Below are 57,671 nucleotides of genomic sequence, written 5' to 3' on the forward strand. Positions count from 1 at the left end.
GCGCGGCCGGAGCCCGCAAGGCACCGCGTCGCCAGGCGGGCCGCAAGGCCGGCGCGGCGGCCTCGGGCGAGTCGCTCACCTCGCCGATGCAGGGCACCATCGTCAAGGTCGCCGCCGAGGACGGGCGCCGGGTCGAGGAGGGGGATCTCATCGTCGTCCTGGAGGCCATGAAGATGGAGCAGCCGATCACCGCCCACCGCTCCGGCATCGTCAAGGACTTCTCGGTCGAGGTCGGTGCCTCGATCTCGGCCGGTACCGTGATCTGCGAGATCAAGGACTGACCGGCCCCGCGCTGTGGACCGTGACGCCCGGCCCGGTACCTCCGGCCGGGCGTCACGGCTGTCCGCCGGTGCGCCCGGCTCCGGTCCGTCAGGCGGGCACCTCGGCGACCACCAGCCAGCGCCTGCCGCCGTCCTCGGCGGAGGCGACGAGGGTGCCGCCGACCAGGGTGATCCGTTCGCGCATCCCGGTCAGCCCGTAGCCGGGGACGTGGTCGGCGTCCGGCCGGCGCCCGCCGCGGGTCCGGTTCTCCACGCTGAGCCGCACCGCCTCGGGGCCGAAGTCCAGGGCGATCTCCACCCGCTCCCCCACCGCGTGCTTGGCCGCGTTGGTCAGCGCCTCGCGGGTGGCCTGGGCGAGCGACACCGCGGCGGCCGGGGCCAGTCCCCGCACCCGGCCGGTGATCAGCAGCCGCACCTCGCCGGGGTGGTTGAGCCGGTGCTCGGCGGCGAGCTGTTCGATCGCCTCGTCCAGCGGCGGGACGTCGTCGCGCAGCGCGGCCACCGCTTCACGGGCCTCGGTGAGGCCCTCGTCCGCGAGCCGGTTGGCCCGCCGGACCCTCGCGAGCGCCCCCTCCGAGTCGCCCTTCTCGATCTGCGCGGTGGCGACCTTGAGCTGGACGGTGAGGGCTCCGAGCGAGTGGGCGAGCACGTCGTGCATCTCGCGGGCGATCCTGGTGCGTTCGGCGAGGGCGGCGCCGCGGGCCTGCTCGCGCTGCATCAGCCGGGACTGCGCCAGCAGCTGTTCGGCCTGTTCGGCGCGCAGCTGGGACTGCCGGCGGTTCAGGCCGATCAGGGTGAGGAGCAGGACCAGCAGGGTGTGGCCGAGCACGGCGCCGAACGGCCGCCCGGCGAGGGCGCAGCTGATCCAGGTCAGCGCGAGGCAGATCATGATCACACCGGCCATCAGCTGTCCCGGCGGGCCGGTGAGCGCGGTGAAGCGGCCGAGCACCACGCAGAGCACGATGACGGCGGTGCTGTCGTGGGCGGCGCCGACGGCGAGGGAGGGCACCAGCGCGCTGGCGGCCAGCATCGCGGCGGCGGCGCCCGGGCGGGTCCGGTCCAGGGCGATGAACAGGAGCCAGGTGACGGCGCTGAAGGTGTAGGCGGCCCAGATCCGCGGGCTGTCCTCGTGCGCGGTGCCCAGCGCCACCGCCAGGGCCAGGGTGCCGAGGCACTGGACGACCAGCCACCCGGGGGCGATGCGGTCGATGAAGTGGCCGCCGTCTGGCTTCGGTGTCATGCGTACCATTCCGGGAGGGTGCGGTGGGCCGCGGCCGCGGCCCGGTGAACGGGCCGTCCGCCGCGGACGGGGGTGCCGGTGCGGTCGCTCCGGCGGAGTTTGCGGATTCCCGGGAAGCCGGGGTAGGAGAACAGAAGACGCGTCGTCACATCGCCCTGGCCACGGCCGGGCGGTACACCACGGCGACGCGAACGGTACGACCTCGGGGAACGCACATGAGCGAGACGCAACGACCGACCGGCCCGGTGCGGGTCCTGGTCGTCGACGACCAGCAGATCGTCCGCGAGGGACTGATGTCCCTGCTGGACCTGATGGACGACATCGAGGTGGTGGGCGGCGCCGCGGACGGCGTGGAGGCCGTGAGCATGGTGGCCGGGACCCGCCCGCAGGTGGTCCTGATGGACCTGCGGATGCCCCGGGGCGGCGGCGTCGAGGCCACCGCGCGGATCGTCGCCGACCACCCGGAGGTGACCGTGCTGGCGCTGTCCACGTACGCCGACGACGAGTCGATCGCCGCCGCGCTCGGCGCCGGGGCGCGCGGCTACCTCACCAAGGACGCCAACCGCGAGCAGATCGCCATGGCGATCCGCAACTCGGCGCACGGCCAGTCGACCTTCGATCCGACGGTGACCCGCCGGCTGGCCGCCGCGCTCGCCGCGGCGCCGCCCGTCCCGCCGCCGGCCCCGGTCCAGGAGACCGAGGCGGTCCGCCGGGCGAAGGCCCGCGGCGTCCGCCGGAAGGTCTTCCCCGACGGTCTGACCAACCGCGAGGTGGACGTGCTGCGGCTGATCGCGGACGGGCTGAGCAATCCGGAGATCGCCGGCGCGCTGTTCATCGAGGAGGCGACGGTCAAGACGCACATCAACAACGTGTTCGCCAAGATCGACGCGCGCAACCGGGCGGACGCGGTCCGCTACGTGTTCCGGCAGGGCCTCGACCGGCTCTGAGGCGACGGGGCGTCGGTGGCGGACCGGAGCGTCGCGGCCGCCTCGGCGCGACGCCCGTCCGCGGCTCAATCCCGGCCGCCGGCGGTCAGGTCGCGCAGGTGCAGGCGCAGGATCCGCAGCGCGGTGTCCGCCTCGATGCCGCCGGGCTGCAGGACCATGCCGAGGGCGAGGCCGTCCAGCAGGGCGGCGAGCCGCCCGGTCTCCAGTTCGACGTCGACGTCCGCGGGGAGGCCGCCGGCGGCCCTGGCCTCGTGCAGGACGCGTGAGACGAGTTCCCGGGCCGCCTGCTGCATCAGGGCGGCCCCGGGTCTGAACTCCGGCCGGGTGCGGGCGGCGAAGGTGAACGCCAGCCACAGCACGGCCTCTTCGCGCCTGGCCTCGTCCAGCGGCAGCAGTTCGGTCAGCAGGGCCTCGGTGACGGCGCGCCGGTCGACGCCGGCGTCCGGGTCCAGCAGCTTCTCGGCGTGGACGCGGATGCGGGTGTCGATGCGCCGCCGCAGCTCCTCCATCGCGAAGATCAGCACGTCGGCCTGGTTGTCGAAGTAGTGCCGCACCGAGCCGATCGCGAGGCCGGCCTCCTCGGCGATGTTGCGCAGTGAGGCGTGTTCGAGACCGTCCCTGCTGACGATGCGCAGTACGGCTCGCGCCACGTCCTGACGGCGGGTTTCGGGGGCTACGACCTTCGGCATGTTGTTGTTATAGCACGGGTGCGCTAAATTAACTTCGGCAAGGCCGAGGGGCGGCCCGGGAACAAAGGGGCACAAGCAGTGAACACCTGGCTACTCGTGGCGATCATCGCCGTCGGCGCTGTTGCCCTGATCATCAAGCGCCTGATCGGCGAGCCGATCAACGTCCGTGACCTCTTCGGCCCCGCGGTGGTGCTCACCGCGCTGGGGATCTGGTCGGTCGCGGAGGTCAAGGAACTCAACGGCACGGACATCGGCTGGGTCCTCGGCGGCTCCGTCATCAGCCTGGGCTTCGGCCTGGTGCGTGGCTCCACCGTCGTCGTCTTCGAGAAGAACGAGGTCCTGCACCAGCGCTACACGCCGAAGACCTTCCTGGTCATCGTCGCCGCCTTCGTCGCCTCCGCGCTCTACGGCCTGCTCGCCAAGAAGATGGGCATGCACGAGGACGCCCGGCCGATGAACCTCTCCATCGGCATCGGCTTCCTCGGCGAGGCGCTCGTCATCGGCTACCGCGGCCTGCTCAAGGGCGGCAACTTCGCGCCGGAGAAGCCCAGCCTGCTGGACAAGTACACCGGCCGCGGCGACCAGGGCCGGCAGGGGCCGGACCAGGGCCAGGACCAGGGGCAGGGCCAGAACCAGGGCGACGGCCGGCCGGGCCAGAACCGGAGCCCGGGCGCCGGCCTCCTGGACCGGTACCGCTCCGGCGGCAGCATCCTGGACGACCTCGACAAGTTCAAGCGCCGCTGAGCGACGCGCACGGTACGCGAGAGGCCCGGCCGGGGTTCCCGGCCGGGCCTCTCGCACTCCCGGGGCACTCCCGGGGCACCTCCTCGCGCGGCCCGGGAACGCCGGAAGGCGGCACCGCCCACGCGTGTGGGTGGTGCCGCCCTCCGTGACCGTCCTCGATGACCGCGACCCGTGGCTGCGGTCCATGGCCGCGGTCCGTGGCCGCGACCCGTGCGGATCAGGCCGGGTACAGCTCCGGGCGCCGGTCCGTCAGGTACGGGGTGGTGGCCCTCGCCTCGGCCACCACCGCCGGGTCGACGTCCGCGAACAGCAGGCCGGCGTCCGCATCCAGGTGCAGCGCGGTGCCGTCCGGCGCGGCCACCGTGGTGTTCCCGCAGAAGCTCAGGCCCCCGTGCTCCCCCGCCCAGTTGGTGTAGGCGATGTAGAGCTGGCTCTCGAAGGCCCGGGCCGGCACCAGGGTGCGGGCCACGAACTCCCAGGGCCGCATCAGCCCGGTGGGCGCCAGCAGCAGTTCCGTCCCGGCCAGCGCGTGCGCCCGGACCATCTCGGGGAACTCCACGTCGTAGCAGATCAGCAGACCGACCGTCAGGCCGCCGAAGGACGCCTGGACGACGGCGGTGTCGCCCGGCGTGAACAGCGCGCGCTCGGCCCGCCCGTACAGGTGCGTCTTGCGGTACACCGCGAGGGTGTCACCGCGACCGTCCACCAGACGGACCGAGTTGTAGAGCGCGTCACCGTCGGTCTCCGGCCAGCCGTGGACCAACCCGATGCCGAACTCCCGCGCGATGGCCGAGACTTCGGCGCACTGCGGGCCGTCCACCGGCCCGGCGGCCTCGTTCCGGACGCCGGGGAGCAGCGGGTAGCCGCCGACCGAGATCTCGGGGGTGACCAGGAGTCCGGCCCCCTCCTCGGCCGCACGGCGCGCCGCCTCCCGCAGCTGTTCGTACGACTGCCGGACGCCCGTCGTGCCGGACGCGGCCTGAAGGCAGGCGATTCTCACTGGGGGAAACCTCCGGGATCTCGGGTACGGGCGCGGCAGCTAGCGCAGTTCCTGTGCCAGCTGCTCCAGCTGCCGCTTGTCCGGCTTGCCGTTGCGGTTGAGCGGGAAGCGGTCCAGGACGACGACCCGGTCGGGCTGCTCGTAGGTGGCCAGCATGCCACGGACGGCCTCCCGCCAGTGCGCCGCCTCCCGGCCCTCCTCGTCCTCGACGAAGAAGACCAGCTGCGAGCCGCGGCGCTCGTCGGGCAGCGGGACGATCCGCACCGAGCAGCCCTCGGCCGCCACCTTGCGCTCGATCAGCTCCGGGTAGAGCGTGTAGCCCATCCGGTCCACGGCGAACTTGCGGCCGAGCACGAAGAGGTTGCCGTGCTCGTCCAGGTGGCCGAGGTCGCCGGTGCGCTGCCAGCCGGTCGGGGCGGGCAGCAGCGAGCCGTCCTCGGCGAGGTGGCCCTCCATGCCGTCCGGGGTGTCCACCTCGATCTCGCCGGCCTGGCCGGCGGGCACCGTGGCGCCGTCCTCGTCGACGACGCGCAGCGCGATGCCCTCCATGACCCGGCCGGTGGCGACCGGGTTCTCCAGGGTGGCGAAGGCGATGTTGCCCAGCTCGGTGCTGCCGTAGCTGTCCAGCAGCGGCAGCCCGAACTCGGCGACGTACCGGTCGACCAGCGCGCCGTCCAGCGGGGCGGCGCCGACGCAGAACATCCGGCTGCGCTCGATGTGCGCCCGCAGGGCCGGCTTGCGGCCGATCAGGTTGAGGATGGAGCGGTAGCTGGCGGGGGTGGCGTCGATGACGGTCGCCCCGGTGTCACCGGCCATCCGCAGCGCGCGGTCGAGCCGCTTGTACGGGGCGACCACCAGCGAACTGCGGGTGAGCCAGGCGATGAGCACCATGGACAGCCCGTACTGGTGGGAGAAGGGCAGCAGCGGCAGCAGCACGTCGTCCGCCACGTGGCCGACCTGGCGGGCGTTGCGCTCCAGGTTCTTCAGGAACTTCCCGCCCGACTTGACGACGCCCTTGGGCTGGCCGGTGGAGCCGGACGTCCACATGATCAGGCCGTCGGGCATCTCGCCCCAGGCCGTCACGTCGAGTTCGCGCTCGGCGGTCTCCCGGCCCGCCGCGGCGACCAGGAGTTCGTAGAGGTGGATCGGGTCGTGGGACGGGTCGATCGGGGAGTCCTCGTCGACCAGGACCACCTTGGCCCCGGTCCGCCGGACGATCCGGGCGGTCTCCTCCACCGTCTCCTGCTGGTCGACGAGCACGATGGAGGCTCCGGCGTGCATGAGGCCCAGCAGCGTGCCCAGCCAGGCCACCGAGTTCCCCGCCTTGAACACCACACGCTGGCCTGGGCCGACACCGCGCTCGCGGAGGGCCTCGGCGATACGCAGGGCCTCCTGTTCGAACGCGGGGAGAGTCAGCACCGTGTCGGGGCCGTAGATCTTCGAGGTCACTGGTCGGGCGCTTCCTTCCTCGGGCCCGGAGGCGAGCGGCGCGCGCGGCCGCGAACCGGACAGGAAGCCGCCCGGGGCATACGTGCCGTCGTCGTCCGGGACGGTTGAGGGGACCTCCGGTTCGCCACCGGGACGTCGTCAACGGTCCCCACCCACGAAGTTAGGGAGCGCACACCCGTCCGGGAAACCCTTAGCCGCCCCTAGAGCCCCTTGTTCTCACCCGAGATGAGCTGGTCGTGCACCAGGTTGGCGACCTGCCGGCTGTAGCCGTCCGGACCGCCGTGCGCCCGGGGCAGGACCTCCAGCGAGAACGGTCCCGTGGTGCAGGACTCCCAGGAGCGGACGTCCTCGACCAGTGCCCGCGGGCTGTGTTCCCGGGTCAGCGCGACCACCGGGCAGCGCAGTTCGGGGCCGGTGCGGGCGGGGCCGCCGCGGCCCGAGATGAACAGCGTCGCCGGCACGACGCCGGCCTCCTGTTCCAGCCGCTTCGCCACCTCGTAGGCCACGTCGGCCCCGACCCGGTGCCCGAACAGGGCCAGCGGCCGGTCCGTCCACGCCATCAGCGTGCCGAACGCCCGGTCGGCCAGCTTGGCCGTGCCGCCGATCCGCGGCGGGCCGTCGAAGTCGTACGCGCCGGGGTACTGGAAGGCCAGCACCTCCACCGTCGGCAGCAGCAGCTCCGCGAGGTCGAGCAACCGCACCGAGGAGTCGAGGAGGTGGGGGAAGAAGGCCATGCGGAACGTGCTGGGCGACATCGGGTGACGGATGTTGATGAGGTCCACATCGCCGCGGGTGTCCAAGGTCACGGTACTCGTCCCTTCAGGAGCTCGTGGGGGCGGTTCGGGGTGACGTTCGCGTTCGCGTTCGCGCTCACGTCGGCGTTCACGTTCGCATTCGCATGCGCATTCTGTGCTCACGTTCGTGGACGCGTTCACGTTCACGTTCAGTGCCGCCGACACTACGGCTTGTCGGCACCGGCGGCCTCTACCCCCGGGTCTAGTCCCGGGTGGAGAAAGGCAGTCCGCGAACGGCCCCGGCGGGCGGCCGGGGCGGCACGGGCCCTCGTCACGCCGGCCGTCGGCGCCCTGCGCCTGAGCCGGACCCCGGGGGCGGTCGAGGAACCCCCGGTCAGCGCTGGGGCGTCTAGGGGTTGTCCGGCCGAAACGGCGGCCGTTAGCGTCCCAGTGCACGCACCGTGGTGCGTGTCATCACACCCCCCGCAGCGCAGCGCGCCGACGGGGACCGATGCCATTTCTCCGATGGGTACGGCGTGATGTTCCCATGCCCGAAGGCAGTTGCGCACGACCGGATGAGGCATCGCAGATGATCAAGGTACGAGACCTTGCCAAAACGTTCCGCTCCGGGAAACAGGAAGTCGCCGCCGTCCGTGGCGTGAGTATCGACGTCGCCGACGGCGAACTGGTCGGCTTCCTGGGTCCGAACGGCGCCGGCAAGACCACCACGCTGCGGATGCTCGCCACTCTGCTGCGCCCGACCTCAGGCGAAGCCGTGGTCGCCGGGTGCGACCTGCTCTCCGACCCCGCGGGCGTGCGCCGCCGCATCGGCTACGTCGGCCAGGGCAACGGAGCCGGCACCGACCAGCGCGTCGGCGACGAACTGATCACCCAGGCCCGGCTGTACGGCATGAGCGCCGCCACCGCCAAGGCCCGGGTCACCGACCTGCTCGACCGCTACGACCTGTCCGGGATGGAGCAGCGGATCGTCTCCACCCTCTCCGGCGGCCAGCGCCGGCGGCTCGACATCGTGATGGGCGTCCTGCACCAGCCCGGGCTCGTCTTCCTCGACGAGCCGTCCACGGCGCTCGACCCGCAGAGCCGCAGCAACCTCTGGGACCACATCAGGTCGCTGCGCGACGAGCACGAGACCACCGTCTTCCTCACCACCCACTACCTCGACGAGGTCGACGCGCTGTGCGAGCGCATCCTCGTCATCGACGGCGGCACCATCATCACCGAGGGCACCCCCGACGGGCTCAAGAGCGAGATCTCCGGCGACCTCATCACCCTCACCACCGACGACCCGGCCGCCGCCGCCGAGATCGCCGGCCGGCTGCCCGGCGCCCGCGAGATCGCCGTCGACGGAAAGGTCCTGCGGGTGCGGGTGCCGCTCAGCTCCACCGTCCTGCCGGGGCTGCTGCGCGAACTCGACCGGGTCGACCTGGCCGTGCACGAGGTGCAGACCCAGCGGCCCACCCTCGACGACGTCTTCCTCACCCTCACCGGCCGCAGCCTGCGGGACGCCGACGCCACCCCCGACGCCGAAGACCAGGGAGAATGACGGTGCGCTACTTCCAGCAGACCGGGCACATCTTCGTCCGCTCCGTCCGCCCCTGGGTGCGCAGCCCCGCCCAGCTGCTCGTCGGCGTCTCCGGACCGCTCGTCTACCTGGTGCTCTTCGGCCCCCTGCTGAAGAACACCCTCCCCGGGGACATCGACGCCTGGCAGTGGTTCGTCCCCGGCATGCTGATGCAGCTCACCCTGTTCGGCGCCGCCTACGCGGGCTTCTCCATCACTCCCGAACTGCGCTCCGGCGTCATGGAGCGGCTGCGCGTCGCCCCCGTCAGCCGGGCCGCGCTGCTCTCCGGCCGCGTCCTCGGCGACCTCGCCCAGACCGGCATCCAGGGCGCCGTCCTGCTCGCCGTCGCCACCGCCTTCGGCTTCCGCGCCTCCGTGCCCTCGGTGCTGCTGCTCCTGGCGCTGTCCGCCGTCCTGTGCGCCGGGATCGCCTGCTCCTCGTACGGGCTGGCGCTGATCCTCAAGCAGGAGAACCGTTTCGCCCCGCTGCTGAGCATGGTCCTGGTGCCACTCATGCTGCTCTCCGGCCTCCTGCTGCCCATGCAGAACGCCCCGGACTGGCTGCACACCCTGGCCCGCGCCAACCCGCTCACCCACGTCGCCGACGCCCTGCGCGACATCGCCGCCGGCCACTACGCCACCCAGGCCACCGCCACCGGCACCCTCGCCGCCCTGAGCCTGGTCGTCATCTTCGGCCTCTGGGGCATGCGCGTCATCAACCGCGAACAGGGCTGACCGCCCGTCCCACTCGCCCCCACGCCGTCGGCCCCCCGAGCGCACCCGCTCGGGGGGCCAGGGCATTCCTCTTCCGGGCCAGTGATTGCCGCGGTGTCAATCTCCGGGCCCATCACGCCGAGCCTCTCCACAGAGTGCAGAGTCCCCGACTGCCGGCGGTGGTCGCACCTCACCCAGCATGTAGAAACCGTCATCGGCACCGGCCTGCTTCGCACCAGCCACCGCCGCGAACACCGAACGTCATCACCGCATCCAGCGGCCACAAAACCCGCCACGTCGAGCCGGCCGTCAGAAGGTTCGCGGCTTCGTCGAGATGTACCGCCCCCGAGGCTACTGCCCCCACGGCATCCGCATAGAGCTCCCTGAAGACGTCGTCACAGAATTCGGAGGCAACAGCGGCGTCATGGAGGCGCCCCTTCGCCATCGACACAAGACGGCTTGCAAACCTTGCCTCAACCGCCCCGGACCCCAGCTTGCCCGGCACAACGACAGCGGCGCCCCACAAGGTTCGCCAGGGGTGAATCAATGCCTCCCGCAAAAGGCACGCGCAGCGTGCGACCCGTCCCGAGCCGCCCACTGCCGTCACTGCCCTCGCGTACGGTTCACAGGCAACGCGCGGGCATCAGTCCGGCCACCCACACACTCGGGCACCAGGCTTCGTCATGCCGTTCCCGCTGAAGGCGGCGCCCGCGTGACGCCAGCGTATCAACATGCGCTACCAAATGCCGCACACCGACGCCGCCTCCCTCAAGGAAGTTCTGCTGCAACAGAGACTTCCCGGTTCCAAGTTGACCGTCCGGAGCATGGAACCCGTTTTCCTCGCGCGCACGCGCGCACGCGCGAGCACAATCGAGGATGGTACAGCACTCCCACCGATTGACCACGCCAAGAGCGATTTCGCTGCTGAAAATCGGGCCCTGCACGCCTCCCTTCATCGATTTTGCAGCCTTTGTCCCGATATGACCAGCCAGCCAACCAGCTAGGAAATTTGATGCGCAATCAATCGGAGGCTGCGTCACTTTTTCTAAGTGGAACGCCGCTTGCCACTTCCGCGGTGCGCGCTCACTCGCAGACCCACATTGAAAGAGCTCAAAAGTTCGGTACGCTGATGCCCGTTGTTGATCGGCTGCAACCGGCGACAACTGACGTCAGCCCTGCCCAGGGCTTAAGCGTTCCGTCCGGAGCATCTCCAAGCCTTTTCCTCGCAAAGGAAGCATTCGTTATGTCTCAGACGATCCCCGACCCTGCGCCGACCGGTCCCGATGGCCGTGTTCCCTCTCCGGCGCTCGCCGCAACGTGGCAGGCGTCCCTCATCTCCGTCCTCTTGCTCGTATCCCTGTTGACAGCCTTGATCGCGCTGCTCTTCAGGGGCATGACGCTGGAGGAAGCGATTGCCGCACTGGGCGCCGGCGGGCTGTTGGCGGCCGAGCTCCGACGCCGACTGCTCGAATAGCAGTCACATCGAACAAGTGCCCATGCGTGGCATGCACTTACGTCGGCGACCTGCCCGGCACGCCTCACTCAGAGAATCAGCGCCGCCTGGACCCTTCAGAGCAACAGCCGCAACGGTCTCACCGGCAAGCCTGGCCGAGCACTTCTGGGGCAAGCGATGAGATGAGCAGCTTGGTGCGACCCGGTCGATCACGAACTTGCGCGTGGTCGACCGGGTCGCACCCACCAGGCCCCCTTGGGAGCAGCCAGGGCGAAGCCCGCCCTGCGAGACACTTCCACGATTCACAGGGCAGCTCCGCGCTGCCCTGGTGAGCGAGGTGCCGGCGCAGCGGCGTTGGGAGGCAGGAGCTGATGCCGTACCACAAGGCCGGGCACCTTCCAGAACCCGACCCGGCTGCACGTTTGCGCAGGTTACACTGCGCGGCATGGCATCGGGTCACGGAAGTACGACGCTTCAGCTGAACCTCGTTGGAATCGGCGAGATACTGCGCAGCGAGCGGCTGATCGTTCCACAATTCCAGCGAGCCTACTGCTGGAAGGTGGACCAGGAGGTACTGGACTACTGGACGGACCTGAGCCGTGCGGTCCGCGACGGGGCCGAGGAGGAGTACTTCTTCGGCACGATCGTCCTCACCCAAGACGGTGCGGAGCGACGCAAGAAAATCATCGACGGCCAGCAGCGGCTGGTCACGTCCTCACTCCTGATCGCGGCCATCCGCGACGAGCTGCACCGCCTGAACCACTCTCGTGCACAGCTGATCGGAGACGAATTCCTGGCGAGTCAGGCCTGGGATGCCGAAGGCACTGAGCCTCACCTCAAGCTCAACGAAGATGACAATCCGCCTTTCCACGGCATCGTCACCCGAACGACACTGCCCGCCCTGCCGGCGAAGCGGAGCGACTCGGACATCGTCAAGGCGTACGGCTTCTTCCGGGAGAATCTGGAAAGCCTGAGCGCACGGTACGGCGAGGAAGCCACCGGCGAGTTGCTGAAGTGGGTGAAGTACATCCAGCACCGCGCCCAACTTGCCGTGGTGGAGACGCCTTCGGAGGCGGATGCGTACGTCATCTTCGAGACGCTCAACAATCGTGGCGCGGACCTGACCACAGCGGATCTGTTGAAAAACCACCTCTTCGGTGCAGCCAAGACGCATCTCGATCCGGTACGCAATAACTGGCACAAGGCGATTGGTGCGCTTTCATTGACGGCAGCCAACGAGAAGTTCACCAAGTTCCTCCGACACTACTGGAGTTCAAGGGTCGGAAAAGTCACGGAGCGAGATCTGTACGCTCAGATGCGAAAGCAGGTGACTCGCAGTCAGGATGCACTCAGATTCTCGGAGGAGCTGCTGACCGCGGCGCGGATCTACGCCGCTCTGTCCGACCCGAGCCACGAGATCTGGGCGGAGAAGTGCTCCACCCGTAAGCCGGCGCTCGACACCCTCGCGCTGTTCAACCTTGTCCCGAACAAGATCCTCCTGCTGGCTGCCGTCGACCATCTGCCGCCGCCCCAGATCGACAAGCTCCTGCGAGCCATGATCGGCTGGTCAGTTCGAGGCATGGTCACGGGAGGGATCAACCGTGGTCGGTACGAGGACCTCTACTCCCAGATCGCAACGGAGATCCGGCAACACAAGGTCACCACGCTGAGCGAGATCCGAGAGCGCGTGAACGACCTCATCCCTTCGGACAGTGATTTCAAGGCACAGTTCACCCTGACCACACTTGGCCGCGGCGATGGCAGCAAGATCGCGCGTTACTACCTGACCGCCCTGGAGCGGACCGCGTTGAAGGAGGGGCAGCCGGAGTTCGTGCCCAACGACAATCCTCACGAGGTCAACCTCGAACACGTCTACCCCCAGAATGCGCTGACCGACCACTGGTCGGACTTCATCACTGCCAGTGGGAAGCGCGAGGACGCGGACAGCTGGATCTACCGGCTCGGCAACATGGTGTTGCTGCCCGCCGGATCCAACTCACGGCTGGGAAACAAGCCTTTCAAGGACAAGGCCGAGGTCTTCAAGAACTCACAGCTCACCTTGACCCGGGAGGTCGGCGAGCGTGACCTGTGGACCCCCAAGGCAGTTCAGGAGCGGCAGGAGCGACTCGCAGCGCTGGCAGTGCGCACGTGGCCGCGGTGATCGTCCGGTGAGCGTGGCCCTCCCTTCGGGAAGGCCACGCCCCACAGGTCCCACTTACCGCCTGAACTGCACGTCCACTGCGACGTTGCGATCGCCGGCACCGAAGTAAGGGTGTGCACGTGAACCAGGAGTGGGCCAGTGCGCGGGGGCGAACGGCGATCGGCCGGGTGGCACTGTCGGTTCCCGCGCGTCAGGCGCTCGCGGACGGCCAACTACGGCCGGACCGTACGGTGCTGGACTACGGCTGCGGTCGTGGGAATGACGTCAGGGTGCTGAAGCGCCTTGACTGCCAGGTGGAGGGATGGGACCCCTACCATCGGCCACATACTCACCCCGTCTCCAGTAACGTCGTCTTGCTGACCTACGTGTTGAACGTCATCGAGAATCCGGAGGAGCGTCGACGGACCCTCCAACGAGCCTGGGAGCTGGCCTCGACGCTCCTGGTGGTCTCGGCCCGACTCACGTGGGAGAAATCCAAGGTCCACGGCGAGGAATTCGGCGACGGGTTGCTCACGAGCCGCCAGACCTTCCAACACCTCTACACTACGGCTGAGTTACGCCGGTACGTCGAGGAGGTGACTGGAGCGCGGGTGGTCGCCACGGCACCCGGTGTCGTGTATGTGTTCAAGGATGACACGGCTCGTCTGAGCTACCTCGCCTATCGAGTGGTCCCGGACGCCGAATGGCTCACGTCCGAGGACACCTCTTCTGCCCTCGAGTCCCTGGTGGCCTATGTGGAGCAGCGCGGTCGGCACCCTCGAATCGAGGAGATGCCTCGCAATGTCGCAGAACTACTGGCCCATCTCAGGCCCACGGAGCTGAGGCGACTGGTTCGCCAGGGGGCCGATCCCGATCGGATCGCAGCAGGGGGCAAGCGCTCCGCCTTGAACACCCTCCTGTACTTGGCAGTAGAACTCTTCAACGGTCGTGGCCCCTTCGGGAGCCTCCCGGTGCACATTCAGCAGGACATCCGCACCTTCTTCGCCTCCTATAAGGAAGCGTGCCGACGCGCTGATCGGCTTCTGCTGAAACTGCGCGACGACCAATACGTGCGAGGTGCGATGCAGGCCTCCGTCGCCGGCAAGATGACGCCAACCGCCCTGTACGTCCACCGTCGCGCTCTCGAACGGATTCCGACCGTCCTTCGGCTGTACGAGCACTGCGCCTCGATTGCCGCCGGACGTCCGGAGGAGTGGACGGTGGCAAAGCTCAGACACCAGGGCCGAGCGGTTTCCTGGCTGGACTACCCGAAGTTCGACCAGGACCCGCACCCTCGAATCACGGCCTCCTACGGGGTGGATCTCCAGACGCTGGAGTCGACGCATGTCTCGTACCTGCAAGCGGCCAGCCGGCCCCTGTTGCACCGGAAGCACGAGTTCCTGGCATCGGATGATCCGGAGGTGCCGCGCTACCGGCGGTTGACGGAAGCCGAGGTACGCGCAGGGTTGTACCGGCACCCTCACCTGATCGGTACGGAGAAGGGATGGGAGGAAGAACTCGCCAGGTGCGGGCGCCAGCTACGAGGACACCGTCTGATCCGGCGCAAGGATGACACATGACAATAGGGTCAGGGCACGGCCGAACACGACACAGCTCATAGGTTCTCCTCCGTGAGGCCGGATTGGAGTTCGAGCTCGCACCCTAGGGACGCCCACACCTCACGGGTGACCGGGCTGCATGGAAGCGATGGTCTTCACGACTCCGTCCAGATCGAAGTCCGCGGCCTGCGGAGGGAACCAGGACAGACGCAGCCCGTTGGCGGCGACATCCTCGTCCAAGCCCATGGCCTGCAGGACGTGGCTAGGGGTGTAGGAGGCGCTGGTGCACGCCGACCCCGTGGCAATCGCGATTTGGTCCTTGAGTCGGACGATCAGCGCCTCGGCATTGAGCTGGTCGAAGCTCACGTTCAGAATGTGCGGGACAGAATGTGCGGGATCCCCATTGATCCGGAACCTCGTCGCACTCAGTGCATCAAGAATTCTTTCCCGCATCGCCCACGATTCGCGGTCCCACGTCGTATGGCTTGCCGTGAAGATCTTCGCTGCCTCATAAAGGCCCATGATCAAGGGCACGGCGAGCGTACCGGGCCGTAGCTTCCGCTCCTGGCCGCCGCCGAACATGATGGGCTCCAGGGGCACCTTGTTCCACCCGCGACGCCGGGTCACGAGAGCACCGACACCCTTGGGGGCTCCGATCTTGTGGCCGCTGATGCTGATCAGGTCGATCGGAGCGGTCAGGTCCCCGGGAACCTTGCCGTACCCCTGGGCGGCATCGACGTGCAGGAACGTCTGCGTCGCCTGCAGCTCCCGCGCCAGTTCGGCGACGGGCTGGATGACACCGGTCTCGTTGTTGACGTGCATCAGTGACACCACCAGTGTGTCCGGACGCAGCCGCTCCAGGACCGCCTCCGAGCTGACGCGGCCCGAAGGTCCGGGGCGGAGGAACTCGACGTCGAAGCCACGTGTGTCACGAAGGTGAACGAGGGGTTCGATGACGGCCTTGTGCTCGATGGCCGAGGCGATGATGTGCTTGCGGCCGGCCTTCTCACCATGGGGTGCCAGGCCCAGCAGTGCGATGTTGTTGGACTCCGTAGCCCCGCTGGTGAAGATCACCTCTTCGGTCTTGGCGTCGAGGGTCTGTGCAATGAAGGCGCGGGCCTGCTGCACCGCCTTCTTGGCTCGTGCGCCGTACTCGTGTGTACGACTGCCGGCATTGCCGAAGTCTTCCGTCATCCAGTGCAGCACCACCTCGGCGACCCTGGGATCGACTCGTGTCGTCGCCGCCACATCCAGATACGCCACCACAGCGCTCACCCGCCTCAGAGCCGATCCGACACCCACCGCGTACGTCAAGTGCTTAACGTACACGCTCGGCCCTCATGGCATGAAGCCAGACCAACGCGCATCATGCTCCCTACTGTGCAACCACCATGGCTCCGCTCCTATTCCAGTACCGCGCGGGTGCTGGCACAGCGGTCGCACTGTTACACCCGCAGCAGCATCCGAAGCCTCCGGCACGTCGACGGACCAGACACGTACGTCTTCTCGAAGACGTACGTGCGCTACAGTTCATTGGTGCAGACTGAAGCAGCGAGCAGGGCTGCGGGGCGGGTCGTCTCGCAGGCTTCAACGGGATTCGAGTACACCTTCCCCGCCATCCGTGGCGTACAGGCGGGTCGAGAGTTCTATGCCTCGATGTGTCCGCTGAGACTCATCCCGAAGATCTTCCTGTTCGACGACGAAGACCTGTCGGCGGAGCTTCGGGCACAGCGAGTCCTCAACAAGGGACGCTTGCCGGCGCTCACGCGATACATCCTGGACAACCCGGATGACTACGTCTTCAGCGCCCTGACCGCTTCGGTCGATGGAGAGATGACCTTCGAGAGCCAGGGCAGTGCAGGGGTGGCTCACCGCACTGGCCACCTGCGGATCCCCATGGACTCACGCTTCCTGATCAACGACGGGCAGCACCGCCGCGCCGCCATCGAACTTGCTTTGAAGGAAAATCCGGAGCTCGGCGACGAGACCATTGCCGTGGTCTTCTTCTGCGACGCCGGGCTCACGCGCTCCCAGCAGATGTTCGCCGATCTCAATCGACATGCGATCCGACCGGCTCGATCCATTGGTGTTCTGTATGACCACCGCGACGGCAATGCGCAGATCACTCGCGCACTGGCGGAACGCTCCGCGGTTTTCAAAGGCTTTGTCGAGATGGAGAAGAGCACACTCTCGGCCCGCTCTCGCAAGATGTTCACGCTCAGCGCGTTGTACTTCGGCAACCAGTCACTGCTGCGCGGGCTGGAACTGGCACAGGAAGACGCCATTGTCCTGGCTCGGGAATTCTGGGAGTTCGTTGACGGGGTGCTTCCCGAATGGAGCCAGGTACGTTCCCGCGACCTGTCGGCTCAGGAAATGCGTCGCGATTTCATCCACAGCCACGGGATCGCGCTCCATGCCCTGGGCAGGGTGGGTAACTCCATTCTGCGCGAGTCCACCAAACCTACGAGGTGGAAGAAGGGACTAGCCCCACTGAAGGGCGTGGACTGGACCCGGTCGAATATCGACTGGGAGGGTCGGGCCATCGTCGGCGGCCGAGTCTCCAAGAGCCACCAGAACGTAACGCTTACTGTCAACTATTTGCGTCGGCATCTCGGTCTCGAATTGAGCTCCGAAGAACAGCGCGTGGAAGACGCATATCTGCGAGGCGATTCATGAGCACCATCCCACTCGATCTCGGACTCACTCCTGTGCGGCGCAAGCCGTTCAACGGGCAGACCTTGAACGAAGTGACCGAACGACTCACGGACGAGATCCGCGAACTCTATACGGCCGACCAGGTGCCGTGGGTCATCGGCTACAGCGGCGGCAAGGACTCCACTGCGGTCCTGCAGCTGGTCTGGATGGCACTTCGCGATCTGCCCACAGAACAACGCACCAAGACCGTCCATGTCATCAGCACCGACACCCTGGTGGAAAACCCCGTGGTGGCGGCTTGGGTGTCTGCCTCACTCGACACGATGAAGGATGCTGCTCTCGCCCAGGGGCTTCCGGTCGAACCTCACCGCCTGACGCCGGAGATCAAGGACACCTTCTGGGTCAACCTGATCGGACGCGGCTACCCGGCTCCCCGACCGAAGTTCCGCTGGTGCACCGAGCGGCTCAAGATCAAGCCGTCGAACGCCTTCATCCGCAATGTCGTGGCGGCCCACGGTGAAGCGATCATGGTCCTTGGAATCCGCAAGGCAGAGAGTCATGCGCGAGCCCGTGCCATGGAGAAGCACGAGAAGCGCCGCGTGCGTGACCGTCTCTCGCCCAACGCGAATCTACCCAATTCTCTCGTCTACAGCCCCGTCGAGGACTGGACCAACGACGATGTGTGGGAGTTCCTGATGCAGATCCCCAACCCTTGGGGCTATAACAATCAGGACCTGCTCACGATGTATCAGGGCGCCTCCGGTGACGGAGAGTGCCCGCTCGTCGTCGACTCCACGACGCCCTCCTGTGGTTCGAGTCGGTTCGGTTGCTGGACCTGCACCCTCGTGGAGCAGGACAAGTCCATGTCCGCGATGATCCAGAACGACGAGGAGAAGGAGTGGATGCTCCCCCTGCTCGAGCTGCGTGACAAGCTGGACGCGCCGTTCGGCTACTACGAGGAGGGCGATCCCGACCTGCCACCTGGTCGCAAGGCGCCGTTCGCACGCCCCGACAAGCCGGCCCGGGACTTCCGCCGGATGAATGGCTCCGTGATGCTGTTCAACAACGACGCGATCCACGGACCCTACCTGCAGTCCTACCGCGAGTCGTGGCTTCGTGAACTCCTTGAGGCGCAGACCTGGATCCGTGAGCACGCACCGGACCATGTCAAGAACATCGAGCTGATCACGCTGGATGAGCTGCATGAGATCCGACGCATCTGGGTCTTCGACAAGCACGAGGTCGAGGACGCCGTGCCCCGGATCTACCAGGAGACCACGGGAACGGCCTTCCCCGGAGGTCCCCTCGACGAGCAGCTCGTCATGGGGTCCGACGAGATGGACGTGCTCAGGGAAGTCTGCGACGGCGACGAGCTGCACTACCACATGGTCCGTGAACTGCTAGGGGTGGAGCGGAAGTACCGAACCATGGCCCGGCGGTCCGGCCTGTTCCAGGCCTTGGAAAAGGCCGTCCAAAAGGGCTACTACGAGAGCCACGAAGATGCCGTCGACTTCGCCACCCGTAAGAAGAAGTGGCGTGATGACATCTCTGAGAACCTGACCTTCGACGACGAAAACTAACTCGATGCTCCTGCGCAAGATCACCCTCGAAGAATTCGGGGCCTACCGCGGAAAGCAGTCGCTCGATCTCACTCCGAGGAAGAACAAGCCGGTCATCCTGATCGGCGGCCTCAACGGGTGCGGCAAGACGACCCTGCTCGACGCGATCCAGCTGGTGCTGTACGGCAACCGCGCGCGTTGCAGCGGCCGCGGAACCAAGACGTACGAGACCTACCTCCGCGAGAGCATCAACCGCCAGGCCGACCCGGCGCGGGGATCCGCGGTGACACTCGAGTTCACCAGCCTGTCCGGCGGTCAAGAGCACTACTACCGCGTGGTCCGTAGCTGGCACACCAGCGGCAAGACACTCAAGGAGTTCCTCAACGTCTTCGTCGACGAGACGTACGGGGAACGTGCCAAGACCGTCCGCACTGCTCAGCCGGAACCCCGGTTCAACCGGCTCGTCAGTGACGGCTGGGCCGATCACATCGAGTCGCTGTTGCCGTTGGAGATCGCTTCCCTGACGTTCTTCGACGGGGAGAAGATCGAATCCCTCGCCGATCCGGATCGTGCCGCATCCGTGATCGAGTCGGCGGTTCACTCACTGCTCGGTGTCAGTACGGTCCAGCAGCTGCGCAACGACCTCCTCGCCTTGCAACGGCGCCAGAAGCTCTCCGCCGAGGAGCAGCACCTCCTGGACAACATCCGCGCGCAGGAACGTGAGCGTGACGAGGTGCAGGCCACGTACGACGTCGCGCACCAGGAGCGGGGCGAGAGCCGAACGAACCTGCGCAAGGCCGAACGCACGCTGGAGAGCTTGGAGGACGCCTTCGAGAAGGAAGGCGGAAACCTGTTCAACCGACGGGTGGAGCTGGAGAACGAGAAGAAGAGCGTCATCGAGCAACTTACCCAGGTGCGGACCGACCTCGCCCACCTGTCCGCAGGTCCGCTGCCGCTGCTCATGGCCACTCAGCTGATCGCGGACCTGCGTGAGCAGGCTGCGAGGGAAGAGCAGGCCCGACAGTCTGCGCACGTCCTCGAGGTGCTGCAGCAGCGCGACAGCTGGCTCTTGGACATGCTGCCTGATGCCACTCGTGCCGAGGTGGTCGCGAAGTTGGAGGCGGACCGCGAGGTCCGGGCGAGGTCCACCGATCTCGACGTCGATCTACAACTGCCGCATGACGCCGCTGAGCAACTCGGCGTCCTGGAGGAGATCCTGCAGCGGGACACCGATCGCGGGCGGCTTCTGCTGACCGCAGCTGCCGACCTCTCCGAGCAGCTCGACCAGCTCGACCGGCAGCTGGCCGGCGTGCCGGCCCAGCACAAGGTGAAGGCCCTGCAGCAGGCCCGTGAGGAACAGCTGGTGGTGGTGGCGCAGTGCCAGGCGGCGTGCGAACGGGCCGATGCCCGCTTGGACGAGCTCAAGCGACGTCGCGAGCACGTCAAAACGCTACTGGAACGCGCACATCACGAGTTCGTCCGCACCAAGGTGAAGGCGGAGGAGGTCGAACGCATCATCAAGTACTCCGAGAGGGCGCGCGACACTCTCGAGCGCTTCGGGTCCGCTCTGTTGCGACGCCACATCGGCAAACTCGAATTGGCGGTGCTGGACAGCTTCAAGGTCCTCATGCGCAAGCAGGGGCTGGTCAAGGACCTCCGTATCGACACCGACAAGTTCACGCTCACACTGAGCGACTCCGCCGACAACCCGATCGACCCGGCACGTCTGAGCGCCGGTGAACGCCAGCTCCTGGCGGTGTCGCTGCTCTGGGGTCTGATGCGGGTCGCCGGCAACCGCCTGCCCAGCGTCATCGACACGCCTCTCGGCCGACTCGACAGCCGTCACCGCGAGCACCTCGTCACGCGCTACTTCCCACAAGCGAGCGATCAGGTCCTGCTGCTGTCGACCGACGAGGAGATCGACGAGTACCTGTTGAGTCGGCTGAACAAGTCCGTCGCCCGCACGTACACCCTTGTACACGACGACAAGGAGTTCACCACTCAGGTGGTCGAGGGCTACTGGTGGAACGAGGGAGCGCAGAATGTCGGTTGACAACGTCCGCCTGTCACAACCGGCCAAGGACCGGCTGGTCTATCTCAAGCGCACCACCGGCATCACCCAGTGGAACGTGCTCTGCCGTTGGGCACTGGTGATGTCACTCAAGGATCCTTCGACCCCCCTGGTGAAGGACATCGTCACCGACTCCAATGTCGAGATGACGTGGAAGACCTTTGCCGGCCAGCACGGTGATGTCTACCTGGCTCTGCTGAAGCAGCGTTGCGTGACCGTCGGAGAAGAGCCGTCCGACGAGAACGTCGCGCGAATGCTCACGGTGCACCTGCACCGCGGCATCGGCTATCTGGGCGCTGACAAGGAAATGGCCACGGTCGAAGGCATGGTCGGCGCCGCCCTGGTCGCCTGACGCCGAACGCGTGTGGTTCGACGGAGTGCCAGGCCGCCGAACCACACGCCGTCAACGCGGGCGTTGCGGGGGCACAAGCGTCCCGACCGAGCCCTCCTCATCTCGGTTGAGGAGATCCACCGCTTTTCGGTACAACTTCGGGGAGCACCGGGTGTCCCACAGGACTGGGGACGTTCGGCGGCGCTTCAGCCTCTCGTGGCGGTCAGCTCACGCCACGGAGTGATCGGCCAAGTGGCATCGGGGCGTCCGTCCGCCGCCTCACGGTGGCTCAGCCGATGCCTCTTCGACGACAAGGACCGGAAACACCACCGATGGCAGCAAACCGCCACCAGAGCATGCGCGACCACCCTGCCGTGGCGGCGCTCAGGGACTGGTTCGAGGGCCTCGGCGCTCTTGAGCAAGACCTCGTGCAGAGGCATCTCTGCGCCCGTAATCCGCTGACGCTGACCCATCTGGCACACAATCACGCCATACCCGTCGCCATCGTTCGACAGACCCGGAACCAACTTCACCTCAGGTTGGACGAGACCCTCCTCCAGGACACGGCAGCGTTGGGCTCCGTGACCGCAGTGGACGACGAACTCCTGGTACCCACGGAGTGGGAGGAGCTGGTCGCACGCCACGCGTGGCTCGGTGCGTCGCTGAGCGACCGCTACGACATCACGACGCTGAACATCCTGCTCGGCCTGAGATGGTGCGACGCCCAGAACGGCCCGTGGCTGTTCGAGAACGATATTCGGAGCTGCGTCGCCGGAACACTCAAGGTCCTCGACCTCGAGCCCCTGCAGGTCATGACGTTGGAGGCGGCCCGGCGCTGCCTGACCGCGGCGAACACTCCCGTACCGCTCCACGAACCCCAGCTGCAGCGTTGGCTCACCTACTGCGGACTTGAGACCTGGCGGACGCCCCAAGGTTGGACTGTCCGCGCATCGGCGCCTGAAGCCAACCTCGTAGAAGACGATGGCAGCCGATCAGAGATCGACGACGAGGCGCTGTACTACTCTCCTTCGCTTCCGAAGGCACTTTCTCGACTTGCAAGCCTCATGCACGCCGAGCATGAGGGCGCGGGCCCGGTCACCTTGGGGCAGATCCTCAAGACGGCGGACAACGCGGAGGGCGAGCTTGGCCTGCTCTCACGAAGCATCCGTGACGCCGTAGCAGCTGTACCCGGCGCTTGGACTCTCGGCACCGGAAGGCGGTACACCGCCGCGGTCGAGCACGTACACACCGCCACAGACCCGGAAGGGACTGACGATGCGGCAGAATCCGACGACGAACCTACCGACTCGAACGCTGAGAGGGCTGAGTGGCTGCAGTCTCTCCAAGACGACAGCCGAGCCGTCCTGCTCACCACCGGCGTCTCCCTGACGGCAGGAGAGATCGTGGAGCGCCTCGACCGTCGGGTACGGCTTCGGACGCTCCGTGATGTCTTGACAAAGGACGAACAGGTCATATCACTCGGACGCGACAGCTGGACCCTGGCACCCCTTCCGCCGGACCAGCCCACATCCAAACCGAAAACGCGATCCCAGCTGGATGCCCCAGCCGAAGTACTCGCACACGAGGGCTTTCCCCTCTCGACGGCCGAACTCAGGGAACGGTCCGGACTGCGTATTCAGCCCACCTATCTCAAGCAGAAGCTGGATACAGACCCGCGGTTCCATCGTTCGGCCAAGGATCTCTGGGCGCTCAGTGAATGGGGGCTACCGGTCTACAAACCGATGAAGGAACTCGTCAGTGACCTGGTCGACCGGCATGGTGGCGCAATCGGTGCCGATGATGTCGTTCGCCAACTGGTGAGGGACTTCGGAGTCAAGGAGCCGAGCCTCCGCCAGGTCATGTCCTCCCCTCCCTTCACCGTTCGCAAGGGTCTGGTGCGCCGCCTGGCGGACATACAGGAGGAGCAAGCCGGCTCCCCCGCCCCCAGCGGTCACAGCTCATCAGACCGCCCTGGAGCCCCCACGGTTGACGACCTGATCGAAGACATGGGACTGATTTGATGGACCCCATCACCAGATTGCGTGACACCGGTCTTGGCCCTGAGTACCGGAGCGACCGTGGTCACATCGTCCAGGACTTCTACCTGCCGGCGCTGCGGGTCGCCACTCGCTATGACCGAGCGGTGGGGTACTTCACTTCCTCCAGCCTTGCGTTGCTGGGCCAGGGTCTGGATGACTTCGCTGCACGCGGGGGCGTGATGCGCATCATCGCCTCCCCCTATCTCGAACTGCAGGATGTCGCGGACATCGAAGCCGGCTACGCCCTGCGCGATGTTCTTGAACGAGCGGCGCTCCGTGACCTGTGCCAGGCGATCGAGGAACCGTGTGCGGCCCGGGGGCTGGGCAAGCTCGGACAGCTCGTCGCGACCGGCCGGGTGGAGTTCAAACTGGCTTACGTGTCCAGCGGGAACCGAGTCGGGATGTACCACGAGAAGATAGGCGTATTCCGCGATGACCGGGATCTGATCGCGTTCAAGGGCAGTGCCAACGAGACACGCTCTGGGCTCGTAGGAAACTTCGAATCCATCGAGGTCTTCCGGAGCTGGGATCCCCGTGACGCGGACCGGGCACTCCGCATAAGCCAGGACTTCGATAACCTTTGGCAGGACCGCACACAACTGCTGCGGGTCCTGCCATTCACCGAGGCCGCCAAACAGATCGTCGAACAGGCTGCCCGTAGCACTGCAAATCGCTCAGACCTTGATGAGCTCCCGAGCGACGGTGCGCCTATGTCGGTCGACCAGTCGGCAGGCGCGCACCGGATCCTCACCATTCCTCGGGACCTTCGTATCCGTGACTATCAGAGGGAGGCTGTTCAGAACTGGTTTGCCCGTCGGGGACGAGGCATGTTCCGGATGGCCACGGGCACCGGTAAGACGGTCACGGCGCTGGCCGCAGCGGCTCAGCTCAGCGCGATGCTCCTGAAGAGGAACAACCCCCTGCTGACCGTGATCGTCGTCCCGTACCAACACCTCGTGGACCAGTGGGCCGATGACGTGGCACGGTTCGGTGTGACGGCCGTCCGGGCCTACGAATCCACCAGCGTCTGGAACCAGCGTGCCGCTGACCTACGGCACGGACTCGCTCTGGGGGTGACTCAGGCCGGAGTCGTCATCACGACCAACAAGACGTTCGGTGAGGAACCCTTCCAACACTTCCTGAGTGGTTACCGAGGACAGCTTCTGTTCATCGCCGATGAAGCGCACAATCTAGGAGCTGCCCGTCTGCGGACCAGACTCCCCCCGAATGCCCAGTATCGGCTCGGGCTGTCCGCAACACCGGAACGGTGGTTCGACGATGCAGGCACGGACGCCCTCACCGACTACTTCGGAGACATCGCCTTCGAGATGGGCATCGGCGAGGCGATCCAGCTCGGCGCACTGTGCCGCTACACCTACTGGCCTGTACTGGTCGAACTGGACGACGAGGAGGCCGAGCTCTACGTCACCGTCACCAGCAAGATCGCCAAGCTGATGGCATCCCGTCAGGGCAACGATCCGCTGGACGACGACAGTCCACTCGGCGCGCTGCTTCGCAAGCGCGCCAACATCCTCGGGCACGCACGAACCAAGCTGCCCGCCCTCAAGCAGGAACTCCAACGCCGGCGGGAGCAGGGGCATCAACTCATCTACTGCGCCGAAGGCCGTCATCCCCTCTCCTACGAGAACGGCACTGCCGAGCCCACCCAGCTCGACCAGGTGATGATGATGACCGGTACCGACCTCCACATGCCGGTGGCCCGCTATACCTCCGAAACCGGACGAGCCGATCGCCAGGACGTCCTACGCCGCTTCAGCGACGGTGCGAACCTCCAAGCCATCGCCTCGATGCGCTGTCTGGACGAAGGCGTCGACGTACCGGCCGCCCGGACCGCCTACCTCCTCGCCAGCTCGTCCAATCCCCGCCAGTTCATCCAACGACGTGGCCGGGTCCTACGCAAGGCCGACGGTAAGGACACGGCCGAGATCATCGACTTCATCGTCGTCCCGCCTGAGGGCGCCAGCGCTCTGCAGTACGAGGCCGAACGACGCATGCTCCGCGGCGAATTCGCCCGTGTCGAAGAGTTCGCACGCCTTGCTGAGAACGAAGCCCACACCCTCGACCTTCTGCGCCCGCTGCGCACGCGCTACGGTCTGTTCGACACATGATCAGCCTCAGCCAGCCAAACCTCCTGCCTTCTCAGTTGGAGCCGAATTGACCACAGAGCCCACCCCCCGCCGCACCGCCCGCGACGTGCTGAGCGCGCTCTCACCCGAGGCTCGTCAGCTCGCACATAAGGTGACACAGCTGGAGCGGGAGTTCCTTCACATCAGCAACCCCTCACAGGTTGTTCCTGGCATCGTCGAAGAAGTTAAGAGGCTGGTCAAGTGAAGCTTCACAGGCTGAGTCTCAAAAACTTCCGGGCCTTCTACGGAGAACAGGTTCTCGACCTGGCCACCGAGGAAGGAAAGCCTGCAGTGCTGATCTTCGGCAATAACGGCGCAGGAAAGACCACGCTCCTCAATGCCTTCGCCTGGGCCTTGTACGGAACCTTCTCCGACGACGTTGAACAACAGCACCGAATCATCCACGACAAGGCATGGGCGGACGCCGGGTTCGGCGAGCCGATCAACGCCTCAGTCCGACTTGATTTCGAACACGAAGGAACACACTTCTCGGTCACCCGAGACGTCACGGTCACCAAGAATTCCGACGACCAAACGACTGCCGCACCACAGCTCACAGTCACTGAGACCTCGGCGGACGGTGAAACCAAGAGCGTCATCAACGGGCAGGACCGCATTGAGAAGATCCTCCCTGAAGGACTGCGCCGGTTCTTCTTCTTCAATGGCGAGCGCATGGAGAAGATGTTCACCGGCGAAGAGAACAACGACGAGGTCAAGCGCGCCATCAAGACGCTGCTCAACCTGGAGACGATCGAACGCGCCATCCACCAGCACCTCCCCAAGGTATCCAAGCAACTGGCTCGCGATATCGACAAGCGGAGCGACGCCAGACTCAGCGGACTCACCGAGACCATCGAGCGCCTTGAGCAGCAATTCGCTGATTTCGAGGCCAAGTGCCTGCAATTGTCGAAGGACGCGAGCAGCTACCAGCGAGAGGTCGAAGAAGCCGAACGGGCGCTTCGCTCCAATAGCCAGGCTGCCCCACTACAGCAGCAGCGGGCGAGTCTGAACCGGAGGATCGCCAGCGAGTCCGAGAAGCTCGAGGAGCTGAAGGCCCGCAAGCGCGAACGACTTTCCAAAAGTGGATTCATCGCCTTCACTAAAGGCACGGACGAAGCCGTAATGAAGCTCGCGGAGGGTATGCGCCAGCGCCGCGAACTTCCTGCCGGCATCCAGCGGAGCTTCATCGACGGACTCCTGGAAGACGGCCAGTGCATGTGCGGGCGTCCGCTCCATTCAGGAACCCCGGAGTTCGTCGAGCTTGAACGTCGCCGCTACAACGCCGGCCTGGCGGATGTCGAATCCCGATGGCTCTACGTCGATGGACAGATGCGAAACCTCCGCGACGAACGCACCAGCCTCCTTGCAGACATCCAGCAAAATTCTCAAGATGTCCAGCTGGTGAACGAGGCGATCAACCAACTCAATGCTGAGCGAAGTGAGATTGAGCGGCAGCTGAAGGGCGTCGACATTCAGGATGTCCAACGCCTTGAGCAGCGCCGCAAGACGTACGCCGAAAAGAAGACCCAAGCTCTGGTTGATTTTCACCAAAACAAGGAACGCCAAGCCCAGATCGAAAAGGATATAGAAAACAACAGGCGCCTCTTCAAGAAGGAGGAAGGGGTGAGCGAGAAGTCCCGTAAGGTTCAGCGGCAAATGAATCTTGTCGAAGAAGTGCGAGAGGCTTTCGCGGAGGTCCTCACTCTGAAGACGGAAGAGGTTCGCGAACAGCTCGACCAGAAGATCAAGGAGGTTTTCTCTCGAATCTTCATCAAGTCCTACACTCCCGAGATCGACGACGCGTTCGAGCTGCACCTCAAGTCGCCGGCCGGCGTTGCGATCCGCTCCACCGGAGAGAATCAGATCCTCGGCCTCTCGTTCGTCGGAGCGGTATCGGAAGTCGCCAAAAATCTTCGCGACCGCAGAAGCGGCGCCGATGACGTGCTTGCCGGCGGGGGAAGCGTCTACCCAGTGGTCATGGATGCACCGTTCGGGAGCCTCGACCTGACCTACCAGGAGGAGATCTCCCGGGCCCTCCCTGAACTGACCTCACAGATCGTCACACTCCTCTCCCAGTCCCAGGCCCGTGGCAAGGTCATGGAGAACCTTCAGGTGTCGGCGACCAGCATGTATGTCCTTCGCTCTTTCACCCCCAACAGGCAGGCGAAGGAAGAAACCATCGAGATAAACAATCGCGCGATCCCGTACGTCTCCCACGGAGAATTCGAGCACACTGTCCTGGAGAAGGTGAATTTCTGATGGCCTCCGTCGACCGCTTCCGCAGGCCTGCCCAGCATGAAGAACTTCTCAATGAAATTCATGGTAAAAACGGACCATTTCGCAATATGGTGGAATGCATGATGTTCGCCGCCGCACTCGGACATCGAAAGGGGCGGCGGGAAGAGTTCGAAAAGGCAGGGGAACCTATCCGACTGGCCTTGATGGACGGACGTCAGTATGGTGATGTCCTCATCGATATGCTCGCAGCCGTAGAAGTCCAGGACGACCCGAAGATTCTCGCCGATGACCGACTCGACGAGCGCGTACGAATCTTCGAGGAATATGCGAACGGCGGGCTGAGCTACATCCGCGGTGAGCTCAACACTGCAGCCGTCCGTGACCTTGATCAGATCATCGGTGCCCTGGTGCTCGAATCCCTGGTATCTTCCCCCGAAGAAGTCGATGAAGTCGGCGATTTGATGTCTTCCGCAGATCTGGACTGGTAGTAGGCGTCGTCCAGCACCTCGACCCACTGGTCGGCTCCGGCGGCTCGCTCCTGCGGGCCCAGGATGAAGACAGCACCGAACCCAGCGCGCCCGAGCCTGCACCCAGCACACTTCCCCTGCATGAAGACAAGATGCTCCATGAAACGGCGACGGCCTGCACCCTGCGGTGCAGGCCGTCGCCCACATGTACAACCCTATCTGAACCACAGGAACCCGCCGGCCCTTGATCATCGCGGAATAACTGGAAAGAGAGTGGCCTTGGCCTCCGATAAGTGGGCCTGAGCGGGGCAGAAATCCGGTCGATCCTCCGGCGGACACCGCGTTTCCATGGGCTTCTTTCTGTTTTCGCCCGGTATGTCGTGTCGCTTTGGCGCGTCCCGACCTCATCAGGCCGTAGAACGCCAAGAAAATCCTATGCTGCTAGTAGCCCTAGCTTCCCCATCCATCGCACCACCAGATCGCTCTGTGTCCCACTGAGTTCAAGCCCAGGAAGTGCAATCAGTAGATCTCTAAGATTCGCCGCATCGGCTCCCTCTCGCAGGAGGTTTCGCGCTTCAAAGGCCCCCTCGATCCTCTCCATAAAAAGCCGGCAGAGCAACTCTGCGTCACAAGTCTCGACAAAGCGAAGACCAGCCGACGTCAATGCAATTGAATCTCCCTGTACAACCGCAAGCCCCAGTGAAACAAGATTCAGCAATCGCCGCCGAGCCTCCGATTCAAGAGTAACGCTCGGGAATTCTTTGATGAATTTGGCAATACAAGAAGCCAGCTGCCCGCTCTCTTCGACCAACTGCGCCATCAGCAAAATGATTTCGACGTAGTCGCCGCTTCGACCACCTGGCACCTGAGCCAATCGATATCTCGCTCCTGCACCTGCCTGCCGCAAAGCCTTGCTTTCCGATTCCTCGATTTCAAAGTGCTGAAGTGCCGCGACCGAGTTACTGTCGACTTCCTTGGGGAGGGTAAAAACTCTGTCGACTTGCTGCATGAGCACACTTGGTTCAGCCATCAAAAGGCGTCGCCCTGTCACGTCGCGCAGTTCCTCGACGAGACGAACATGAGGCAACCGAGCCAGCTGCGGATTTCCGGGTCGCCACCAGTCCTCCTTGAGGTCTCGCGTCACAAACAGAACATCGGAATTCCTGACAGAGACCTCATCGAGAAGCTGACGCCACACCAGATAGTCCCCGGCGGCTTCCCCGTCACTTTTACCATCTTCAAAGTCCTTAAATCCCGGAGGGATTCTCTCAGCTGCCCGTCCCTTGGCAAGTGCAATCTCCGCAACGTGCCGTTCGGCATCGTAGGCCTCACCAACACGTCCAGCCAGCAGTGATTCGAGCTCACCGATCACTGGATCAGTGTTTGTGTCACGAATGCCCGGCACCGTGTCTCGATCCGCCTGTGCGCGCAGCAGTTCCTGGAGACCGTTAAATGCCGCCCGCGCCTCACTCAGCCGCAGCTCCAAAGGTGCAACGGATTCGCTAACCTCACGAATGTGGACATTCTTGGCCCAGTCCTCGATTGCCCTTTCAGCCTTGTGATAGGCATCATCCAAGGTCTTCTTGGCCGCCTCAGCCTTCTTGTGATGATAAGTAAGCAACTCCTCACCATGTCGATTGCGCCAGAACTCGACCAGGACCTGATGGGGGACCCACAACCGCTGCTCAACCGCTTTGAGCACCGCAAGCATGTCCTCTCGGACCCGCGCGTTCATGCGATACAAGTCCAGGAGAACGTTGGTGTCGAGTACCACCATGCCCTGCTCCAACACTGCCTTGAAGTCTGTGGGACCCGGATTGCGGTAGGCCTCAAACCCATCGAACAGACCTTGCCTCATCGCCGTAACCCCCCAAGTGACGTCGGTGAGCCGACGGTACCTCGACAGACAGGAACCCAGGAAGCGAATAGACGGACTCCCAGGGCAAGTTGAAGCAGTGTTCGACCACGGTGCAGAGCCAGCAGTCGTGAGCCGGGGTTCGGTGAATACACCACCGGGCGGCTCGACCTGCAGATCCCCCCTTTGCGCGCGCCGGCCTCCTGCTGGTGCGCGTGTGCGATCGTGAAGTCCACGGAAATGTCCCAGGTGATCAGGCCCTTCGCATCTGCTCGGACCTGGACCTGCTCAACGATGCGGTGCCACGTGCCGCGGCGCTGCCGGCGGCAGAACAACAGCCCGTACACCGTCTCCCACGGCCCGTAGTGATCTGGGAGATCCCGCCACGGTATGCCCGTTCAGGTCCGGAACCGTATGCCGTTGATCGGTTGCCGCTTGGTGTGCACCGGCGGCCGGCCGGTCTTGATGCCCTTCGACAACAATGGTTCCAGCACCGACCACTGGGCATCTGTCAGATCTCCCCGAGCCACGGAAAGTGCCACCGCATGACCTTGATCTATTCGGGATGCCGGCCGAGCCCAGCACCAGGGCGAGCGCGGGCCACTCCAGGCGCCCGTACCGCGCTACGGCGTACGCGCGCAGCACCACCGGCGGGTCCGAGGGCCACGAAGCGCACGCCCGGGTGCAGCGGGATACCGACAGGCAGCAGGCCCACCCCCATTCCGGCGGCGACCATCAGCTGCATCAGGTAAAGACCTCCGCCGACGAGCCCGCACGGACATCCGGACACCGGGGCAGCGCCCGCAAAGCCACCCACGACCTCGTCCGCGGCCGCGGGTACGCACCAGCTCACAGAGCCCGGCCGGACCGGGGCCGCTCCGGGAGGTGGAACGGCCCCGGTGGACATCAGCGGGTGCTGAAGTCGGCGTTCCAGGAGGCCGCGCCCGTTCGTGCCAGGCCGACCTCGTTGTAGTCGCCGATCATGATCCCCAGGTGGCCCGGGGAGTTGGTCCAGCCGTCGACGGCCGCGTCGATGTTCGTGGGCCCGTAGAAGGCGATCTCGCCGAAGCCCCGCCCGGTGTAGCCGAGGCCTGCCGCGATGGCCGACGAGTTGCAGAAGTGCCCGGAGACCCGGCGCTGGTCCATCTGGTCGGCATTGCACTTCGCGGCCTGGGAGAGCGTCGAGTTCAGCCGCACCGGCGCCTTGCCGTACTGGGCGCGCACGGCGTTCAGCCGGTCCAGGAAGCGCTGCTGGTCGGAGGTGACCGGGCCCGGGCCCGGGCCGGTGCCCGACCCGACCAGGTCGAACCGCTGGGACATGCTGCCGTCGCAGCCCTCGACGGTGACCTCCCGGTCGAGGCCGTGGTAGGTCAGGCAGCCGTTGCCCTTGGCGTTGTGGAGGTAGGTGCCGCCCTGGGCGGCGGACTCCAGGGTCCACTGCTGGTTGTCGCCCGCCCACCAGTGGATGAACTGGGTGGACCGGCCGTCCCGGGTGTCCATCTCCAGCACGCGCTCGGTGCCGTTGACGTTGCGGGCGAAGTCGACCCGGTCACCGGGCTTGTTCGATATCCAGAACGAGGTGGAGGCGTCCTGGTAGCCGCGGGCGACGATCCGCGAGCCCTCGCCGTCGGAACTGGCCAGCGAGTGGTGGTTCTGGTGGTCCTGGATCGTGATCATCTGCTCGACCACGCCCGCGGTCGCGGCGTTCGCCGGCGCCGCCAGCAGCGTGGCACCGCTCGCGGACACCGCGGAGACGGCGAGCGCCAGGGCCGCCAGCCGGGTGCGGCGGCGGGTGGCGGTGCCGGTGCCGGGACGGAGGGCGCGGGTGGACGGGTGGGACACGGGGATCTCCTGCTCTCGGTGGACCGCGTGCGGATGAGCAGGCGGGCGCAGAGCAGGACATCAGGGCCGGGTAGACAGCCGATCAACGACGTGTCGACGCGGGCGGGGAAGGTGGGGGTGCGGTCGACCCGGGCACCTCGCTCCGGGCCCCGGGGCGGCATCCACCACGCCCCGGGTTGCTCTTCCGCTCATGGGCCGCAGCGAGAACGGCCATCCGAGCCGCCGGGATGAATCAGAGGACGAGACGAGGCGCCGTCATCGCCGATGCCCTGATCGCCCGTTGGGGCCGCAACGGCCACCGCTGGACGGACGTACCCGGAACCACGCCCCGACCGGACGGTTCGCACGTCTGGATCCGCGCCCGGAGGGGCATCCCACCATCACCCTGCCGACGGGCCCGGCTGAGACTCCCCCACGAGTTCAACCGGGCCTCTGGCCGGCGTCCGGGCCCGGACGCGACTCCCCCCACGGAGCGGCAACCGGGCCCGCATGGCGTTCAACCAGCGACACGCAGCGTACCTGTCACATCCACTCAGCGCTACCTCGCGACGGAACGCTCCCGCAGCTGTGCACCGCGGCGACGCAACGCCCGTGGGTCGCGCAGCACCTGGCGCGCCCGGGTGGCGCCGAGGATCGCGACGTCGTAGCCGGTCCTGAGCCCGTCGGCCGCCGGGTGCGTCATGCGCCGCCCCTCGCGGACTCGGCCGTCCGTGCGGTCCGGGTGTCCGCGGACGAGGCCGGCAGCAGCTCGGCGGCCCTGGCCAGCAGGTCGTCGCGGCCGATGGCATCGGCGCGGGTGGACGGCACCGTGCACGCGTACGCGCCGGCCACCACGCCGTACAGCGCGCAGCGGCGTACCTCCTCGCCGGCGAGCCAGCCGAGCAGGAAGCCGGAGGCGAAGGCGTCGCCGGCGCCGTTGGTGTCCACCACGGGGCCGGGCGGGGTGACGGCGGGGACGTGCGTCAACTGCCCCTCGGCCAGCAGGTACGCCCCCTCGGCGCCGGCGGTGGCCACGACGATCCTGGCCCGGCCGCGCTCCGTGATGTCGCGCATGGTGCGTTCCGGGTCGGCCAGGGCGGTGGTGGACAGGAAGACGAGGTCCGCGGCGAGCGCGAAGGGCTCGTGGTAGGGGTTGGCGCCGTCCCAGTTGTGCAGGTCGGTGGAGATGGTGACGCCGGCCTCGCCGAGGGCGGGCAGGGCGAGGGCGCACGGGTAGGTGATCACCACGTGGGCGTGCCGGCCGGCCGCGGCCAGGGCGCGCACCGTGGCGTCCGGGAGTCGGTCGCTCTCCTGGGAGCGGGTGTCGTCGTACAGCGAGAGCCGCCGCCCGTCCGGGCCGACCAGGTTGACCGCCCGCTTGGTGCCCCGGGCCGAGGGGACCTCCGTGAACGGGATGCCCCGGTCCCGGTGGAACGCCCGGACCAGGTCGCCCTCGGGGTCGTCACCGAGCAGGTCCATGTGGTGGGCGCGCAGGCCGAGCGCGGTCACGCCGAGGGCCACGAAGTCGCCGCTCTGCCCCGCGCGGGTCACGATGCCCGGTTCGATCATGTAGCTGTCGGCGTACGGGAGCGGCAGCTCGGGGACGTGGACGATGGTGTCCACACCGGCGCCGCCCAGCACGAGGATGTCGGTCGTGGTGCTCATGGGGTGGGATTCCTCTCTGGTGCGGGTGGTGTCACAGGTCGCGGTGGAGGTCGGCGACCGCCCTGGGGCCCGAGTGGTGGGCCAGGGCTCCGGTTCCGTGTCGCCGACCCCGTGCGGGACCGAGACGCTCGCCCTGGTCGCCATGAGGCTGACCAACAAGCAGATCGCGCGTGTGCCCGGCATCTTGACGCACGGCGCCAAGCGCCCGGTCGGCTCCGTCCTGCTGAAGCCCGGCTCGCCCGACCGGACGGCCGCCGTGATCACGGCGCTGAGGGAAGGGCCGGCCTGACACGACGGCACCGGCCTGCCTGCCCACGAGCGCGCGGGCAGGCCGGCCGGTCGGGTTCGGAGGAGGACCGGTCACCCGGTCCTCCCCGTCGCCCCTGTCATGACTCGGTGGCCGGCGACACCAAGGCGCCACCGGCCGGCCTCTCCGTGCCGCCGCCCTCCTCCGCGTCCTCCGGCGCGGTGTCGGCGGCCCGGAGCCGCTCGGCACCGAGCACCGAGACGACCAGGGCCACCACGGCCGCACCCGGGGCCAGCCAGTAGCCGGTGGCCGGGCCGAAGCGGTCGACCGCCACACCGGCCAGGGCCGAACCCAGCGAGATGCCGCCCAGCAGACTGGTCACGGCCAGCGCCATGCCCTCGTTGATCTGCGAGCGCGGCACCAGCTTCTGGACCATCGTCATGCTGGTGACCATGGTCGGCGTGTTCGCCATACCGGCGACGAACATCAGCAGGCACAGCGACCAGAGGTTCCCGGCCAGCTGGAGCGGCAGCATCAGCACCGCCATGGCGGCCAGGCCGAGCAGGAACCGCGTGGTGATCCTGCCCTTCGGCACCACCAGCCCGAACAGGACACCGGACACCGCCGAGCCGGCGGCCTGGAGGGCGATCACCACACCCGCCGCCGAGGCGTTCCCCAGCTCCTCGGTGTACGCGACGGAGGCGAGGTCCAGGGAACCGAAGATAGTGCCGGTGAAGAGGAACGTCAGCAGCATGACCTGGAGGCCCCGGTTGCGCAGCGGCGCCGGAGCCGACGGGTCGGGCTCCTGCACCGGCGGTTCCGTGGACTTCTGGGCCGCGAGCAGCAACGTGCCGCCCAGCGTCAGCACCATGGCCACCAGCCGCCCCGCCTCGGGGAACAGCGCGGTGCAGAGGAAGACGGTGAGGATGGGGCCGACGATGAAGCAGATCTCGTCCAGCACCTGCTCGAAGGAGTTGGCGACGTGCAGGGACTGCTCGTCGTCCCGGTAGATCTCCGCCCAGCGCGCCCGCACCATGCCGCCGGCGTTGGGCGCGGTGGAGAAGAGGCCGGTCGCGAAGAGCGTCCAGGCCGGGGTGTCGTAGTGGGCACAGAGCATCAGGGCGACGGACCCGAGCGCCGAGACCGCGGCGGCGGGAACGGCGACCCTGGCCTGCCCGTACCGGTCGATCAGCCTGCTGATGCGCGGAACCGTCACCAGCGTGGCCGCCAGCGAGACGCCCGAGACGGCACCCGCCAGCGCGTAGGAGTCGCGCAGGGAGGCGACCATGATCACGGTGCTCACGCCGTACATGGACAGCGCGAGGCGCGCGAGGAACCCCGACAGGGTGAACGCGAGGCTCCCCTTGGGGGCGAAAAGACGGCGGTACGGGGCGAACAAGAAGCGTCTCCTTCCCTCGTCCGGATGTCGTGCGGTGCTCCGCCCGGTCCGGGGCCGCCCCTCCCCGGGCGTCCTCTCGCCGAACGCCCCTTCGCCGGCCGGCCGGTCGGGGACCGCGGCCCGTAGCGTAGCCGCCGGCCGCTCGGGGTCGGCCTCGCTCACCCACGCCCCGAGCCGGGAGACCGGCCCCACACCGCACGTCGGAACCACTCGTCAGCCACCGGCCGGCGGGGCGAGGGTGCCGGGGTAGAGGTACTCCTTCGGGGGGATCACCGTGCTGTGGGCCCAGGCGTCGAAGAAGCCCCTGAGGTCCTTGCCGGACACCTTCGCGGCCAGGGCCTCGAACTGCGGGAAGGAGGCGTTGCCGTAGGCGTGGTCGGCGGTCCAGCGCTTGAGGGTGCCGAAGAACGCGTCGTCTCCGACGGTGCGTCGCAGCGCGTGCATCATCAGGGAGCCCTTGAAGTAGAGGGCCGAAGCGAGTTCCTTGCCCTGGCCGGGGTCGTACAGCTTGGTGGACCAGTACGCCGGATCGTTCCTGTTCCCTTCGATGCCTGCGGCGTAGAAGGCCGTGTCGAGGTTCGATCCCTTGTGCTCCTCCCACAACTGGTTGGCGTACTGGGCGACGCACTCGGCGATGCAGCCGTCGCGCCAGTCGGTGAACGAGACACTGTCGCCGAACCACTGGTGGGTGATCTCGTGGACGACCGCGGCGTCCCAGAAGTAGTTGGTGTAGGTGGGGCGGCTCTGGGTCTCCAGGTCCGGCGCGCCCGTGCCCGACTCCTTGGGCCAGCTGCGGACGATGGCGCCCGCCGAGGAGAACGGGTACGGGCCGAACTTCGAGGCCAGGAAGGCGAGGATCTCCGGCTGCTGGGCCTCGGTCGCCCGGGCCGTCTCGTCGATCGGCACGTCCGGGCCGTAGGCCGTGATGACCGGCGTCCCGTCCGGCAGCTCCGAGCGGTGGACGGTGAACCTGTCGATGGCGACCGTGCTGAGGTAGGTCGCCATCGGCTTGTCCTCGCGCCAGCGGAAGGTCGTCGAACCGCCCGCGCCGGTGGTCGGACCGGGCCGGCCGTTGCCGATGGCCGTCCAGCCGTCGGGCACGGTCGCGGCGAGCGAGAAGGTGGCCTTGTCGGACGGGTGGTCGTTGGACGGGAACCAGGAGGTCGCGGAGTGCGGCTCGCCCATCGCGTTGACGCCGCCGGACACCAGCAGGTGCCAGCCCTCGGGGTCGGGCTTTCCCGCGTACACCACCCGCACCGCGAAGGTGGCGCCGCCGGCCACCCGGCGGGCGGGTTCGATGTCCAGCTTGTGCGCGCCGGAGCGGGAGAACGATTTCGCCGGGGTGCCGTTCACGGTGACGGAGGCGACCTGGAAGCCCTTGAGGTCCAGGGAGAGGCGGTCCAGCGACCGCAGGGCCCGGGCGGTGACGGTGGTGTCCCCCTTCAACAGGTCGGGCTGCGCCGGGTCGTAGGCGATCCGGACGTCGTAGTTCGCCACGTCGTAGCCGGCGTTGCCGTCGTCGGGGAAGTACGGGTCCCCGACCCCGGCCGCTCCCGCGGGGACAGCGGTCAGGGCGATGCCGAGGGCGGTGGCGGTCGCCACCAGGATGGCGGCCCTGCTGCGGCGGTGGCTCGGTGGTGTGCGCATCTGTGGCTCCTGGGGACGGGTGGTCAGGACCGGTCGGTGGCGGGGGTGGTGGCAGGGTCGGTGGCGGAGTTGGCGGCGGCGGGCGTCTTCGCGACGAACTGCCACACCACGCCGATCAGGGCGTTGGTGCTGGTCGCCTGCGTCGCGGGGTCGACGTTGGCGAGGTCGTCGCACGCGCTGTGGAGGCAGTCCGAGACGCCGCTGCTGAACCCGGACGACGGGATGCCGGCGTCCCCGAACGACTGGGTGTCGGAGCTGTCCAGCGGAATGTCGAACGTGGCGTGGCCCCGGGCGCCGAACCAGTTCTCGAAGGCCTGGAAGGCCGCGGTCTCACCGTTCTTCGCGTCCTTCACCACGAGGTACTGCTGGACGTTCTTGCTGCCCGCCTGGTCGAGGTTGAGGTACAGGTCGATGGCCTTCCGGTCGGCGGCGGACAGGTTCCTGACGTAGTCCGCCGAGCCGGCCATCCCCAGCTCCTCCGCTCCCCACCAGGCGAAGCGCAGGTGCCGCTCGGGCTTCAGCCTGGCCTTGGCCACCTGGAGAGCGGTGGTCAGGACGGCCGCCGAGCCGGAACCGTTGTCGTTGATCCCCGGACCCATCGGGACGCTGTCCAGGTGGGCGCCGGAGAGCAGGACGTGGTTCGGGTCGCCGCCCGGCCAGTCGGCGATCAGGTTGTAGCCGTCCTTGCCGTCGTGGGAGAAGTGGCGCAGCTGCGTCCGGAAGCCGGCCCGGTCCAGGGCCTGCTTCACGTACGCCACCGACTCCGCGTACCCCCGGGTGCCGTGCGCGCGGTTGCCGCCGTTGCGGTCCGCGATCCGTTGCAGGGCCTGGAGGTGCGGCATCACCTCCGCCGCTGTGACGGTGGGCGCGGCGGGGGCCGACCCGTGCGTGGCCGCCGTCGCCGCGGCGGCGGGGACGGCGGACAGCAGCAGGGCCGCCCCGAGGGCGCGGGCGGTGAGGGAGACCGGACGAGGGGAGGGCATCACACGGGAGCCTTTCGGAGGCGCGGCCGGGGCGCTCCCCCGGCGGATTCCACCCACCCTGGTCCTTCGGTGTCAGGAACTTGTCGGGAGGCTGTCATCGACCGGTGGGGGTGCCTCCGGAGAGCGACTTACGATCATCCTCATGTGTGCACACGTCGTGGTCGCCGAGGACGATCCCAAGCAGGCCGACCTGGCCCGCCTGTACCTGGAGCGGGAAGGGCATCACGTGGTCGTCGTCCACGACGGGCGCGCCGCACTGGAACAGGCCCGGAGCGGCCCCACCCAGCTCCTGGTCCTCGACGTCATGATGCCCGTCATGGACGGACTCGACGTCTGCCGCGCCCTGCGCGCCGAATCCGCCCTCCCGGTGCTGATGTTGACCGCCCGCACCGCCGAGGAGGACCTGCTGCTCGGGCTCGACCTCGGCGCCGACGACTACCTCACCAAGCCCTACAGCCCCCGCGAACTCGTCGCCCGGGTCCGCGCCCTGCTGCGTCGCGGCTCCGCCCCACTGCCCCAGGACGCCGTCGCACCGCCGGTGACGCCCGTCTCCCCGCCGTCGGCCGTGCTGAACGCCGGGGCCCTCACCGTCGACCCCCTGCGCCACGAGGTCACCGCCGACGGACGGCCCGTCAGCTGCACCCCCGGTGAGTTCCGGCTGCTGGAGGTCCTGGCCGCCCAGCCCGGCCGGGTCTTCACCCGGGCCCAGCTGCTGGACCACCTGCACGGCATCGACCGGTACATCACCGCCCGGACCGTCGACACCCACGTGATGAACCTGCGTCGCAAGATCGAGCCGCAACCAGGCAGCCCCACCCGCATCCTGACGGTCTACGGCATCGGCTACAAGCTCGCGGAGGGGCCGCGCGGTGCGTCGTGACGCCCCGCCGCGCCGCGGCCTGCTGCTCCGGCTGCTCGCCCTCTCCGCCCTGGTCTCCCTCTGCTCCATCGCCGCGACGGCCTGGCTGACCGCCCGCACCACGACGGGCGTGATCACCCAGGAGCGCCGCCAGGTCCTCGCGGACCAGACCCGGATCTACCACGAGCTGCTCGGCTACGCCGCGACCCACCCCGACTGGAGCGGCGCGGAGCCGACCGTCCGGCAGCTCGCCGCCGACACCGGGCAGCACATCCTGCTCACCACGCCGCGCTTCGAGCCGGTCTTCGGCTCCGCGCCCCCGGCACCGGCCCCGGACCCAGCCGCCGGCCACACGGCACTGCCCCGTACGCCGACCACCACCGTCGACCCGCTCTCCGTCGATCTCGCCATGCTGCCCGACGCTCCCGCCGACCGGATCGACGCCCGCGCCGTGGGCCCGTTCCGGCTGACGGCCGCCGAGCGCGCGGCCATGGAGGAGGCCGCGCGGAACCGCGCCGGCTGCCTGCGGTCGGAACTGGGCGTCGAGGCCACCGTCGTCGACGACGCCGCCGGGCGCCCCGTGGTGAGCGTCCCCGGCGCCGGGGTGCCCGGCCCGCGCTGCGCGTCCCCCCTGGTGCTGGACGCCCCGACCCGCACCGAGAGCAGCGCCCTCGCCGACCTCACCGCGCTCGTCAACGCCTGCCTGGAACGCCAGCAGGTCCGGCCCGTCACGCTGTCCCTGGCACTGCGGTGGTCCCCGCCCCGCGACCGGGAGCAGGAGCAGGTGATCTCCGCCTGTCTCGCCAACTCCCGTCGGCAGCAGCTCGTCCGGTACGTGGCGCCGCCCGTGCTGCTGTTCGTCGGTGCACCCGCCGGGGCGGAGGGTCCGGCCCCCGCCCTGTCCCTCCACCACGGGCGGGTCGCCGAGGTCGCCGCGCTGGTGCTGGCGATCACGGTGGCGATCACCACGACCGTCGTTCTACGGCTCTCCCGGCCGCTCAACGCACTCACCCGCGCCGCCCGGCGGATGACCGACGGAGACCTCTCCGCCCGGGTGGCCACGACCGGCCGCGACGAGATCGCCGGACTCGCCGCGGCCTTCAACGCCATGGCTGAGCGCCGCGAACAACTGGAGGAGCTGCGCCGGACGATGGTGGGCGACATCGCGCACGAACTGCGCACCCCGCTCAGCAACATCCGCGGTTGGCTGGAGGCCGTCGAGGACGGCATCGTCACCGCCGACGGCGCCCTGACGAGCTCGCTGCTGGAGGAGGCCCTGCTGCTCCAGCACCTGATCGACGACCTGCGGGACCTCGCTGCCGCCGACGCCGGTGAACTCGCCCTGCACCGCCGGCCCGTGGACGCCGGGGACCTGCTCGCCCAGGTCGCGACCGCCCACCGTGCCCGGGCGCAGGCCTCGGGCGTGACCCTGGTCGTCGAACCGATCGCGGCCGCGGCCGGGTGCGAGGCCTTCGCCGACCCGGTACGTCTGCGCCAGATGGTGGGCAACCTGGTCGCCAACGCCGTCCGGCACACCCCGGCGGGCGGCACGGTCACCCTGCGGGCCCACCTCGACGCCGAGGCCCTGCTCGTCGAGGTCGCCGACACCGGCACCGGCATCGCGGCGACAGACCTGCCACTGGTGTTCGAACGCTTCTGGAGGGCCGACAAGTCCCGCAACCGCCAGAGCGGCGGCAGCGGTCTCGGCCTCGCCATCGTCCGCAAGCTCGCCGAGATCCACGGCGGCGACGTCCACGCGGCCAGCACGCCCGGCACCGGCTCGGTGTTCACCGTGCGCCTTCCCGTCACGGCCGCCGCCCCACCCGAGGCCCTCAGCGGCCGGCGGCGCCCGCGGAGCGCCTCCACCGCGTGATCGCCCCGGACATCGGCCAGGGCGTTTCGAAGCCCCGGTGGCCACGCGAGTGCGCGGGGGTCGCAGTGGCGCGAGGAACGCGGGCCGGACCGAGGAACGCGGGCCGGACCGTCGCGCATGCAACGAGGCCCGGTTGAACGGGGTGCCTTCCCAAGCCGCCCCGAACCACCGGAACTTCGACCCGAGGTTGCGACGGACCGACTGCGGCAGACGGTGACGGAACGCCGGTCACTCGCGGTAGAGCAGGAGGGTGCCGCCGGCCAGGACGGCGCCGGCGACCAGGGCCCAGGCGGTCTGCCCGTGCAGCACGAGAACGGCGCCCGGGGCGGCACCGGCGAGCGTGGTGGCGACGGAGAGGATCTTCCTGCGCTGACGGGGGGGCGGTGCCGCCGGCGAGACGGGAGTCGGCGGCCAGCCGACCTGGTGGCCACCCTCGTCACCGAACAGGCCGCCCGTGCCGCGCCGACCGCGGAGGACTCCCGCTACACCCGGATCTGGGAGATCCGCTCCTACATGGACCGACACCTCCGGGACACGGAGCTCGGTCCGAAGGCGATCGCGGCCGCGCACGGCATCTCCGTGCGCTCCCTCCACAAGCTCTTCGAAGGGGAGGACGTCACCGTCAGCCGCCTGGTCCAGCGCCGGGCCGGCTCCAGGCGACCGCCCAGGAGTTCACCCGCCAGGACGGCGGCGACAGCACGGTCTCCGGCGTGGCCCAGCGGTGGGGCTTCACCGACGCGGCCCACTTCAGCCGGATCTTCCGCGCCTGGTACGGCATCTCGCCGAGCCAGTGGCGCGACACCCGCGGCGGCACCGAGCCGTCCGACGGGCAGGACACCCACGGCCCGGTGTCCTGACGGCCCATCGACCCGAGAGGCACCCGGTGTCCGCATCTCTCTCCACCGCGTCGTTGTCCGCCTCCGGCCGGGCGGAGTGCTGGCACGAAGCGGTGTCCCACGCCTTCGTGCCGATGGCCGTGAACCTCCTGGAGGAGGTGCCGTCGCCCGGGAGGATCATCGGCCACCGGCTGGGTTCCGTACGGATATCGAGGGTCCAGGCGGGACCGCAGACGGTGACGCGCAGCAGGCGCATGATCGCCGACGGCGATTCGTCCTCGCTCATCCTCAGCCTCCAGGAGCGCGGCACCGCGCTCAAGGAGCAGGACGGGAGGGAGACGGTCGTCCGGCCCGGCGAGTTCTCCATCACCGACACGTCCCGCGCCTTCCGGAAGAAGATCGAGGAGGGGTTCGTCTTCACGTCATTCCTCTTCCCCCGCGCGGAACTGGACGTGCGGGAGAAGGACCTGCGGGCGCTCACCGCGACGACGTTCAGCGGCACCGAGGGCAGCGCCGCGCTGGTGGCGACCTATCTCTCACGGATGGCGCACGAGGCGGAAGGGCTGACAAGGTCCTCGGGTGCCGCGCCGCGGCCACCGCGCTCGACCTGCTCGCGATGCTCGTCGACGACCGGGGCGGACGTGCTCGGCCGCAGGAGTCGCGGGCCGCCGCCTCGTTGGAACGGGTCAAGGACCACATCCTGCGGAATCTCCACGATCCGGACCTCTCACCGTCCACGATCGAGGAGGCGAACTTCATGTCGGTCCGCTTCCTCCACAAGCTCTTCCAGGTCGAGGGCGTCACGGTCGGCGGGTGGATCCGAACGCAGCGGCTGGAGCGCTGCGGCCGGGACCTCCTGCGGCCGATGGCCGGGGAGGTCGGGGTGGCGGGGATCGCCCGGCGCTGGGGCTTCGCCAACTCCAGCCTCTTCAGCCGCGCCTTCCGCGCCTTCCGCGCCTTCCGCGCCTTCCGCGCCACCTACGGTATGTCGCCGAGGGATTGGCAGGTCGGCGGCAAGTCTGCGTGAGTGGCGTTGCGCGCCTACGCGTACGGGTCGCGCAGCGGCCGGGGTTCGCGGACTCCGCGCGTGATCTCCTCGGGAGGATCCGGGTCGGCGGCGCAATGGCGGCCCTGGGCCTCGCCCTTGACGGTGAGCCGGCCGGCGCGGACGAGTTCGCGGATGTCGCATTGGGCCTGCCGCTGGTGGTGTGCGCGCAGGCAGGACCGGATCCAGGGCAGGGTGTCGCGTGCTGGAGTCCGGACAGGGCCGCCGACCTCGGCGAGAACGTCGCAGTAGCGGTAGGAGTTGCCGGCCCGGCCGTCCGTCCAGCGTCCCTCTCGGCGGCCTGCGCCCGGCCGGTCCCGTTCGCGAAGAGTGAGCAAGGCCACACCCCGACATGGTCCGCCACGTCCACTAAGGTCGGCTTGGGACCCGCCCTGAACTGGGATTTTGCGTCGGCCACAGCGATGTGACCGCCGCGGGTCCAGCCTTTCTGGAGATCGCATGACCGATCCGGCATTTCGCTCCGCAGGCCAACTCGCTGCCGCCATCGCGGCGAAGGAGATGTCGAGCACCGAGTTGCTCGACCACTACCTCGCCCGGGTGGAGCGGCTCGATCCGAAGGTGAACGCCATCGTCGCCCGGGACGAGGAGGGCGCGAGGGCCGCGGCACTGGCGGCCGACCGCGCGGTCTCCCGTGGCGAGCCGCTCGGCCGCCTGCACGGCGTCCCCGTGACGATCAAGGACAGTCTCGAGGTCGCGGGCATGCGGACCACCGGGGGTTCGGCCCGCTGGGGAGAGCACGTCTCGACGAACGACGCCGAGTCGGTCGCCCGGCTCAGGAACGCGGGAGCGATCGTCTTCGGCAAGTCCAACCTGCCGGCCGACGCCAGGGACTGGCAGACCTACAACGAGGTCTACGGGACCACGAACAACCCGTGGGACCCGACCCGCGGACCCGGCGGTTCGTCCGGCGGGTCCGCCGCGGCGGTCGCCGCGGGGCTGACCGGCCTGGAGCTCGGCGGCGACACGGCGGGATCGATCCGGGTGCCCGCCCACTTCTGCGGCGTGTACGGGCTGCGCCCGTCGTTCGGGATCGTGCCGAGGCACGGAAGCGTCTCGGGACACGCTCCGGGCACGCTGGCGGACTTCGACATGGCGGTACTCGGCCCGCTCGGCAGGCACGCCGAGGACCTCGACCTGGGCCTCGACGTCCTCGCCGGAGCGGACCACGACCGCGCCCCGGGATGGCGGCTGGAGCTGCCCGCCGCCAGGTCGAGCACCCTGCGGGACTTCCGGGTCGCGGCCTGGTTCGACGACCCGTTCTGCCCCGTCGACAGCGAGCTGGCCGCGATCATGCGGGCCACGCTGGAGGCGGTCCGGGCCGAGGGCGCCGTCGTGGTCGAGGGCAGCGGGCCGGTCGGGCTCGAAGAGACGATGGCCCTCTACCAGCCGCTGCTGATGGCGCAGAGCGGGCTGGTCGAGCCGGACGAGTCGTATGCCGGGCTCGTGGAGCTCGCCACGGCGGAAGGGGCCGCCGGCGGGTTCGCGTCGGACCTGACGATCAGCTTCCGTGACTGGCACGCGCTCGACGAACGCCGGCAACACTCCCGCCGCCGCTGGGCCGAGTTCTTCCGCGACGTCGACGTGCTCCTCTGCCCGGTGAGCCCCACTGCCGCCTTCCCCCACGACCAACGCCCCGATCCCGGGTGGTCGGTCCGGACACTGCGGGTCGACGGCGCCGACCGGCCGTACCGCGAGATGCTCACGTGGATGGCACCGTCGGCGGTCAACCACCTGCCCGCGGCGGTGGCGCCCGTCGGCGCGACCCGGGACGGGCTCCCGGTCGGCATCCAGGTGATCGCGCCCTACCTGCACGACCGCACCGCAGTCCGGTTCGTGCAGTGCCTCGCGGAGGTGATCGGCGGCTTCCGCCGTCCGCCGGGATTCTGAGAGCCGCCGCCGGGCCGTCCGCCTGCCGCGTAGCGGCGGCCGGCCCGGCCACCGCGCTCCCGTCGCGTGCGCAGCGCTCCCCCGACCGAGGGCACCTGCCGGCAGGCCGGGCCTTCCCCGTCGCGGATCCTGGGACGCCGCCCCTCACACCGGTCCCGCGCCACCCCCGGGACGCGGTCGGTCAATTCGGTCCTGCGCGTGACGTCGGCCTTCAAGACCCGCACCACCGTGTCACCCCGCGCCTGGACGGACACCTCCCGCACGTCGTCCACGACGGCGTGCCCGCCCCGGGCAGGGGCGCTGAGCCACGCCCACAGGAAAGGCGGCCCGCCGATGTCCAGATGGAATTCGATAAACCTCAGGAGGAACACGAAGCCGGTCCCCGGGAGTTCCTCGCAGAGAATCCCACTGTCGCCGCCCCGGCCCGCGGCCCCACCCGCGGTCCCGGAGAGCGCCGCAGGGCGAGGCTGATGGGATCCAGGCCGTTTCCCCAGCTCAATGAAGTGATCGCCATGCGTTCCTCAGCCCAGCGCGGCCGCGTCTACCGCCGCTGCGGCTACCGCGACAACCAGCGTTGGCAGCTCGGCACCTGGACCTTCGCCGTCGACAGCCACAGCGCCCTCGACGACCTCGCCCGCCCCCACCAGCGCGGAGAGGTCACCGTCCACCGCATCCTCGCCCCCTCTCCAGCGCCCTCGGCGACGGCGTCCGCAACGACCGCCTGCCCCGCAACATCGCCCGCCCGGTGATCATCAGGCAGCCCCACCGCGGCGAGGCCCTCGCCCTACACGAGGACGACGCCTACCTCGACAAGCGCTCCGAGTACATCCGCCGGACACTCGCCGCCATCGACAACAACCAGCTCGTCTTCACCGCCCCCCAGACACGCTCCAGCCGCAACTGAGCCGCCCTCTCCAACCGCGCCACCGACGCCATCGCCGACCAGATCACCCCACCGCCTTCCACCGCCCCAACCCACCCCCGGCCATGGCCTCGTCTTCCACCGCCACGACCAACCGATCTGCCCCGGCTACGTCCTCGACCGCTTCCACCACCTCTGCCCTGACGCCGACGCCCCGTCATCCGCCTGCACGACCTGCGCCACCTCGCCTGCACCCTCTCCATGGACGAGCACGTCCCGGCCCCCATCGCCTCCAAGACACTGCGGACGACCGTGAACATCCACCACTCCCTCAGCGCCCGAGCCGCCCACGAAGCCGTCAACGCCATCGACCACGCCCTCAACCAAGCCGACAGCGACACCAGATACGGCCGCCACACCACCCCAAGAAACACGACCCGGCCGATCACCAGCCCCACCCACCGAAGCACCGCACCGGCACAACGGCAGGACCACGCCGCGACCACCAGCCGACGGAACATCAAAAAGGCCGCCTCCACCTTTCGGTGAAAGCGGCCTACGACCTGCGAAAACGCTGGTCGGGACGACAGGATTTGAACCTGTGACCCCTTGATCCCCAGTCAATAGGTTCAACTAGTGTCGACAGCCCAGGCCTTGAGTACTCGGCTTCTTCTTTTCCCAACTTCACTGAAACTAGAGAGAGTTGAGTCTCACCGTGACCATCAGGAGTCGGCAGATCCCAAACCCGGTCGATGCTAAGCCGGGTTCAAGTTCGTACATAGATGTCCGTAAGCGCCCACGGGCGCTCACCAGGTGCGGTCCGAAGCTGGTCCCCAAATGGTCCCCAGGTCCCCGGAGCGGCCTTCGTCACCGCGAGTAGCAGCAATCTGTCGGCCCTTCAGCAGGGCCCTTCTGCCGACCGCTGCGGCCCGTCGTGCATTCCCCTGGCCAGACGAGGTGGTCCGGACGGATCAGGGTCGACTACCCACTGGATACGGATAGTGATCTTCCGGACGGTGTGTCGTCTTGAGCGTGTCCCCGCCATCCAGTTCTGAGTGCTTCGCGCACCGCCCGACGCGCTATGCCGCCACACCCGACACAGCAGCCACTCTTGCCCCAGATTCACCAGGCAGTCCAGGCGAAGGGGAAGCTCATGGGACAGCGTGCGCAGCGGGGCAGGGCGTACCGGCGGCGCGGGTGCCGGGACGAGGGCGGGAAGCGTTTGGTGCGTGGTGTGTGCGGCTGTTGGAGGGGGCAGAGTACGGGTCGTGGACGTAATGCGTCGACCCGGTACCGGAGGGCGGCAGGCGGCCTACCCGGCGACGGCGAGGGTTCACAACCGAGGCCGAGGCCGCGCAGGAGCTGGCGGCGGTGCTGGAGGGTGAGCTGAGCGGGGCGCACGAGGATAGTCGGACTCCGGCGGTGTGCCTCCTGCGGAAGCGGCTCGCCGCGCAGGGGGGTATTGGAGTCGCTGCTCGTTCTGCCACCGGATTTGCCGGACACGCCGGCGACTCGGTTGAGCCTCCCAACCGTCTCGCCGACGTGTCCACCTTCAGCTCCTGCTGAAGCACCCCTACTCGAGATCGTCGAACAGCTCAACCTCGTAGACTCGCTGGGCCGTCGGACGGACCGGCCTCAGCCAGCCCGGGTACGCCGTGGCCGCGCCCTGCTGCGGCGCTGGCACCGGGTTCGGGCGGGGCCGGCGCTTCCGACGGGGCGGGATCGTCGCCTTGGGCGAGCGAGTGGTCGCCGGGCGCGTGCTGCGCTGCCGGCTCTTGCGCTGGTTCGAAGTCATGGTCGTCTCTTGGGTGTTCGTTGGATACCGACGAGTCCGAGCCGCTTCACCGGAGTGATTCCGGTAGCCGCCTCGGAGGCCCGCGACTTGATGGTGCGCCAGGCGACCATCATCGAGCTCGGGCCGATGACGCAGCAGCGTGCCAGATATCCCCGCAGCCCAACAACTCCGAGGCGTTAACCGAACGTTACAGGCCTCCCGACGGCTCGTGCGATGCTGTCCAAGACGCATCTACCAGGCCAATTCGCGCTTCAACATTGGTGATTGACATGAAGTTTCGCCTGCTTGGACAGTTGGTCGCACTCGACGACGGAGAATCGATCGATGTTCCGTCAGGCAAGACCTGCGAGCTCCTAGCTCTTCTGCTACTGACCCCGGGCGAGCCGGTTCCCCATCGCAAAATTTTTCGATTCCTATGGCCGGGTGAGGACACGAAGCCCTCGAACATCCGGCAGTACTGCCTCAGGTTGCGCCGCGCCGTGGGGCTGGAGGTAGGAAACAGCGGAGGCGCCTCCCACATCCGGGTAAACCCCGCCAGCGTCGACCTGGTCCGTTTCCGGAGCCAGTACGCCAGCGCGCTCCGCACCGGGAATCCACAGAATCGGCGCGCCACACTGCTGACTTCGCTAGCCGAATGGCGCGGATCCACCCCGCTGGAAGACCTGCCAGGTGAAGCCTTCGCCCGGCAGCGGGCTCGAATCCTCCGCGAGCTACACGACGCGTTCGCGGACTGCGTGCGCACCGACTTGGAGTGTTCCGAACCTCACATCGCGCTCCAGCGGGCGGACGATGCGCTGGTCCACTGGCCCGACAGCGAGACCCTGCTCGGCCTCAAGGTCCAGTCGCTAAGCACGCTGGGCCGCCACCACGAGATCGACCCGCTGCTCGCTCAATGGAAGCGCCGGTTCAACCAGCCGACCGCCCATCTGCTGCTGGCAAGGACGAGCAAGAAGAACATCACCTCCGGCATCACGTCCCCGGATCTGGGGTTCCCTGAGCGGCCGAACCAGCTGCCGTCCCTGCAGGGACGACTGATCGGCCGTCGGTCAGAGCTGGGACTCCTCGCCGACGTCGTGCTGGGCAGGGAGCCCGGATCGGGGCCGATCGCCGTCGTGGCGGGCCTGGCGGGCGTCGGGAAGACATGCCTCGCGGTGGCCGCAGCCCAGCAGCTTGCGCCGAACTTCCCGGACGGGGTCCTGTACATCGACCTCAGGGGATTCTCCGTCCTGGAACCCGAGGAAGTCGCTTCTGTCCTCGTCCGGTTCCTGAACGACTTGCGGACGACCCCGGCCACCGTGAACCTCGACGGGCTGGTTTCGGCCTACCGTTCGGCGCTGTTGGACCGCCGCGTGCTGGTCGTCCTGGACAACGCCCGGAACGAAGCGCAGGTCCGACCGCTGCTGCCCGGTCCAGGCCGAAGCGCCGCAATCGTCACCAGTCGCCGGCAGCTGGAGGGAATGGTCGTCAAGGAAGGTGCGAAGCTGATCAATCTCACGCCGCTCGACCGCCCCGAGGCCGCCGAGTTGCTGGAAGCAGCTCTGGGAGAGGAACGGATGGGCCTTGCCAGACCGTTCGCCGGTTCCTTGCTCGACTACTGCTCCGGATTACCGATCGCTCTGCGCATCGTGTCCGCCCAGATCACCCGCCGCCAGCCCCGGGACCTACCGAGCGTCGTCCGCAGACTGCTGGAGGAGAGTTCTGGGCTGCGCCCTCTCGACCTGCGTACCGATGAGTTGAACGTCGGCTCCCTGCTGGAGAACTCCTACCGTCTCTTGTCTGCTCCTGCCGCCAAGCTGCTGTGGCAACTCTCCGTGCATCCCGGCCCGACGATCAGCTGGCGGGCAGTCCAGGCACTGGGGCACGGCCGTGTCGCGGTCGACGGATCGCTGAATGACCTGATCCACATGAGCCTGGTGACTGAACCGACCTTCGAGCGCTATGCGATGCACGACCTGGTGCGCATCTACGCTGCACAGCTGGCCGATCAGCAAGATCCTGGAGATCGCGACGAAAGCCTCGCGACGGTAATGGAGTTCCTCCTGCAGAACGCCTGGTCCTGTGATCGGGTACTCGACCCGGATCGCCAGCTGCCGATCACCACGAGCGGGGATTTCGCTGTGGTCTCGCCCACAGACCACGCGGCCGCGACGGCCTGGTTCGACGCCGAGTACGCCACCCTGGGCGCTGTGCTCCAGCTGGCTGGGAGACTCCAGCTCGACCGGTACACCTGGCTTCTGGCGCTCACTGTGCTGACCTATCAGTGGCGGTCCAACCGATACCTGGACGCCCTCGGCCACCTCACCGACGCCCTCCCGGCGGCCAGACGGATCGCAGGCCCGGGAGACGTGGCCATGATCCGGCGTCTGCTCGCCGGGACCCACCGCGGACTCGGCGATCGTAGGAGGGCCATGGCGGAACTGCGCGGGGCGGTCCGCACCAGCCAGGACCACGGCGACCTGAAGGGCACTGCGCTGGGCCGTTACAGCCTGGGCATCATGCTGCACGAGGACGGCGCCATAGACCAGGCGGTGGTGGAACTCAGGGCCGCCCTGACCGGCTTCGAGGCTCAGGAGGACCGGCTCGGCCAGGGAGCCGCACTCGACGGCCTCGCCAACGTCCACCACCGGGCCGGCGACCACTTCTCAGCCCTCGAGCACTGCCGCCGGTCGTCGGCCCTGCTGAACGATACGGCCGATCTCAACGGCCAGGCACACAGCTCGTTCACAATGGGCCGTATCCGGGCTGCGATCGGCGAGCACGACGCGGCGGCGGCGGCCTACCGCCACGCGCTGATGCTTTACCGCTCGATGGGGTACCCGAGCCGGGAGGCCAGGACGCTGGTCCGGCTCGCCGACTCGCTCAGCGCACTGGGTCGTGACCAGGACGCCCGGCAAGCCGTCGAGGAGGCCCGTGCTCTGCTTGCAAGGCTCGGCGAGGAAGACCTCGATGCCGCGGTGGAGCGTCAGCGGCAACTCTCGTGACCCTCGGCGGCTGGCTCACCGGTTCGGCTCGGCCAGCCGGAAGTAGGTCGAAGGGTCGGGGCGCGCGGCCTTCGGACTCCGGTCGGAGCCGACCCTCGGCAGCCAGCACTCGAGGTAGCCGCGGACCTCTCGAACCTCGGGACGCTCGCGCGGGTCAACGGCGACCATGGCAAGGCCGAGGCTCTTCAGCTTTCCGGGCATATGGGCATCGAATCCGTTCAGGAAGGCTGGCTCCGTCTCGCCGGGCGGGCCGTCGACATGACTGTAGGGCAGTTCCGAGGTCATCATTTCGAAGAGTAGGACGCCGAGGGCGAAGACGTCGGATTTCGCGGTTGACTCGGAATCCTGCACATACTGCTCGGGAGCGGCGTAGCCCGGTGTCCCGCGGGGATCGTAGTTCGGGGTCGAGAAATCTGTGGAGATGCCCACGTCAAGGAGTCGAATCCGCCCGTCGGGTTGGATCATCACGTTGTTCGGTGTTACGTCCCGGTGGACGTAGCGCTCGTGCACCAGCGCCAGGGTGTCGCAAAGCTGGGCCACCACACAGACCGCGTCGGTGGCGGACACCGGCTGGTGCCTGCCCATCCAGGACCGGAGGGTGGAACCGTCGATCAGTTCCATTACGATGTATCGCTGCTTTCCCCAACCATCATGCCAGCCGTCGTCCAGCACGCGGGGAATCCCGGGCACCGATTCCATGAACCGCAGTCGACCCAGTTCTTCCTCGAGAGGCTTGGCCTCCCCGGAGTAGTCGGTCACTGGTTGGCCGAAGCGTCGAAACTGTGCCTTGACAGCAACATCTCGGCGGCCATATTCATCACGGGCGACGAAGAGCTCGCCTTCGCCGCCTTGGCCGAGTTCCCGCAGGATCCGAAAGCGATGATTCAGGAGGGCACCAGGACGCAAGACGTGAACTCCAGGACCAGATCCGCCCGGTACCGGGCTCGGATGGCAATAGACAAGAAGTGGGGGACAGTATGACAGGAACCTGGCCGCCCGAAGGCTTGGTCGGACGTTCTTCCGTGATCGACATCCGACTGGGGATGTTCGGGCCGGAACGCTATCGGTGCCCGGCTTCGGATGCGCTCAAGGCCCGCGGAATGCGACCGGCCCGGTCAGCCGCGTGGAAGCCCGAAGCATTGGAAACGTTCACCAACGGCCCGTTCATGGCCGCGCTCGACCAGATCGAACTGCCGGACGACGACGCAGACTCGAACAGGTCCAACAAACCCGCTCACGACGGGGTGCACCTGTGGACCCGACATGCCCTCCGGATGTACGAGACGGCGTTCGCCGACAGCTCGGAACTCCAGCCGGCCCCACGCCCCTGGGGCTACCGACACCGCGGCTCGCGGGGTGACGGGTCGGTGAGCACGGAGTACCGGATCAGTGTCTGGGGGCGTTGCTTCGAGTCGGTGGACGGCCGACTGCGAGAACTCCGGCTCCCGGTGAACCGCCTACGCTGGCGCACGGATGCCGAGCGGGCGATCGCAGCCTTGGTCGCGGCGGAAGGCGAGCCTGACGAGCGATTGGAGCGCGTCCGAGTGATGCAGTTCGCGCTCTCGGACGGGCGGACCGAGAAGCTGTTCGACGGCACCCGGGCAGAAGCGCTGGCCCTCTATCGGCAGGACGGAGCGCCCGCGGTCCGGTCGCTCCTGGACCGTCCGGAGTATCGGCCCGGATCTGCCTGCGTGTCCTGCCGGGTGGCACCCGTCTGCCCTGCGCTGCCGCGAGCCCCGGGATTGCTCGGGATAGCCGATCGCACCCGGCCACGCCGGAGCTGGTCCCCGACCACGGGCCGCGGGCACAGCTCTTGCCCGGCGCGCGGCTACCTCCGCGGCTTGCGCCTCCCGGTGGACGACTCCGTCGAACGCAGTGCCGCGGCCGAGCGCGGACGCGCCGTCCATGCTTTCCTCTCCGCCCGGCACAGCCAGGAGCAACGGACGCCGTGCACCTCCGATGTACCCGCCGACTGGGTCCCCGACGGTTACCGGCTCCCACAGTCCGAGCGTCTCCTCGGTGCCCGCCTCCTGCGTCATCACGCCGAGGTGTGCCCGCTCCGCATCGCCGATCCGCAGTCCGAGAGGACGCCGGAACCCCTCCTGGTGTTCGACGACCCCGCAGCCGATCTGCTGGTGCTGACGGAGCCCGACCTGCTGTACCGCGAACGCGGCTCGTGGGTATGGCGTGAGACCAAGACCTCCGCTGGCAGGAGGATGCCGCGCGACCTGCTCTCGGCCTACCCTCAGCTGGCGCTGGCGGTGAGGATCATCGCCAAGGGCATGCTGGCCGCCGACCGGGTTGAGCTCGAACTGCTACGCCCCGGCGGCGTGGACCTCCGGAGCCTCGACCCGTTCGCGCCGGAGACCGTAGCCGCAGCCGAAGCGGTGCTGCGCGATCAGGTCACCAGCTGGCACCAGGAGCGACTGTTCGAAGCAACGCCGAGCGCGGAGTGCGACAGCTGCGAGATGGCGCGCTGGTGCTCGGCACGCCGACTGTCAGAGCCTTCACAGGAGGCGCCGAAGTGAGCCCGGACTTCGAACTACTGGCGGCGGTGGCTCGCGGCGTGCTGGACCTGAGCGACGTTCCCCGTCCGGCGGCGCTCCGGCTCCCGTACCCGACGAGCACTCAACTAGCCTTCGATCGTGTCGTGTGGACATGCCTCAAGCAGGACCGGCCGGCACCCCTGAGCGTTCCCGATCTGCTGTCCCGCTGCCGGGACCTCCTCACGACCTGGCCGCTGGCACTCCCGCCAGGCGTCCTTACCGATGACGCCCGGCTGATCGACCGAGGCTCGGCCGAGCCGACCCGAACCTGTGCCGAACTCGCCTCATACGGCCGCCTCGGCAGACTCGAACAAGGCGCCGACAGAGTAATCGCCGATCTCGCCGACGCCTGCGGGGCCCCCGAGCGGTTCGCCTCCTGTCGGGACTTCCTGATCGCGCACCCCGTCATCCTGAACCCTGACAGCTCCAAGCTCATGCGTCCGGCCACCATCCGCACCTGGCGACTGGTTCGGGAGCTGTACGAGCCGGTGCCCGAGAACTTCTCGACCGACCACACGGTCTCCACCTGCACAGAGTGCCTACTTTTTGCCAAGCCGACAGAGGGCGCCGGGGCGTGGTGCGAGGGAGAGTGCAAGAAGCCGCCCGGAGGGCTCGAGAAGGCGGAGGTGCCCAAGCACCCGATCGCCCTCCCCCGCGCTGTCCGGCTCTTCCTCACCCTCCCCGCCCGCACCGAACTGGCCTTGCGCGAGAAGCTGGCTGGTTGGTCCGGGCTTGTTCCGACGGGGACGGGCAGCCTCCGACTCGTCCACGAGAACGGGACGGGCAGGGCCGTCCGGGTGCTCGACCGTGAGCAGCCGGCGCTGGCCGCGTTCAGGGCCTCCGAGTTGGCCACCCTCGAAGACTCCCCGCTCGATGTCGTGATGCCCGACGCAGTCGTCGACCGACCGGGCTACCGGAAGGCCTTCGACCACAACCTTCCCGATGGCGCCCTGGTGCGGCTCAGATCCGTCAGCGAATTCACAGCTCCGTATCAGAACGACCGACCCGGGAGAACTCGTGCGTAGCACTGCCAAGGCCCTGCACCAGGTGGTGCGGGAGCTCCGCTCCAGCAGCTCTGCACTGCCGCGCCGCAAGCTGGTCGACCTGTGTGAGATCGAACTCGGCCTGTTCCTCCAGGAACAGCTCACTCCCGGTGCTCCTGCCGCGGAGGGCTGGACCCTGTTCAGCGGCTATCCGTTCGCTCGTGAGCGCGACGACATCTCTGACCGGCAGGAGCACATCCGTCGCACCGCGCGCTACGCCCTGTGGACCTGGGGGCGCCGACTGGCCTGGTCCGAGGCGCTGAAGGACTACCAGCAGCAGGACCGCCAACTCAGAGCCTTCGACGTACCGGACCTGAACGCCCCCGCCGTCCGCCGTCCGTCGCTCTCCGTGGCGGAGGACCGGTGGGCCTCCTACGAGCGCCTGCTGAACCAGGCGCCGCCGTTCACCGGAGAGCCGGCCACCTTCGCCGCCCCCGGCCGGTACGCCTTCCCCATCGGCCGGCACCTGACCACCGTGCTGATCCCGGAACATTCAGCCCCCACTCCGCCCGGTCACGACCTCGGACGGCTTCCGGTCCATGCGGGCAGGCCGCTGACCTTCACGTGGAAGAAGCTGATGATCACGGCTGCGACCATGGACGCCCGGAAACCGGCCGGCTGGCTCACCCGCTTGAAGGCGATCCGGCTGTCCACACGCCGCCGCGGAGGCTTCCGTCCCGCCCGCGACTTCTCCGTGTCCGGCATCGAGCACCTGCTCGGGATCGTCGGAGCCGGCAAGAGCACGCTTCGGGACGTCTTGGCCGTGCACCTCGCCGGGCAGGGACGGAACCTGACGGTGGTGGTCGGCGACGTCGCGGAGCAGCTCAAACTGGTCGAGCTCTACAACACCCACGTTCCCGCCTCCGCCGCACCCGTCCTCGGCGCGACGGGCCGTCAGCAGCACGCCGAACGGCTCCACCGAAGGACCGCAGGACGCGGCGAACCCAACCTGCTCGCCCACCTGGACCCCGGCTTCCAGTACCTGAGCACCTCCTGTGCTTTGAACGCGCTGCGCCACGCCGACGGCCACCCCGCCGACGACCTCCTGGGATTCGGCGAAGCACCGTGTACCAGGCTCCAACCGCCCAAGAAACGCGAGGTGGACCCCGACGACCCGTGGACCCCCTACCGGACTGCCTGTCCGTTCTGGTCCCAGTGCCCGCGCCATCACGGGCCACGGTCCCTGGTCGACGCGAGGATCTGGGTATCCACCCCGCCCAGCCTAGTGGATACCCGTGTCCCGCACCCACAGAACCCGGAGCGCATCCGCTACCTCGAACTCGCCTGCCGACGCAGCGACCTGGTGATCGTCGACGAGGCGGACCGGGTGCAGATGCAACTCGACCGCATGTTCGCCCCCGCCATCCCACTGCTCGGCGGTGGCCCCGATACCCGCTCGTTCCTCGACGAGGTCAACCAGCACCGCATCCGGGAGCTGGCCAGCGCCGGACGGGTGCAACTATCCGATCGCGACGTGGAGAACTGGTCGGCGGCGGTGAACACCACCCAGGCTGCCGCAGACCGGCTGGTGGCGATGCTGGTCCGCGACTTCGACCTGCGCAAATGGGTCCGAACCGGCTACTTCAGCGCCGGAACCCTCCAACTGCGCCTGCTGGAGGAACGCTTCCCCCTGCCGGAGGACTACGACGGCCAGGCTGGGCCCCCAGCCGAGGACCCGCACCGGGAACCGCGGAAGCACCTGATGGAACTCCTGGACGCCTTCCGGGACAACCCGTTCGGGGACCGGCGACCGCCCAAGGACGACACCCTGCCACTGCTCGGGTTGCTCGGAGAACTGCTCCACACCAACTACCGCGAGCACACCCGTGCCCGGCTGCGGGAGGTGGTGTGCGACCTCTTCGAGATCACCCCACTCCTGGGGGAGGAGGAGGCGAACCAGGACCGGTACCGCGAGCTCAGGTCACTGGTGAACGGGAACCGGGACACGTCGGCAGGGCAGCAGGAGAGTGCTGGCAAGAACACGAAGCGACGGCGACGCGCTCCCCTTCCCGAGGACTCGGACGACTGGCTGGATGCCCTGCTCGACCGGTTCGAATTCACCCTGCTGCTCAGCGCTCTGGAGCCCAAGCTCGCCCTGATCAACACCATGTGGCCGCGGGTCGCGGACGCACTCAGCCTCGGCTTCAACGAGATGTACCGTCGCCCCCTCGACTACGCGCCGATGGTCCCCGAGTCCCCGATGGGCAATGTGATCGGGTTCCAGTTTCTCCTGGAGGGGCGCGACGAGGGCGGTGTCCGCAGCGGCGAGCTCCGTTTCTTCCGCTGCAGCGGGGTGGGGCGTGAACTGCTGCGCGCCATGCCGGACCTACCTATGGTGGACGGCTTGCCGGGGACCAACGTCCTGCTGATGTCTGGCAGCAGCTGGGCCGACAAGTCCAGCCGCTACCACGTTCCGGTACCGATCGGCACACTGATCGAACCCGACCCTGCGGAACTGGAACGGATCGCCGACCAGAGCGAGTTCCGCTTCGAGTTCGTTCGAGAGGCCTGTGCCTGCCCGACGCGGTGCACATGCGACAGTCCGAGCGAGGCCCTGCGGCTTTCCGGAGCGCCGATCGACCGGCGCGAAGACGTGCTGCGCCGGATGGCCACCGAGCTCGGCCGCAACGACCGAGGCCAGGGGCGCCTCCTTCGGGAACTGCATAGACTACCGGAACCCCGTCGGCACATCCTGCTCCTGGTCGGCAGTTACGACGAGGCCGCATTGGTGGCGGACACGCTGCACACACTCAACGAGCGTTGGCGCGGCAAAGTCCGGCGGCTGGTGTCCGACGACGACCCGGATGCCGCCGGCCGTCCACTGGACGACGAGCACCACGCCCCAGTACTGCGCCGCGGTGACGTCGAGACGCTCGCCGCCACGGACGCCGAGATCTTGGTGGCGCCGCTGCTCGCGGTGGAGCGCGGGCACAACATCCTCGCCGTTGACAGCAAGGAGGCCGCCATCGGCTCAGTCTACTTCCTGGCCCGGCCCAACCCCCGCCCTGACGACCTCGGCCTCGCGGTGCACGCGATCAACGACTGGATCGTCCGGCTGATGGACGGCACCGGGTTCTCCGATCTGGTGCGCGGCGCGCCCACCCTCGGTCTGGGTGCGCGTAGATTCCGCGACGCCGCCCGGTCCAAGTGGTTCCACGTCCTCGCCAGGAGCATGGCCTGGAGTCACCTCGACGAAGAGGACCGCGTCCAGGTCACCTGGGACATGCTGGTTCTGATCTGGCAGGTCATCGGCCGCTCCGTCCGGGGCGCGGTACCCACTCGGGTCGCCTTCGTCGATGCCGCGTTCGCGCCCTGCCTGGCAGCGGCCGACTCAACCGGGCCCACCGACACGCCGAAAACGAGCCTGCTGTACAGCATCCGCGCCGTGCTCACCCCCTACTTCGGCCCGGACAGCACCGAGCCGGAGGCCGAACGCCGCATCGTCCAGGCCCTCTACCGGCCGCTGTGGACCGCTCTCAACCGCTGCCTGACCGAAACCACTGAAGGGCGAGGTTCCGCATGTACCCACTGATCCACCAAACCGCCTACGAGCCCGACCCCGATCACGGGCCGTGGTTCGAGCAGTTCCGCGTGATGTATTTCCCCGAGGAGTGGCGCACCGAGTTCCTGGACCTCTACCACCGCCGACGGCACCGCCGGAGCGAGCCCCCGGGCCTGCCGATCCGCAGGCTCAACGCCCTACTGAGGGCCACCGCACCCGGTGTACTGGCAACCGGCCGGGGGGCAGGGTCCAGCTCCGAGGTGCCGTGGTTCTACGCCACCGATGACCAGCCAGCCGAGTTGGTGGCCCCGCTTCTGGCCTCCTGGGTGATGACCCTGTCTCCTGGTACGGACAAGGATCCGGTACGGGCCGCCGGGCACGAGGCCGCGCTCGACCGCGCCCTCGCACTGATCGACGAGGTGACCCCGGGCTGGCGCGACGAGAGCGTCGACCTCACGGCCACGGAAGTCTCCGCAGGCGGCACCGCCGAGCCCGACCGACGGCTCTACCACCTGCTGCCGGAGCGGATCGGCGCGTTGCTCGCGGCCCGACCGCTGCTGATGGACGGTGCCGAACTGCGTTTCCGCCAGGTCACCCGGGACCAAGGGGTGGAGCTGGTCAGCTGGCCGCCGCGCACCTATACCAAGTACAAGCGCACCTGGTACTACTCGGCGCTGGTGACGGTCACCGTACAGACCGCACCCTTCACGGATCGTTTCCGGGTGCACGTCTCGTACGGCGTGCGGCGCTGGGTCACCGACTCTCC

General features: G+C 67.9%; 48 protein-coding genes and 1 pseudogene (1 of these 49 running past the window's edge). 32 read left to right on the forward strand and 17 right to left on the reverse strand.

Annotated elements, in window-relative coordinates; genetic code table 11:
• On the forward strand, positions 1 to 281 hold a 281-nt coding region (locus BU198_RS41245; RefSeq protein WP_188301829.1), incomplete at its 5' end, for an acetyl-CoA carboxylase biotin carboxyl carrier protein subunit.
• An 88-nt stretch (positions 282 to 369) separates the two neighbouring features.
• On the opposite strand, the gene BU198_RS41250 is transcribed toward BU198_RS41245, so the two are convergent.
• Positions 370 to 1,521, reverse strand: coding sequence for a sensor histidine kinase (locus tag BU198_RS41250; RefSeq protein WP_188301830.1), 1,152 nt, complete (start codon positions 1,519 to 1,521; stop codon positions 370 to 372).
• 215 nt (positions 1,522 to 1,736) lie between these two features.
• Here BU198_RS41250 and BU198_RS41255 point away from each other — a divergent pair, with 215 nt between their 5' ends.
• Positions 1,737 to 2,468 (forward strand): response regulator transcription factor, encoded by a 732-nt coding sequence (locus BU198_RS41255; protein WP_188301831.1) that lies wholly within the window; start codon positions 1,737 to 1,739, stop codon positions 2,466 to 2,468.
• Between the two features lie 65 nt (positions 2,469 to 2,533).
• Here the strand turns inward: BU198_RS41255 and BU198_RS41260 are convergent, their stop codons facing one another.
• A complete protein-coding gene (locus BU198_RS41260) occupies positions 2,534 to 3,157 on the reverse strand; it encodes a TetR/AcrR family transcriptional regulator (RefSeq protein ID WP_188301832.1) in 624 nt (207 codons plus the stop codon).
• 78 nt (positions 3,158 to 3,235) lie between these two features.
• Between BU198_RS41260 and BU198_RS41265 the strand changes: the two genes are divergently transcribed.
• Positions 3,236 to 3,901, forward strand: a complete 666-nt coding sequence (locus BU198_RS41265; RefSeq protein ID WP_188301833.1) for a DUF1453 domain-containing protein — start codon at positions 3,236 to 3,238, stop codon at positions 3,899 to 3,901.
• Between the two features lie 217 nt (positions 3,902 to 4,118).
• On the opposite strand, the gene BU198_RS41270 is transcribed toward BU198_RS41265, so the two are convergent.
• The 3 genes from BU198_RS41270 to BU198_RS41280 all read right to left on the reverse strand — a co-directional run bounded on the left by BU198_RS41270 (position 4,119) and on the right by BU198_RS41280 (position 7,156).
• Complete coding sequence (locus BU198_RS41270; RefSeq protein ID WP_188301834.1) at positions 4,119 to 4,901, reverse strand: carbon-nitrogen hydrolase family protein; 783 nt, start codon at positions 4,899 to 4,901, stop codon at positions 4,119 to 4,121.
• A gap of 39 nt (positions 4,902 to 4,940) precedes the next feature.
• Positions 4,941 to 6,350: a class I adenylate-forming enzyme family protein gene (locus tag BU198_RS41275; RefSeq protein ID WP_188301835.1), complete on the reverse strand. Its 1,410-nt coding sequence runs from the start codon at positions 6,348 to 6,350 to the stop codon at positions 4,941 to 4,943.
• Between the two features lie 200 nt (positions 6,351 to 6,550).
• Entirely contained in the window at positions 6,551 to 7,156 is a 606-nt protein-coding gene (locus BU198_RS41280) for a thioesterase II family protein (protein ID WP_188301836.1), read from the reverse strand.
• Positions 7,157 to 7,742: 586 nt separating this feature from the next.
• Between BU198_RS41280 and BU198_RS41285 the strand changes: the two genes are divergently transcribed.
• The 5 genes from BU198_RS41285 (at position 7,743) to BU198_RS41305 (ending at position 14,552) form a co-directional block, all read left to right on the forward strand.
• Positions 7,743 to 8,648 carry an ATP-binding cassette domain-containing protein gene (locus tag BU198_RS41285; RefSeq protein ID WP_317620534.1) on the forward strand — a complete coding sequence of 302 codons (906 nt, stop codon included), beginning with the start codon at positions 7,743 to 7,745 and terminating at the stop codon, positions 8,646 to 8,648.
• Positions 8,645 to 9,400, forward strand: coding sequence for an ABC transporter permease (locus tag BU198_RS41290; protein ID WP_188301838.1), 756 nt, complete (start codon positions 8,645 to 8,647; stop codon positions 9,398 to 9,400). The genes BU198_RS41285 and BU198_RS41290 overlap by 4 nt, the downstream gene beginning before the upstream one ends.
• Positions 9,401 to 10,622: 1,222 nt before the next feature.
• Positions 10,623 to 10,853: a hypothetical protein gene (locus BU198_RS41295; RefSeq protein ID WP_188301839.1), complete on the forward strand. Its 231-nt coding sequence runs from the start codon at positions 10,623 to 10,625 to the stop codon at positions 10,851 to 10,853.
• A gap of 424 nt (positions 10,854 to 11,277) precedes the next feature.
• Positions 11,278 to 12,993: a DUF262 domain-containing protein gene (locus BU198_RS41300; RefSeq protein WP_188301840.1), complete on the forward strand. Its 1,716-nt coding sequence runs from the start codon at positions 11,278 to 11,280 to the stop codon at positions 12,991 to 12,993.
• A gap of 119 nt (positions 12,994 to 13,112) precedes the next feature.
• Complete coding sequence (locus tag BU198_RS41305) at positions 13,113 to 14,552, forward strand: DNA phosphorothioation-associated putative methyltransferase (RefSeq protein WP_188301841.1); 1,440 nt, start codon at positions 13,113 to 13,115, stop codon at positions 14,550 to 14,552.
• Between the two features lie 99 nt (positions 14,553 to 14,651).
• Here BU198_RS41305 and dndA read toward each other — a convergent pair whose 3' ends face one another.
• On the reverse strand, positions 14,652 to 15,845 hold the full coding sequence (dndA, locus tag BU198_RS41310) for a cysteine desulfurase DndA (RefSeq protein WP_223245624.1): 1,194 nt from the start codon (positions 15,843 to 15,845) through the stop codon (positions 14,652 to 14,654).
• Positions 15,846 to 16,067: 222 nt separating this feature from the next.
• On the opposite strand from dndA, the gene dndB reads away from it, so the two are divergent.
• The 9 genes from dndB (at position 16,068) to BU198_RS41355 (ending at position 28,059) form a co-directional block, all read left to right on the forward strand.
• On the forward strand, positions 16,068 to 17,207 hold the full coding sequence (gene dndB, locus BU198_RS41315) for a DNA sulfur modification protein DndB (RefSeq protein ID WP_188301842.1): 1,140 nt from the start codon (positions 16,068 to 16,070) through the stop codon (positions 17,205 to 17,207).
• A complete protein-coding gene (dndC, locus tag BU198_RS41320) occupies positions 17,204 to 18,766 on the forward strand; it encodes a DNA phosphorothioation system sulfurtransferase DndC (RefSeq protein WP_188301843.1) in 1,563 nt (520 codons plus the stop codon). The genes dndB and dndC overlap by 4 nt, the downstream gene beginning before the upstream one ends.
• 4 nt (positions 18,767 to 18,770) lie before the next feature.
• Positions 18,771 to 20,798 carry a DNA sulfur modification protein DndD gene (gene dndD, locus BU198_RS41325; RefSeq protein ID WP_188301844.1) on the forward strand — a complete coding sequence of 676 codons (2,028 nt, stop codon included), beginning with the start codon at positions 18,771 to 18,773 and terminating at the stop codon, positions 20,796 to 20,798.
• A complete protein-coding gene (gene dndE / locus BU198_RS41330; RefSeq protein ID WP_188301845.1) occupies positions 20,788 to 21,168 on the forward strand; it encodes a DNA sulfur modification protein DndE in 381 nt (126 codons plus the stop codon). Before dndD ends, dndE begins: the two co-directional genes overlap by 11 nt.
• A 311-nt stretch (positions 21,169 to 21,479) precedes the next feature.
• On the forward strand, positions 21,480 to 23,168 hold the full coding sequence (locus tag BU198_RS41335) for a hypothetical protein (RefSeq protein ID WP_188301846.1): 1,689 nt from the start codon (positions 21,480 to 21,482) through the stop codon (positions 23,166 to 23,168).
• The gene (locus BU198_RS41340) at positions 23,168 to 25,315 is read left to right on the forward strand and encodes a DEAD/DEAH box helicase family protein (protein WP_188301847.1); all 2,148 of its coding nucleotides are present in this window, start codon (positions 23,168 to 23,170) and stop codon (positions 25,313 to 25,315) included. The genes BU198_RS41335 and BU198_RS41340 overlap by 1 nt, the downstream gene beginning before the upstream one ends.
• A 46-nt stretch (positions 25,316 to 25,361) precedes the next feature.
• The gene (locus BU198_RS41345; RefSeq protein ID WP_188301848.1) at positions 25,362 to 25,538 is read left to right on the forward strand and encodes a hypothetical protein; all 177 of its coding nucleotides are present in this window, start codon (positions 25,362 to 25,364) and stop codon (positions 25,536 to 25,538) included.
• On the forward strand, positions 25,535 to 27,592 hold the full coding sequence (locus BU198_RS41350) for an AAA family ATPase (RefSeq protein ID WP_188301849.1): 2,058 nt from the start codon (positions 25,535 to 25,537) through the stop codon (positions 27,590 to 27,592). The genes BU198_RS41345 and BU198_RS41350 overlap by 4 nt, the downstream gene beginning before the upstream one ends.
• Entirely contained in the window at positions 27,592 to 28,059 is a 468-nt protein-coding gene (locus BU198_RS41355) for a DNA phosphorothioation-associated protein 4 (RefSeq protein ID WP_188301850.1), read from the forward strand. The genes BU198_RS41350 and BU198_RS41355 overlap by 1 nt, the downstream gene beginning before the upstream one ends.
• A 412-nt stretch (positions 28,060 to 28,471) precedes the next feature.
• On the opposite strand, the gene BU198_RS41360 is transcribed toward BU198_RS41355, so the two are convergent.
• The 5 genes from BU198_RS41360 to BU198_RS41375 all read right to left on the reverse strand — a co-directional run bounded on the left by BU198_RS41360 (position 28,472) and on the right by BU198_RS41375 (position 33,379).
• Entirely contained in the window at positions 28,472 to 29,896 is a 1,425-nt protein-coding gene (locus BU198_RS41360) for a PIN-like domain-containing protein (RefSeq protein ID WP_188301851.1), read from the reverse strand.
• On the reverse strand, positions 29,893 to 30,285 hold the full coding sequence (locus tag BU198_RS44120; RefSeq protein ID WP_317620539.1) for a hypothetical protein: 393 nt from the start codon (positions 30,283 to 30,285) through the stop codon (positions 29,893 to 29,895). Before BU198_RS44120 ends, BU198_RS41360 begins: the two co-directional genes overlap by 4 nt.
• A 514-nt stretch (positions 30,286 to 30,799) precedes the next feature.
• Positions 30,800 to 31,735 (reverse strand): CAP domain-containing protein, encoded by a 936-nt coding sequence (locus BU198_RS44125; protein WP_188301852.1) that lies wholly within the window; start codon positions 31,733 to 31,735, stop codon positions 30,800 to 30,802.
• A 538-nt stretch (positions 31,736 to 32,273) separates the two neighbouring features.
• The gene (locus tag BU198_RS41370) at positions 32,274 to 32,417 is read right to left on the reverse strand and encodes a hypothetical protein (protein WP_188301853.1); all 144 of its coding nucleotides are present in this window, start codon (positions 32,415 to 32,417) and stop codon (positions 32,274 to 32,276) included.
• The gene (locus BU198_RS41375) at positions 32,414 to 33,379 is read right to left on the reverse strand and encodes an adenosine kinase (RefSeq protein WP_188301854.1); all 966 of its coding nucleotides are present in this window, start codon (positions 33,377 to 33,379) and stop codon (positions 32,414 to 32,416) included. Before BU198_RS41375 ends, BU198_RS41370 begins: the two co-directional genes overlap by 4 nt.
• Between BU198_RS41375 and BU198_RS41380 the strand changes: the two genes are divergently transcribed.
• Positions 33,369 to 33,668, forward strand: a complete 300-nt coding sequence (locus BU198_RS41380) for a hypothetical protein (RefSeq protein WP_188301855.1) — start codon at positions 33,369 to 33,371, stop codon at positions 33,666 to 33,668. The two genes, BU198_RS41375 and BU198_RS41380, sit on opposite strands and share 11 nt — an antisense overlap.
• 97 nt (positions 33,669 to 33,765) lie before the next feature.
• Here the strand turns inward: BU198_RS41380 and BU198_RS41385 are convergent, their stop codons facing one another.
• The 3 genes from BU198_RS41385 to BU198_RS41395 all read right to left on the reverse strand — a co-directional run bounded on the left by BU198_RS41385 (position 33,766) and on the right by BU198_RS41395 (position 37,655).
• On the reverse strand, positions 33,766 to 35,025 hold the full coding sequence (locus BU198_RS41385; RefSeq protein WP_188301856.1) for an MFS transporter: 1,260 nt from the start codon (positions 35,023 to 35,025) through the stop codon (positions 33,766 to 33,768).
• 213 nt (positions 35,026 to 35,238) lie between these two features.
• Positions 35,239 to 36,672: a M1 family metallopeptidase gene (locus BU198_RS41390; protein ID WP_188301857.1), complete on the reverse strand. Its 1,434-nt coding sequence runs from the start codon at positions 36,670 to 36,672 to the stop codon at positions 35,239 to 35,241.
• Positions 36,673 to 36,695: 23 nt separating this feature from the next.
• Complete coding sequence (locus tag BU198_RS41395) at positions 36,696 to 37,655, reverse strand: M20/M25/M40 family metallo-hydrolase (RefSeq protein ID WP_188301858.1); 960 nt, start codon at positions 37,653 to 37,655, stop codon at positions 36,696 to 36,698.
• 142 nt (positions 37,656 to 37,797) lie between these two features.
• Here BU198_RS41395 and BU198_RS41400 point away from each other — a divergent pair, with 142 nt between their 5' ends.
• Entirely contained in the window at positions 37,798 to 38,535 is a 738-nt protein-coding gene (locus BU198_RS41400) for a response regulator transcription factor (protein ID WP_188301859.1), read from the forward strand.
• Positions 38,525 to 40,387: a sensor histidine kinase gene (locus tag BU198_RS41405; RefSeq protein WP_188301860.1), complete on the forward strand. Its 1,863-nt coding sequence runs from the start codon at positions 38,525 to 38,527 to the stop codon at positions 40,385 to 40,387. The genes BU198_RS41400 and BU198_RS41405 overlap by 11 nt, the downstream gene beginning before the upstream one ends.
• A gap of 228 nt (positions 40,388 to 40,615) precedes the next feature.
• Here BU198_RS41405 and BU198_RS43140 read toward each other — a convergent pair whose 3' ends face one another.
• Positions 40,616 to 40,912 (reverse strand): hypothetical protein, encoded by a 297-nt coding sequence (locus BU198_RS43140; protein WP_223245642.1) that lies wholly within the window; start codon positions 40,910 to 40,912, stop codon positions 40,616 to 40,618.
• On the opposite strand from BU198_RS43140, the gene BU198_RS41410 reads away from it, so the two are divergent.
• The 3 genes and pseudogenes from BU198_RS41410 (at position 40,882) to BU198_RS43150 (ending at position 42,250) form a co-directional block, all read left to right on the forward strand.
• Positions 40,882 to 41,244, forward strand: coding sequence for a helix-turn-helix domain-containing protein (locus BU198_RS41410; RefSeq protein WP_223245636.1), 363 nt, complete (start codon positions 40,882 to 40,884; stop codon positions 41,242 to 41,244). The two genes, BU198_RS43140 and BU198_RS41410, sit on opposite strands and share 31 nt — an antisense overlap.
• A gap of 113 nt (positions 41,245 to 41,357) precedes the next feature.
• A pseudogene (locus BU198_RS43145) lies at positions 41,358 to 41,738 on the forward strand (hypothetical protein); the annotation flags it as partial.
• Positions 41,739 to 41,839: 101 nt separating this feature from the next.
• Positions 41,840 to 42,250 carry a helix-turn-helix domain-containing protein gene (locus tag BU198_RS43150; RefSeq protein ID WP_223245626.1) on the forward strand — a complete coding sequence of 137 codons (411 nt, stop codon included), beginning with the start codon at positions 41,840 to 41,842 and terminating at the stop codon, positions 42,248 to 42,250.
• A 14-nt stretch (positions 42,251 to 42,264) separates the two neighbouring features.
• Here the strand turns inward: BU198_RS43150 and BU198_RS41420 are convergent, their stop codons facing one another.
• Positions 42,265 to 42,606 carry a hypothetical protein gene (locus BU198_RS41420; RefSeq protein WP_188301862.1) on the reverse strand — a complete coding sequence of 114 codons (342 nt, stop codon included), beginning with the start codon at positions 42,604 to 42,606 and terminating at the stop codon, positions 42,265 to 42,267.
• 121 nt (positions 42,607 to 42,727) lie between these two features.
• Between BU198_RS41420 and BU198_RS41425 the strand changes: the two genes are divergently transcribed.
• From BU198_RS41425 to BU198_RS41445, 5 genes are all read left to right on the forward strand, one after another.
• Positions 42,728 to 44,176 carry an amidase gene (locus BU198_RS41425; protein ID WP_188301863.1) on the forward strand — a complete coding sequence of 483 codons (1,449 nt, stop codon included), beginning with the start codon at positions 42,728 to 42,730 and terminating at the stop codon, positions 44,174 to 44,176.
• 512 nt (positions 44,177 to 44,688) lie between these two features.
• On the forward strand, positions 44,689 to 44,925 hold the full coding sequence (locus BU198_RS41430; RefSeq protein ID WP_188301864.1) for a hypothetical protein: 237 nt from the start codon (positions 44,689 to 44,691) through the stop codon (positions 44,923 to 44,925).
• Complete coding sequence (locus BU198_RS41435; protein ID WP_188301865.1) at positions 44,922 to 45,080, forward strand: hypothetical protein; 159 nt, start codon at positions 44,922 to 44,924, stop codon at positions 45,078 to 45,080. Before BU198_RS41430 ends, BU198_RS41435 begins: the two co-directional genes overlap by 4 nt.
• A 219-nt stretch (positions 45,081 to 45,299) precedes the next feature.
• Positions 45,300 to 45,587, forward strand: coding sequence for a hypothetical protein (locus tag BU198_RS41440; protein ID WP_188301866.1), 288 nt, complete (start codon positions 45,300 to 45,302; stop codon positions 45,585 to 45,587).
• Between the two features lie 1,515 nt (positions 45,588 to 47,102).
• The gene (locus tag BU198_RS41445) at positions 47,103 to 49,814 is read left to right on the forward strand and encodes a tetratricopeptide repeat protein (RefSeq protein WP_188301867.1); all 2,712 of its coding nucleotides are present in this window, start codon (positions 47,103 to 47,105) and stop codon (positions 49,812 to 49,814) included.
• 15 nt (positions 49,815 to 49,829) lie between these two features.
• Here BU198_RS41445 and BU198_RS41450 read toward each other — a convergent pair whose 3' ends face one another.
• Positions 49,830 to 50,720 (reverse strand): serine/threonine-protein kinase, encoded by an 891-nt coding sequence (locus tag BU198_RS41450; protein WP_188301868.1) that lies wholly within the window; start codon positions 50,718 to 50,720, stop codon positions 49,830 to 49,832.
• Between the two features lie 116 nt (positions 50,721 to 50,836).
• Between BU198_RS41450 and BU198_RS43155 the strand changes: the two genes are divergently transcribed.
• The 4 genes in view from BU198_RS43155 to BU198_RS41470 are tightly spaced (each overlapping or abutting the next) and all read left to right on the forward strand, a layout consistent with a single transcriptional unit that may run on beyond the window.
• Positions 50,837 to 52,342: a PD-(D/E)XK nuclease family protein gene (locus tag BU198_RS43155; RefSeq protein ID WP_317620536.1), complete on the forward strand. Its 1,506-nt coding sequence runs from the start codon at positions 50,837 to 50,839 to the stop codon at positions 52,340 to 52,342.
• Positions 52,339 to 53,385 (forward strand): hypothetical protein, encoded by a 1,047-nt coding sequence (locus BU198_RS41460; RefSeq protein WP_188301870.1) that lies wholly within the window; start codon positions 52,339 to 52,341, stop codon positions 53,383 to 53,385. The genes BU198_RS43155 and BU198_RS41460 overlap by 4 nt, the downstream gene beginning before the upstream one ends.
• Complete coding sequence (locus tag BU198_RS41465) at positions 53,378 to 56,935, forward strand: hypothetical protein (RefSeq protein ID WP_188301871.1); 3,558 nt, start codon at positions 53,378 to 53,380, stop codon at positions 56,933 to 56,935. The genes BU198_RS41460 and BU198_RS41465 overlap by 8 nt, the downstream gene beginning before the upstream one ends.
• Positions 56,923 to 57,671, forward strand: partial view of a pPIWI_RE module domain-containing protein gene (locus BU198_RS41470; RefSeq protein ID WP_188301872.1) — the beginning only. Its footprint extends 2,014 nt past the window's final position; the window shows 749 of its 2,763 coding nt (coding positions 1-749); the start codon lies at positions 56,923 to 56,925; its stop codon lies off the right edge, out of view. Before BU198_RS41465 ends, BU198_RS41470 begins: the two co-directional genes overlap by 13 nt.

This window comes from Streptomyces sp. CBMA156 (assembly GCF_014596515.1).
Classification (GTDB): domain Bacteria; phylum Actinomycetota; class Actinomycetes; order Streptomycetales; family Streptomycetaceae; genus Kitasatospora.

Bases quoted from the DNA above. Each gene is read 5' to 3' on its own strand.
- BU198_RS41250 (WP_188301830.1), bottom strand. From the start codon at position 1,521: ATGACACCGAAGCCAGACGGCGGCCACTTCATCGACCGCATCGCCCCC.
- BU198_RS41255 (WP_188301831.1), top strand. From the start codon at position 1,737: ATGAGCGAGACGCAACGACCGACCGGCCCGGTGCGGGTCCTGGTCGTC.
- BU198_RS41260 (WP_188301832.1), bottom strand. From the start codon at position 3,157: ATGCCGAAGGTCGTAGCCCCCGAAACCCGCCGTCAGGACGTGGCGCGA.
- BU198_RS41290 (WP_188301838.1), top strand. From the start codon at position 8,645: ATGACGGTGCGCTACTTCCAGCAGACCGGGCACATCTTCGTCCGCTCC.
- BU198_RS41295 (WP_188301839.1), top strand. From the start codon at position 10,623: ATGTCTCAGACGATCCCCGACCCTGCGCCGACCGGTCCCGATGGCCGT.
- BU198_RS41300 (WP_188301840.1), top strand. From the start codon at position 11,278: ATGGCATCGGGTCACGGAAGTACGACGCTTCAGCTGAACCTCGTTGGA.
- dndC (WP_188301843.1), top strand. From the start codon at position 17,204: ATGAGCACCATCCCACTCGATCTCGGACTCACTCCTGTGCGGCGCAAG.
- dndD (WP_188301844.1), top strand. From the start codon at position 18,771: ATGCTCCTGCGCAAGATCACCCTCGAAGAATTCGGGGCCTACCGCGGA.
- dndE (WP_188301845.1), top strand. From the start codon at position 20,788: ATGTCGGTTGACAACGTCCGCCTGTCACAACCGGCCAAGGACCGGCTG.
- BU198_RS41335 (WP_188301846.1), top strand. From the start codon at position 21,480: ATGGCAGCAAACCGCCACCAGAGCATGCGCGACCACCCTGCCGTGGCG.
- BU198_RS41340 (WP_188301847.1), top strand. From the start codon at position 23,168: ATGGACCCCATCACCAGATTGCGTGACACCGGTCTTGGCCCTGAGTAC.
- BU198_RS41355 (WP_188301850.1), top strand. From the start codon at position 27,592: ATGGCCTCCGTCGACCGCTTCCGCAGGCCTGCCCAGCATGAAGAACTT.
- BU198_RS41360 (WP_188301851.1), bottom strand. From the start codon at position 29,896: ATGAGGCAAGGTCTGTTCGATGGGTTTGAGGCCTACCGCAATCCGGGT.
- BU198_RS41370 (WP_188301853.1), bottom strand. From the start codon at position 32,417: ATGACGCACCCGGCGGCCGACGGGCTCAGGACCGGCTACGACGTCGCG.
- BU198_RS41375 (WP_188301854.1), bottom strand. From the start codon at position 33,379: ATGAGCACCACGACCGACATCCTCGTGCTGGGCGGCGCCGGTGTGGAC.
- BU198_RS41390 (WP_188301857.1), bottom strand. From the start codon at position 36,672: ATGCGCACACCACCGAGCCACCGCCGCAGCAGGGCCGCCATCCTGGTG.
- BU198_RS41395 (WP_188301858.1), bottom strand. From the start codon at position 37,655: ATGCCCTCCCCTCGTCCGGTCTCCCTCACCGCCCGCGCCCTCGGGGCG.
- BU198_RS41400 (WP_188301859.1), top strand. From the start codon at position 37,798: ATGTGTGCACACGTCGTGGTCGCCGAGGACGATCCCAAGCAGGCCGAC.
- BU198_RS43150 (WP_223245626.1), top strand. From the start codon at position 41,840: ATGCTCGTCGACGACCGGGGCGGACGTGCTCGGCCGCAGGAGTCGCGG.
- BU198_RS41425 (WP_188301863.1), top strand. From the start codon at position 42,728: ATGACCGATCCGGCATTTCGCTCCGCAGGCCAACTCGCTGCCGCCATC.
- BU198_RS41430 (WP_188301864.1), top strand. From the start codon at position 44,689: ATGCGTTCCTCAGCCCAGCGCGGCCGCGTCTACCGCCGCTGCGGCTAC.
- BU198_RS41440 (WP_188301866.1), top strand. From the start codon at position 45,300: ATGGACGAGCACGTCCCGGCCCCCATCGCCTCCAAGACACTGCGGACG.
- BU198_RS41445 (WP_188301867.1), top strand. From the start codon at position 47,103: ATGAAGTTTCGCCTGCTTGGACAGTTGGTCGCACTCGACGACGGAGAA.